This window comes from Acinetobacter sp. S54 (assembly GCF_016624945.1).
GTDB lineage: Bacteria > Pseudomonadota > Gammaproteobacteria > Pseudomonadales > Moraxellaceae > Acinetobacter.
On record NZ_JACVUI010000008.1, the window covers coordinates 56,234 to 102,719 of the forward strand.

The window sequence follows — 46,486 nt, forward strand, 5'->3', positions numbered from 1 at the left end:
AGTTGAGTTGTTAAAAACTCCTAACTTGGGTAAAAAATCGTTGACTGAGATTAAAGATGTTTTAGCTTCGAAAGGCTTGCAACTCGGCATGCGTTTAGAAAACTGGCCACCTGCTAGTTTACGCATGGACGATCGTTTCGCCTATCGTAGCCGTTAATTAAGTAGGACTATCACCATGCGTCATCGTAATAGTGGTGTGAAATTAGGCCGTACAAGCAGCCATCGTAAAGCGATGTTTCAAAACTTGGCGAATTCTTTGTTTGAACATGAGTTGATCAAAACAACTGTGCCTAAAGCAAAAGAATTACGTCGTGTTGCTGAGCCTTTAATCACTCTAGCAAAAAACGATACAGTAGCAAACCGTCGTTTGGCGTTTGCTCGTACTCGTTCAGCTGCAACTGTAGGTAAATTATTTACCGTACTTGGCCCTCGTTACAAAGAACGTAACGGCGGTTATCTACGTGTTCTTAAAGCGGGCTTCCGTGCTGGTGATGCAGCGCCAATGGCTTACGTTGAACTCGTAGACCGCGAAGTAAATACTTCAGCAGAATAATATATTTATTCAAAAAAAGATCGGTTTTATACCGATCTTTTTTTATGCTTTTTTAAAAGTTGTCCCCAAGTGATAAAAAAAAGCGACAAATGACGTAAACTTGACATTGCACATTGTCAAATTTGTGCTTTAATAAAATGGAATTCTTCGCAAGGTTATAAAAAAAACATGGAAAAGCTAGTTGATGTATTGATTGTAGGTGCAGGTATTTCTGGTATTGGAATTGCAGCGCATCTTTCAAAAAACTCTCCGCAACGTCAATTTGAAATCATTGAACGTCGTGAAAGTATTGGTGGAACTTGGGATTTATTTCGTTATCCTGGTATTCGTTCTGATTCGGATATGTCGACTTTTGGTTTTAACTTTAAACCGTGGCGTAGTGCGAATGTTCTTGCTGCTGGCCCAGCAATTAAAGGGTATTTAAATGAAGTTGTTGACGAGTTTGGACTAAAAAAGAAAATTCATTTTAAGCATCGTGTGCTTGCTGCAAACTATGATACTGCCCAGAAAAAATGGGTGGTAGAAATTGAAGATGCTAACCAGAAAAAGCAGACTTGGATTGCAAACTTTGTGGTTGGATGCACGGGTTATTATAATTATGATCAGGGCTTTGAACCAGAATTTCCAAATAGAGACGCTTTTAAAGGCCAATTTATTCATCCGCAACACTGGCCTGAAAATCTAGATTATACAGGTAAGAAAGTGGTGATTATTGGTAGTGGTGCGACAGCTATTACTCTTGTTCCTGCAATGGCGAAAGGTGGGGCAGGTCATGTCACGATGCTGCAACGATCACCAACTTATATCGCTTCTATCCCTTCAATCGATTTTGTATATGACAAAATGCGTAAGCTCTTGCCAGAAGATGTGGCCTATAAGCTGACACGTGCGCGTAATATTGGTGTGCAACGTGGTATTTATGCGTTATCTCAGAAGCAACCTCAGTTAGTACGCAAGCTACTTTTAAAATCTATTGAAATGCAGCTTAAGGGTAAAGTTGATATGAAACACTTTACACCAAGCTATAACCCTTGGGATCAACGTTTATGCGTAGTACCTGATGGCGATTTATTTAAAATTTTACGATCTGGCAAAGCCAGCGTAGAAACGGATCAGATTGAGAAATTCACTGAAACAGGTATCCAGCTGAAATCAGGTAAACACCTTGAAGCAGATATTATTGTGTCTGCAACAGGTTTGGAAATACAAATTCTCGGTGGTATTAAAGGCACAATCGATGGTCAGCCTTTAGATACTTCAAAGTCAATGCTTTATCAGGGGGTAATGGTCAGTGATGTGCCCAATATGGCGATGATTATTGGTTATATTAATGCATCATGGACGCTCAAAGTTGATGTAGCAGCAGATTATATTTGTCGTTTACTAAATTATATGGATAAAAATGGCTATGATGAAGTGATTCCAGAAGGGGATCAAACTGAATTAATGGATGATACTGTGATGGGAAGTCTGACATCTGGCTATATCGCCCGTGCAGCAAATGTGATGCCAAAACAGGGTAAACACGCACCATGGAAAGTAACCAATAACTATCTGGCAGATCGAAAGGCACTCAAAAATGCGCGGTTTGATGATGGTGTTTTAAAGTTTCATAAGGTTGATACCAGTGCTGCGCCTAAATCCAAGCCAAAATTGGTTTCCTAATCCATAGCGTATGAATAGCAAAAGGAGCTTTATTTAAAGCTCCTTTTTGTTTAGTTAAGAATGAGTAATTTAGAGAGTACGAGAAATTAACTCTTTCATGATTTCATTAGTGCCTGCATAAATGCGGTTAGCTCGATTATCAATATAAGCACGAGCGATTGGGTATTCCAGCATATAGCCATAACCGCCATGAAGTTGTAAACAGTCATCGACTACTTTGGAAAACATATCTGAAATTTTATATTTCGCCGCTGCGGCTGCATCTATCCCTAAACGTTCTTCCAATTGTAATTGCATGCAACGGTCTAAGTAAGTTCTACAAAAGTCAATTTCTGTACGTAGTTCAGCCAGTTTAAAACGTGTATTCTGAAATGTTCCTATTGGCTTGCCAAAAGCCTTGCGGTCTTTGGTGTATTGAACAGTATGTGCAAACGCTGCTTCCGCCCCAGCTTGACAGATGATTGCGACTAACATACGTTCCCATGCCAATTCTTTCATTAGCATCATAAAGCCCATGCCTTCCATACCAAGTAGGTTTTCTTTTGGAACACGGACATTGTCAAAAAATAATTCGCAGGTATCCTGACCTTTCATGCCGATTTTATTGAGAGGCTTGCCTTTACTAAAGCCTGCACGATCGGCTTCAACAATAATTAAAGATAAATTGGCTGATCCCTTTTCATTATTGCCTGTTTTACATACGACAATCGCCATATCGCATAAATAGCCATTGGTGATAAAAATTTTTGAGCCATTGATGACATACTCATCCCCCTCTAAAACAGCAGAAGTACGCACCCCTTGTAAATCTGAACCAGTTCCAGGTTCCGTCATGGCAATGGCAGTAACTGTCTCACCTGTCGCCATTTTTGGTAGCCACGTCTGTTTTTGTTCTTCATTGCCAAAATTATTAATGTAATTAGCAACGATATCAGAATGCAATGAAAATCCCGTACTAGAATCCATAGCATAAGCTTGTTCTTCAATTAAAATCATGCTGTATAAGCGATCTACTCCAGAACCTCCGTATTGTTCAGGCATCGTGGTACATAACAATCCCAAATCACCTGCCTTGTTCCATAAATCACGGTCAACATGTTGTTGTTTTTCATATTTTTCGATGTTTGGAACAACTTCCTTTTCATAAAATTTACGCACAGTTTCACGAAAGGCGTTATGCTCCTCATTAAAAAGATTGCGCTCAAGCATATTGGGAATTGGACGAATCGCACCTGATTGCATTGTTGTTGTATCCTTGCAGTTTGTTTTACCAACAGAAAGTAAAAATCATATAGCTAAGGCAAACAATGGGATGAATGCTCAAAAGTTATATTGTGATGATGGATTTAGTCATTCGGGCAAATCAATTGACCACAAATCAGTGCTGATCGGTTAAACTAGCGAAGTTTTTTATCGACTTGGGGAATCTAATGTCTGAAGAACTCACCCTCGAAGAGCGTAAAGTGATTTATCGTGCGCGACGCGGGCTTAAAGAAATTGATGTTTATTTTGATCCTTATGTCCGAAATCATTATCTGACAGCGGAAGCAGCAGAAAAAGCACTTTTTGCTGAATTAGTTGATCAGGAAGATCCAGATTTACTGGATTGGTTTATGGAAGTATCTGAACCACCGAAGCCAGAGCTCAAAACTTTTATTTTGAAGCTTAAGCATTACGTGCATGGTTAATCATCAATTTCAACTGAAACGCAGCTTGCTTGCCCTGTTGTTTCAGTTGGGAATGTTGTTACTGATCGGAATCATCTGGTTCCATCTTTTTCCTTTTTATATTTTTTTGATTGGAACTTTTTTGGCAATTATTGCCTATACAATGTATTTGAAGCGTCCAAAAATGTGGGCTTTGGCTTATCTGGATCAACATCTTTGGTCAATTCAATGGTCAAATCAAGAGCAGATTGAACAATCACAGCTTTACAAAGTGGTAGATCACCATATTTATATCGTTCTGCATTTTTATCAAAATAACAATTCATACATAATTTGGCGTGATCAAGTTAGCTTAAATGAATGGAAACAGCTTAAAGTTATGGCAAAGTTGTTCTAATTGTTAAACAATTTTAAAACCTGTATTAAATTTAAAATTATTTAAAAACATATAGTTATTGTAAAAAATCTAAGAAATTAATCATATTGTCTGATCAAATTATTGAAAAAATCTTAAATCAAATGATTGTCTGACAATTTTATCGTTATGTATAAATTACATCGGTTAAAGTACAAACACCAACGTAAAGTGTGAAGGAGGTCAGAAATGATCGATATTCCAACGTGGTTGTTTCCAGTCATTGCTTTTGTTTTGGCAGTGGTTATAGGACGAGCAGGAACTTTACTCAGGGATTATATTGAACACCATCAATAAATAAGAGTACAACCCATTCTCCAGTTAATAAGTAGCATGTGCTGAACCGTCGCAATGCTACTTTTTTTTGCCTAAAATTTATGTAAAAACTATAAAAGTGCCAATTTTTCCATCATTTATTTATGTCATATTACGGGATTAATATTAGAGTAATTGCTCTTTTATTCGGATTGTGCATCTGATAAGGTACAACCCAAAGGAAAAATAAAATGATTTCGAGGGATAGGAAATGCCAAAAATATTCAAAATAGGTCAGGGTTTGGCCGTTGCGGTTCTTGCCTCATCTGTATTATCTGGATGTTCTTATGTGGTCAAATCAGGTGCCAATGTTGCCTTGAATTTTAGTGAAAATCATATCGTTCCACCTATTTTGGCAATGGGTGATGTGGATATGATTTGTAATTCTGGAAATGCTTTAACACCTGCCATTATGGCCACCAAAGATATGGGAGCTGACCCAACTAATATGGCAGTTTTGCTGTATGCAGGTGCGGGTATGTGTGCAGAAAATCAGGCACTTGAAGCTGAATTACATTATTTAAGAGCTTCAAAAGCTGGACAAGTTACAGAAGCGCAAGATGCTCGTATAGAACAAAAACGCTGGGCAGCCGTTGCAGCGCAACGTCAGTATAATGGCTATCAACTATTTGCTGAACGTTGGGAGAAAAAATACAAGTATCATTTGGGCGAATCTTGTCCGAAGATGCGTAGTGACAAGGATCAATTGACTTATCTGCTTGGGTTATTAAGTGGTTTACAGGCAGTGACCAATGACATCAATTCTGGTGGGGATGTCAATGTTCCAAAAGATATTGCAGGGATCGTTGAACGTAGTATGGCATGTTTGGATAATACCAAATATTGGGGTGTGCCGAATGCAACTCGTGCTGTTATCTGGACTTTGTTACCAGGGGCTGATGAAGGCAAGCCTGATCCATATGTAACACTTAAGCAGTCTATGCAGATTGGAGAGCAAAAGGGAGTACGTTTATCGCATGCTTTATATGCGGTGGCGGCTCAGGCGAGTGGAGATGACAATAAAATTCGCGATGCGCTTAGATCGTATGCCGAATCCCGTGGTGATGATAAACCTGTAAATCCAAATTTTAGATTATTGGATGCTATGGGCGGTGTGATGGTACGTGGTATTTCTGATCGTTACTGGACTGAAAATACGGGCGTGCGTACAGGTGATGGTGGTATGTCCACATTCTGGGATGAAAGTGGCAAAACTTCTTCAGAATTGGAAGATTTATTTAACGATAGTGGTACAGATACCAGCAGTACAGATACACCACCAAGCACAACTGAGGAAAAGCCAGCTGAATAAACTCGGCAGACAAAAAGTGTAAATCGTAGAACTGGATATTTTGATTTATAGTGGAGGGGATAAGGCTGTTTAATAACGCTTTGTCCCTTTTGTGCATGTGAATGGAGGCGGATCATGAAAGATGAGGATCTCATTAAAAAAGTGATTTTTGTCGCTGTATGTATTTCCATTTCGGCATGTTTGCAGGTGTTTTCAGATGTCTTTATTTATTGGCGCCCTGCGCTATTAACAGAGTTTTGGCGATTATGGACAGCGCATTGGGTGCATGTCGGCTGGATACATTTTCTGCTCAATATGTTGGCATTTGGCTGTTTGCCTTTTATTTTTCCGCATGCCCGAACACGACATATGATGTTGTTACTACTCGTTTTATCGCCTTTTATTAGTCTGATTTTTTATTTCTTTATGCCACATATCGAGGCTTATGCCGGGCTTTCAGGGGTATTACATGGTATGTATGTTGCTGTTGCTATCGTATATTTGAAATATCCCAAAGAACGTAATTTCGCTATGTTAGTGATTGCTTTAATTGTCATTAAAATCATTTGGGAAAATACATGGGGCAATAGCCGTACAGCACAATTGATCGGTAGCCCAATATTAGTTGAAGCACATTGGTTAGGGGCCTTAGGGGGATTATTATCAGGAATGGCCTATTTATTCAAACAAAAGTTAAAATGCGAAAAAGTTGACAAAATAAACCGCTAAAAATTGTGATCAAGCCATTCTTTAATGGAAAGGTATGTTGCAAATTTAAACAATGGAAAAGGACTGCAATGGGGGATGGAATAACCTATTGCCAAGGAGAGATTACTTAAAACTATCGCTGGTTTTGGGTAATGCTGCAAAAGAACTGGAAAAGACATGCAAGAAAATCAAGAAAATAGATCTGGCCTGGGGTTTCTGGGTTATATCTGGAACGAATGGATTTCAACATACGTCATCCTCATTATGTTATTACTGACCCTGATTATTGGAACAGGTGAAATGATCCATGGTCAGATGTTACGGATGGGAGAGCGTTTATATGGTGATCCCGCAGTCGGGATGCAATATTCCTTTTTACGTGCTGAACCACAAAAACCAGAGTGTGAACGCCATCCAAATATAGATGCGCAGGTTCAGCAACAGATGCAGGCCAATAAACACGATGAGTTTGCTGACTTTTTTGGTGCAGCATCTGAGTCTGATGTTCGTGCTTCATTGTTAGCAGCACAACAACTTTGTGAAGAAAAACATCAGTTTTACGATAAGGCAATGAAGCATATTGAATCGCATCCATCGCTTCGTGCTTATCGAACTATGGAAACCACTTTCTTTGGTATCTTTAAATTTGGTACAGAGAATCGTACGATTTTCCTGCTGGTTATGGTGTTCTTTGCAGCCATTACCGCTAGCTTGAAAATTCACCATATTGGCTTGCGTAGTCCAAAAACCCGAATTGATTTCCGTGTCTATTCTGTAGCAATGGTTTTGGGTAATGCTTTATTAACTGCTTCTACAATTAGCCAATATCGTTCCCTGATCAATTCTGGTGTTGCATTGACTACAGAAACACTGGTCATTGCATGGTTGTGGATGGGACTATTTGGTATTTTGACCTTAATTAGTCTTTATCAGTTGTTCAGGATTCCGAAAACAGCTCAACCTGGTGGGAATTTTGGTTTAGCATTACTCAGTGTGCCCTTATATGCTTTTATGTCAATTTTGACAGGCATAGCATTTACCTTCTTTATGGATTATCCAATGGGGCAAGGGATTTATTTGAGTATTCTGGTCGAATTCTCAGGGATCTTCTTGAATTTGGCGTTATTTATCTGGGCGGGTATGTTATTGACTCAGACTCGTGTGATGGACCTGTTCCTGAACATTCTGCGTCCTTGGAACCTTGCACCTGAAACATTGACTTGGTTAATTCTTTTAGCAGCAGCTATTCCTACCGCTTACACAGGCGCATCGGGTATTTTCGTTATTGCAGCTGGTGCGATTATTTATAAAGAAGTCTGGAATTCGGGAGCACGTCGTCAGTATGCATTGGCTGTTTCTGCAATGTCAGGCTCGTTGGGTGTGGTGATTCGTCCATGTCTATTGGTTGTTTTGATCGCAATGCTAGATAGTCGTCATGTGACTTCGGATGAATTATTTGATCATGGTTTTTATGTTTTCTGGCTGACGGCATTTATTTTCCTAGGTGTATCGTTGCTGTTAGCTGAAACTAAATTCCGCGTGAATTCACCTAAAGTGGCTGTGCCAGGTATGCTACGTGCGTTGATACCTGTTATTCCTTATATTGTTATTACTGTTGTGGTGTTAGCGTTTTATAAGTATGGTTTAGATACAAGTATGAACGAATTCACCGCACCTGTAATTTTACCTCTGGTGCTAATCGCGATTATTTTGTTTGATAAGTTGCGTAAAGAACCTGAACATTTACCTCAAGTGCAAGCGCATGAGTCTTTGATTAAGCAACATGAACAGGATTCGCCATACTTGCGTGAGCATGGTGCACAAAGTACTCAGTACCGTCGTGGTTTTTTTGGTTCAATGCACTTTGCCACTGCAGAAACAGTAGGACATATCGGTGCGTTAATTATTCTAATGGCACTTTCTGCAAGTGTTGGTGGACTAATCGAACGTACCGAGATTGTGGAATATTTGCCGACACATTTGGGCAGTATTTATATTTCATTGTTCTTTATTGCGATGTTGCTAGCATTAATTGGTATGTGTACCGATCCATTTGGTGCAGTGATTTTAGTGGCTGCGACTATTGCACCTGTGGCTTATGAAAATGGCATTCATCCTATTCATTTCTGGATGATTGTATTGGTTGCATTTGAATTGGGTTATGTTACTCCACCAGTGGCGCTCAATCATCTATTGACGAGGTTGTCAGTAGGAGACGAAGAAGTCGCGGCGGCAGATCGCGAAGCCAAAGAAAAATATACCAGTTTCTATTATCGTTATGAACGCTGGTTATTACCGATCATGGTGTTATTCCCAGCTTTAATGATTGTGACCTTTGCGCCTTATATCTTTAAGATGTTTGGTTGGTATCATTAATTAGAATATCCATCTTATTTAAACATTAAAGCACCTTCGGGTGCTTTATTTATTGGAGGCTAGTAATCATGAGAATAATTAAATCATTATGCATAGATCAATTCATCATTAAAACTTCAGTTATCAGCCAATCACTTGCCTTATACCATCGAATATTTGATTAATATAAAAAAGGAGTTTAGTGACTTTTTAGGTCTTTATACAATTGGCTTACTATGTACCAAGAAAAACGATAAAAGAGTGATTGTGTCTCTAGACTTTAAAGATAGAAGCGTAAGTGTTTTATCTAGGACATCACGTGAACGAGAAATAGCGGATAAAGATAATCGGGCAAGTGAGTGACCCGCCCAATTCTGAAATCTAAAGAAATTATTTTTGCTCGGCGAGTTGAGCTTCAAGTAACTTCACTTGTTCCTGTTTTAGCTTAATCAACGTATCGGCATCCTGATGTTGAGCTTTTAACGTTGATTGCTGTTCTTTAAGCTGAGCTTGAATATCATCAAGTTTAGCGACTTCCTCTTTTGCAAGAGAGGCTTGATCAGGAACGGGTGTTTTTAGAATTGATTCATCAATTAAAGCATGAGGCGCGGGCTCACTTTCCGCAGATGAATCGGCAGGAAAAGCGGGTTTTGTTTCTGGTTTGGATACAGGAGTCTGTGCTTCAACTGCCTGTGTGGTGGTTTGCACGGACTTAGTCTGACTTTCAGCAAAAAACCATTGTGCAGCAAAAAATAGCAACACAAGAATGCTGATTCCCCCAATAATGATCCATAACAAACGAGAGTTATGGCGTTGTTCTAACGTCATTGCTTAAGCCTTTTATTTTGAACGACGTGGTTTGAATTGTATCACTCCGACTTCATCAGCGACCGCTGGTACATCAGGCTCTTCAACATGAGTAGGGCGATTTTCACTATAGTCACATTCGATACATTCAATCCATTCGTCGTCGTTTGTGGTTAGCATGACAATCCGATCTGCGGCACCGCATTTTGGACATTTAGCACCTGCAATAAACCGACGTTTCATTTTGTCACTTCCTAACCACTTACGAACAATTTTGACGCTTAGTTTAAGCCGTTTTATGGTCGTTCGTCCAACCCTGATGACGTAATAATGCATCAATTTTTGGTTCACGACCACGGAAGTTGACAAACGCCTCTAAAGCCGTATCTTTGCCACCCACGGCGAGGATGGCTTCACGAAACTCATGCCCCGTTTTTGTGTTAAAAATGCCTTCTGACTCAAAGCGGTCAAATGCATCACTGGCAAGGACTTCAGCCCATTTATATGAGTAATATCCTGCCGCATAACCGCCTGCAAAAATATGGCTAAAACTGTTTTGAAAACGGTTATATGAAGTGGTTGGCAATACTGAAAATTGACTGCGAATGTCATCTAAAACAGACTGGATTTGTGTGCTGTTTAATGCAGGATTTTTGGAATGAATGGTTAAATCGAACAAAGCAAATTCAATTTGTCTAAGTGTCTGCATTCCAGATTGAAAGAAACGAGCATTTAACAATGCGCTGAGTAATTCTTCAGGTAATGCTTCTTTGGTTTCAATATGTTCACTGAGTACATCCAGACTTTCTTTATCCCATGTCCAAAACTCCATAAACTGGCTTGGTAGCTCTACTGCATCCCATGCTACTCCATGTGTTCCAGCAACAGAGATATTATCTACTTCAGTCAGCATGTGGTGTAAACCATGCCCGAATTCATGAAAGAGCGTATTTACTTCATCATGAGTAAGTAGCGCAGGCTGATTACCGACAGGCGGGGTAAAGTTACATACCATATAGCAAATCGGTTTTTGTAAGCCTTGTGTGGTTTGCATACGGGAACGGAAGCCGCTCATCCATGCACCACCTCGTTTACCATTACGTGCATAGAGGTCGAAGTAGAATCCAGCGATGACTTTGCCTTGATCTTCGAGCTCATAATAATGAACATCAGGATGCCAGACGGGTGCTAGACGTTCAACAATCTGAACGCCGTACAAACGGTTAACGATCTGGAATAATCCCTGAATGATTTTAGGTGCAGGAAAATATGGTTTAAGGGTTTCTTGAGATAAATTAAACTGTTTCTGTTTAAGTTTTTCTGAATAATACCCACTATCCCAAGGCTGTAATTGCTCAATGCCATCCTGTTGAGCAATCGATTTAAGTTCCTCTATTTCCTTAAGTGCTGGGGCGCGAGCATGTTCAGCCAAATCAACCAGAAAGTCATGTACAGTTTTTACATCTGGGGCCATTTTGCTAGCGAGTGAATATTCGGCAAAATTATTAAAACCTAATAATGCTGCCATTTCTTGACGTAATTTTAGAATTTCTTCCATCACGCCAGTATTATCAAACTCTTTATGATCTGATTGATCCGACGCACGTGTCGTATAAGCTTTATATAGTTCTTCGCGTAAGCTGCGGTCATTGGCATAAGTCATAATCGCTAAATAGGCAGGCATATCTAGTGTTGCGACGGGTTGGTCGAGTTCACGCTGTTGTCCGTATTGTTTTAACAACTCAATACTGCTTTGTGGTAAGCCTTCTAATTGCTCTTGATTCAAAGGCTTAAAATAAGCTTGGGTTGCATCCAGAACATGATTGGAAAAATCAGAAGATAGTTGTGATAAGCGTGCCGAAATTTCTGCATAACGTTTTTTTGAATCCCCTTCGAGTGCAACACCTGATAATTTAAAATCGCGTAAAGCTAGACGAATAGCACTTTGTTGGGCTGCGCTTAGAGCAGAAAATTGTGGACTGTCATGGATGTGTTGATAGGTCTGATAGAGTGCCGTGTGCTGACCCAGTTGAGTATAATATTCACTCAAAGCAGGCAGTAACGACTGATAAACTTCGCGGGTTTGTACGTTATTCATCACGGCATTAAGATGAGACAAGACGCCCCATGATTCGCTCATATTATTTTCAAGTTCATCCATTTGTTCCAATACTTTCACTTGCTCGGAAAAATCAGTCGGAGCCTGTTTTAAGGCCTGTAGAAACTGTTGGCCTTGTGTAATATTTTTTTCGATGTCTTGCTTGAGTGTATCAAGCTGGATGTGATCAAAATGAGGGACGGGAAGGGTTGCTTTCTGTAATGTCATTGTCGTAGCCATAATTTTTTAAACTTATGACTAGATGTAAGGGTTTAAAGCAAGGAAATCAAGTTGAGCTCAGGATTTATTAAAATGATTTCTTTTTAAATCCTTAGTCCGTCTTATTCATTTAGATAAATTGTTATTCTGCATAAATCATGCAAAAAACCTATTCTATTTTATAATGCGATATTTTATATGGGTAACTAGGTCTGTACCCCTTTGTTCAAGTATCTCTAAATTAATAGGGGGCATATCCTCAAACAAACGTTGACCTTGACCCACAATGATTGGAACAACATGTAGCCATAATTCATCGATTAGACCCGCTCTCAGATATTGATTAACGGTACAGGCGCCTCCTGCAATAGCTACATCTTTTTCACCAGCAAGCTTTTTTGCCTTTTCCAATGCGCTATGAATTCCATCCGTCACAAAATGAAAAATCGTTCCTCCCTGTAAAGAAAGATTTTCACGTGCTGTGTGGGTTAGTACAAAAACAGGAGCATGATAGGGCGGTTCCTCACCCCACCAGCCTTGCCATGTATTATATTCTGGTCCAGTTGGACCAAACATGTTACGACCCATAATAAATGCGCCCGCAGAGGTTAGACTGGCGATTTCATTCTTGTTTTGATCGGCTTGACCAAATAACCATTTGCATAAACTTTGGTGAATATTGGGTAATTCACCAAAAGGTTTATCATCAGTCATATGGAGGCCTGCGACAAAACCATCAACAGATATACAAATACCGCATATGACTTTGCCCATATTCGCCTTCCTGAGGTCTATTTAAGTATCCAGTTTGCTTTTCGCATTGGATTTCTTACGTTTAGGTTTGGTTTTTTTCTTCACCTTTTCTGGTTTTGCCGTCACTGATGCAGTTGCTTTCTTGCCCGATTTTTTGGCATAAGAACTCGGCTTATTTTTCGATTTCTCTTTCTTTCGTGAGGGTTGCTCATCAGGCTCAACGTGTGAATTAAACACATGTTCAGTGGTTTGAGCTTTGGCAGTCCGTGGTGCGCGACTACGAATGATTCGACCTGCGTGAGTAATTTGCTGAATTAACTCAAAATCAATCTTGCGTTCTTCCAGATTTACAGCAGCGACTTTAATTTTGAGTTCATCACCTAAACCAAAAATCTGCCCACGATTTTGACCTACCAAACTTTGACTTGCTTGATCATAAAGGAAGAAATCATCACCTAAATGGCTGACATGAATCATACCATCTACATATAAATCCTTTAAGGTTACAAACAAGCCAAACTCAGTTACAGCACTGATAATACCAATAAACTCTTCGCCCAAATGCTGCTGCATATAATGACATTTTAACCATGACGTCACGCTACGTGACGCTTCATCAGCACGGCGTTCAGTTTTAGAGAAATGTTCTCCCGCATCATCGAGTGCTGCGCCAGAAAGTGGATAAGGTTTTTGTTGCAAATGGGCCTTGATTGAACGATGTAAGAGTAAATCAGGGTAGCGACGAATAGGCGAGGTAAAATGTGTATACGCTTCATACGCCAAGCCATAATGCCCCGCATTTTTTGCGCCGTAAAAAGCTTGCATCATCGAGCGTAACAGCACCGCATGAATACTGGGTGCATCGATGCGATCTTTGGTTGCTTCGATCACACGCTGATAATCTGCCTGCGTTGGTAGATCAGGGAAAGGTAAGCCTAATAGTTTGACAAAGTCTTTCACTTTTTGAATACGAGAAAATTCAGGTGCTTCATGGACACGATAAAGTATTGGGATATCATGTTTTAAAGCATATTCTGCTGCTGCGACATTGGCCAGCAACATACATTCTTCAATAAGCTTATGTGCTTCATTGCGTGTACGAGGCAAAATTTCCTTAATTCCGCCTAACTCATCAAACGTCATATAGGTTTCAATGGTTTCAAACTCCATCGCATGACGTTTTGCGCGTAATTCTTTAAGTGTTTGATAGAGTTGAAATAAGGTATTTAAAGATTTTTGAATGGATTTATCCGTAGGAACCGCATCGGTTTGACCATCAAAATATTGTCCGACCTGAGTATAAGTTAAACGTGCTTTGGAATGCATCACCGAAGGGTAAAATTCATAATCCATGACACGACCAGCGCGTGATAATTTTAGATCACAAACCATACACAGACGATCAACGTGCGGATTTAATGAGCAAAGTCCGTTAGAAAGAGCTTCTGGTAACATCGGTAGCACGAAATGCGGAAAATATACCGATGTACCGCGTTCCTGAGCTTCATCATCAAGTGGTTTCCCTAAACGCACATAATGACTGACATCGGCAATTGCCACTACCACACGATACCCGCCACCTGAACGTTTTTCAGCATAGACGGCATCATCAAAATCACGCGCATCTTCACCATCGATGGTCACTAACGGTAAATCACGCAAATCGATACGATCTGCAATATCTTTTTTAGAGGGTTCTTTAAAGCTTTCAGCCTCGGCGACTACTTCTTCAGGAAATTCATAAGGCAGGCCATATTCTAAAATGGTCTGAGGAATAATGATCTCGGTATCAGCTTTGTCTGCCATCGACTGAATGACATGGCCTGTTGCAAATTCTTCACGCGTTGGATAGTCATCAATCTCAATACGCAAATAATCGCCAACTTTGGCATTGGCATGCTCAATCAACTCTTTTTCTAAAGGAATTGGCTGATGTGCATTAGGCGCAGCGGGCTGAATATGAAATTCACCTTCATGTTCTGCTACCTTGCCAATTAATTGTTTGATGCGGTGCTGCATCACTTCAGTAATAAAGCCCCAGCCTTTGCCTTTACGGTCAACCGAAGTCTGACGAACTTTGACACGATCACCATTAAATACCAAGCGTAACTCACGCTCAGGTAACAAGAGATCATTTTGACCATCGATATGGGCAGAGCCCAGACCTTTGTTATTAATATAAACGGTCGCTTCAAAAGTAGGCTGATCCCCAAGAAGCTGAAATTTAAAACCATCTTTGGCGATTTGACCATCACGAACCATCGCGCTTAAACGATGGCTTAAGGCTTCTATACTTTTTTGATCTTTGATTTCAAAATGATCGACTAATTCGGCATGCGAGAGAGGCGTGTCGATTTGCTCGAGTGTCTTTAAAATAAGCGTCCGGCTAGGGATAGGATTTTCGTAACGCTCAGATTCTGCTTTCGCTTCAGGGTCTACCCAGTTTTTCATAATGTCTTTTGGCTTCATATTTGAAGATAAGTTTAGCATAGCTTATGCAGTAACATTCTGCATGATCATCATGACAAGTCTATGTTATTTATATTTAGATGCGTATAGCTCAAACATAGTCATTATATTAACAAGCTGTAAAGACTAAATTATTCGATAGAGTACAATTTTGTTTAAAAAATAGTTGATTGGATAAAAAACTAAGAAAAATTAGATGTGATGACTTGCAGTTCATAGGCTAAGTTTGTATTATGGCGGCTCGTTACGGTGAGATGGGTGAGTGGCTTAAACCACATCCCTGCTAAGGATGCGTACGGGTAACTGTACCGAGGGTTCGAATCCCTCTCTCACCGCCACTTTACTTAATGCGCTCATAGCTCAGCTGGATAGAGCACTTGGCTACGAACTAAGGGGTCGGGAGTTCGAATCTCTCTGAGCGCACCAAGTAAAACATGGCAAAAGTAACGAAGGCCAGATTAATGGCACACAAGTAATGCGCTCATAGCTCAGCTGGATAGAGCACTTGGCTACGAACTAAGGGGTCGGGAGTTCGAATCTCTCTGAGCGCACCAACTTGAACAATTAACCGCTTAAATGCGGTTTTTTTGTTTATAATATCTATAAAATGTATACCTTATTTAGTTCATGTCATTGATTAAATTTCTATTTATAACCCTGTCTATCTGCTTTGTGAGTTTTATTGCTTATAAAGTCTGGCAGCCGTCTCAGGCTCAATACGAAGATTATCGCGCATTATTATGCTTGGTGATTCAACAGAATGACTTAAAAGAAAAAGATCAAATTTTCAAAGAAATGGCGAAGGTGCAAAAACATTCTTATCCAGACTATGCATTACATAAGCCTGCCTTTAAAGAACGATTTGCCCAAAAGGTCTTTTCGCAGTTTCAAGATTTAAAACGAGCCGAGCAGCAACAAGCGCGAACGTCTTTAACGGTCTGTGAAAATTTACTCTTATGGTGATTTTAGGGCGAGGATAGTCGAGAGTCTTACATTCGTTAAGAATAATAATATCAATATGTGATCTTGCTGTATATTGAAGCTAAAAAACAAGGAAATAAAAAATGACGCCTCCAGTTTTACATACGATCATCATGTATGCCAAAGATATGCAGCGGCTGGCAAAGTTTTATCAAACGTATTTTGCATTTGAAGGTGATGATTATAGTAAAGAGGGATTAATCGAATTAAACTCACCCGATCAGGGCATTACCATTTTAATTCATCAGGCGGCAAAAAGCATAAAAACTGGTCAGGCGAATATTAAATTGGTATTTTCAGTCGAAGATATTGCTTCATTCAAGTCGTTGTGTTTATCCAAAGGGCTTATTTTTGGCGCAATACATCAGGCTAATGGTTATCAATTTGCTAATGCTAAAGATACTGAAGGTAATTCGGTTTCAATTTCCAGTCGAATATTTCGAAAGAATGCATCTATAACATTATAAATGTAAAAAAAGTTACTTTTATTACGTATTTCATATATACAGTATGTATATAAATCTTTGTAATACATTTAAATAATGTTGAAGTTGGCACATTGTTTTAGCAAAAAAATAAGCAAATTAAATCTTTAATGATTTAAACCTGTATAACGTACTCGACATTGGATTGAACATGATAGAAGCGGAACTTCCTCAAAATGAAGCGGGGCGAATGTATGCACTGAATGGGTATCAAATCTTGGATACCATGGCTGAACAGGGGCTAGATGATCTGGTTCAACTTGCATCAAGAATCTGTGAAGCTCCAGTTTCTATTATCAGTCTGATTGATGAAAATCGTAGTTGGTTTAAGTCTTCTTATGGCGTACCTCGTGGCGAAGTTGAACGTAAATATAGTATTTGCAGTCACGCAATTTTACAAAAAGATATCTTTGTGATTGAAGATACCTTATTGGATGAACGTTTTCATGACAATCCTGCGGTACGTGGAGATTTGAGTATTCGTTTCTATGCGGGTGCGCCACTGACCACTTGCGATGGTTTTAATCTGGGAACCTTGTGTGTCTTGGATTCCAAACCCCGTCAGTTAAGTGAGCATCAGTATCAGGCCCTTTCTGTTCTGGCAACACAAGTAGTGCAGCAGTTTGAATTACGCAAATCTAATCTGGAAATATTGAGAAAAAATAAAGAATTGCAGTATTTAAATGAGTCTAAGGATAAGTTCTTTTCGATTATTGCTCATGATTTACGGGCACCGTTTCATGGTATTTTAGGTTTTTCTGATGTACTTGAAACTGAAATTGAAACACTGGATGAACAAAGTATTCGAGATATTGCTGGATATTTACGTAGTACAGCCCAAGCAACTTTCAAGCTACTGGAAAATCTGCTGCAATGGGCGATGTCAGAAGGTGGCGCCATTGTTTATCAACCACAGTCAGTCAATATTGCAGAATTAATGTCAGATGTATGTGAAATTCTTCAGGCAATTGCCCAAAAAAAGAATATTCAGATCGAATGTGACATAGAAGAGGGTTTGTATTGTTACGTTGATTTGAACATGATGCTGTCCGTGCTACAGAATTTGATATCAAACGCATTAAAATTTACTCCAAATGGAGGGCAGATCTACTTATCTGCGAGGAAGCAGCAAGAACAAGTCGAAATTACAGTGCGTGATACAGGCATTGGTATGTCTGATGAAGCTTTCAAAAATTTTAATTCGAGACAGCAAATTCGCAGTGAAAAAGGCACAGAAGGTGAAAAAGGGTCGGGTCTAGGGTTATTATTGTGCTTACAGTTTATTGAAAAAAATCAGGGTGATTTGACTGTAAAAACAGAAAAAGGAGTAGGAACTACTTTTGTTATCCATTTTTCTACCCAGCAGTCTCATCGTTCACAGTTAATAAATGTAGACTATAAAATGATTGGTGAAGAATATTTATAAAATTGAAGATGATGTAACAACAGATGTCTAATAACTAAACGGTTGATGATTGTTTTGTGAAAAAGATATTATCAATGGCAAAAAAACGCGTATAATGCGCTCCATCAAGTACGCGCTCATAGCTCAGCTGGATAGAGCACTTGGCTACGAACTAAGGGGTCGGGAGTTCGAATCTCTCTGAGCGCACCAACTTGAACTCAATATGAGTTAAATTAAACCACTTTTTAAGTGGTTTTTTTGTGTCTATCATAAATAACTTTTCTTACAGCATTATTTCATTTTTTCTTTAATCTTCAGACTAAACACGGCATTGCCGCCTGCTGCTGGTAACATATCATGGTAGGGCAAACTACGCATTGCACGCAATAAAAACGGAGCTTTTTCATCAATCTTGGCGGCGCTGGTCATTTTAAATAGAGTTCCATTGCTCTGCGGCAGTAATTGCATCTCTCCTTTGACAAAACGAAGATCGCCACCAATGGCACTATACTGTGATTGAGTGGAATCAATATGATTAAAGCGCATTTTAAAATTAAACGGAATGTTAATCACTCCTAATCCCACAGAAACCCGAAAATTCGCATCTTGCTGTTGTGGTGTAGCAGAGGTCAATTCTACTTTTTTAATTTGTCGTGGAAACAGGGTTTGAAACGAGGCGGGATTCAGCCAGTTTTGTAATTGTTGTGGTGTTTTTGCGTAGTACTGATAGGTCGTGGTAAAACGCATAGTTTCACGACCATGGGGATAAGGCACAGTAGATGATGGTTGAATAAAAGATACTGGATAACCAGTACTTCGGCTCAGATCATTTATTTTTCTGATTTGATTGCTGTTAAGCTGCAAAGGTGGTACTTGCCCCGCTTCGAGAACAGTGGCCTGAGTTTTCATCCATTTGCGTTTTAAGGATTCTAATATAAACGCATTACTACCGATCGGAATACCAAGCTTCGCATCAGGAACAGCAGATAAAATCTTGCGAAGTAAAAAACCATTAATCTGATTTAGATCACCCCATTGGGTTAAGGTAATCAGGGTTTTTTGTGGCCCCAGATTGAACCATTCAAATTTTCCGATCCCATAGGGTACAGGTGCATCAGTAATTAAACTGGCGACACTGTTAGTACCCACTTGGTGCTGCATGGAGATATCTTCATTGAAATTTAAGACTGGAATGGGCGTTGGAATTTGAACTTTGTACTTGACCCGAGTGATACTGCCACTTTTTTCTTCAATTTTTGCAGACTTTAGCGTAGGAAATAACCCGACATAATGGCTATAGTCCGTCAATACTTTAGCAACTTCTTGTGTGCTTACTGGAACCACAATCGCTGCACTGACAAATTGTACATTTGGTTGAGGATTTTTCTTTTGAGTAGGTACATTGGTTTTAGTGTAGGGATGGGCATAGATCACAATATTATTCTGAGCAAAATTGGCCAGTTGTTGTGGATCCTGTTGAAATAATGCAAGACTGCTAGGAATGTTCTCATTCCATGTGACAAATTGGGCAGAACTGGAACTACTATAAGTTAAAAAACTAACAAAAATGCCGCATCCATAGGCAAATTGGCGCATAACATCCTCGCATGGTGTCATTGTTTTGATTCAGCCTTATGTGTTTAAGGGGTTTTAAGGCTAAAAAAAAGCCATTTTATGTAAATCACGATGAAATACGATCGTGTTAAATTCTTAATGAATTGTAGTTATCCCCTAAATAAAACCATAGAACTGGTGTAGTATTTTGAACGTAATTCATCGCTTATGTTGAACATCTTATGTCAGAACTCCAACCTGCTATTTCACTGCGTTATCAACTTAATTTAGAAGAATCTCAAGATGGTTTTGCACTTGCGACATTTGGAAAAAAACAATTTACCCGCTTTATTACGCCCGTAATAAGTATTGCCATTATCATTTGGGGGTTTTATTTAGGTGTGGCTGGGGTGGGGCGTTATTATGTCGCACTGGGTGCCTTTTTTTTGGTGATGCAAATTTTAATGCGTTACTGGTTTTTACCGATGATGTTTAAACGTCAGTTTGTAAAATATCAGTTTGGTAAAAGTGAACAAGGTATTGATCTATATCAGGATCGTATGGAACTTTATGCGACTGGCCGCAAACAACAATTCGCGTATAGTGAAGTGGTTAATTTTGCCAAAGGTAAATTGACTTATATGATCGAACTGAAAAATCGTACTGTGATCATTGTCCCGAAACGTGCTTTTAGTGACAGCACACAACAAACTCAGTTTGAAAATACTTTTAAAAAATAATCAACACGCAATATTATGAAAAGGGAGATCTTATGAACGCACGTCCATCAAAAATTATTTGTGTGGGTAGAAGTTATGCCGAGCATGCTAAAGAATTGGGTAATGCCATTCCTGATCGCCCTGTTTTATTTATTAAGCCGCCAAGTAGCTTGATTGGTTTGCAGGATGGAATTGAATGGAATTCAGCCCATGGCAGTTGTCATTTTGAATGCGAATTGACCTTGCGTATAGATCATCCCCTTAAAAATGAAACCGATCCAGAAAAAGCATTGGCTGCAATTGGTGCTGTGACCATGGGTCTGGATTTGACCTTGCGTGATCTACAGACTGAATTGAAAAATAAAGGTCAACCGTGGGAACGTGCCAAAGCTTTCGATGGAGCTTGTGTTTTAGCAGATTGGGTTGATGTCGGTGAAATTGAAGATTGGAAACATGTGACCTATAGTTTTTATATTAATGACCAAGTTCGCCAACAAGGCGATACCGCGTATCTGCTATTAAGTATTGGTGAATATCTGTGTGATATGAGTCAGGCATTTAGTATTGAAGCAGGAGATGTAGTGATGACGGGAACCCCTGCTGGCGTTGGGCCATTGCAGCGTGGCGATCAACTCAAAATGATATTAAATGGTAAAACCCAGCAGTTTATTTGGGAAACTTTTGTCAAAGCTTAAATTTTGGATCAATGAATAGCCTGCGATTCAATTGAAGCAGGCTTTTTATGATCTAAAGGTAATTCGAGATTTCAATCAGGTTTTGATCAGGATCACGAATATATACAGATAAAATACTACCCAAAGCTCCTGTACGCAGTATAGGCCCTTGTTCAATGTGGATATGTTGCTGATCTAGATGCTGAACGATTTCTTCCAATGGCGTTTGGCTAATAAAGCAAAGATCTGCAGAGCCTGCGGTGGGAAAAGCGGCTTTGGGTTCAAATTCCTGCCCCGTCTGGTGCAAATTGATTTTTTGAGATCCAAACATAAGTGCCTTTCGATTCTCTCCAAATTCAACTACTTCGAAATTTAACACGCGTTGGTAAAAAACACAGGTTGTTTCAATATCTGCAACTGTAAGCACAAGATGATCAAGATGGGAGATTTTCATAAAACTGCGTCCTATCGTTGAGCTTACGTTGCAGAAAAAGTTTGGGGAGGTTTGGGTGCGGTGATGACGATGACTATTGCTGTCGCTACAAGTGCTAAGGTCAAGTACACAACGGCATGCCATCCACCATATTCCCAGAACCAACCGCCCGCTGAACCGATAATACTTGAACCTAAATAATAAAATAACAGATACAGTGCAGTTGCATGTCCTTTGGCTTGTTTAGCTTCTAGGCCAACATTACTACTGGCAATAGAATGAGCAATAAAATAGCCTGTGGTAATTGCAGCAATTCCGATAATAATCGCAAATAAACCCGCATTGAGGGTCATTAAGATACCACCAAGCATAAAAGCGAAACCCATTAGCATTGCTATTTTTCGACCAAATTTATCGACCAGTGAACCTGCTAAAGAGGAGGAAATCATACCGAGGCTATAAGAGAGAAAAATGAGACTAATTTGTGTTTGAGTTAATTGGTAAGGTGCAGCAGCCAAGCGAAAAGTCACATAGTTAAATAAAGTGACAAAAATACTGGTGATTAGAAAACCAATTGTATAAATACGAATTAATCTTGGATTTTTTAAGTGATTTTTCCATGCCGATAAATGAAACTGAAGCTGTATGCCTTTTTGTGCAATAAAATTTTGGGATTTAGGTAATAACCATAAAAAACCTAAAGCACAAATTAGACAGATTCCACCTAATACGCCTAATGCTACACGCCATGAGAAATACTGCGTGAGTAAACCCATTCCCACACGACCCATCATTCCACCAAATGCAGTCCCTGCAATATAGAGCCCCATGGTTTTACCCAAATGAGCGGGATGAATTTCTTCGGCAATCCACGCCATCGCAACCGCGGGAACTCCACCGATTACAAAACCTTGCACAGCACGCGCAATGAGCAAAACATGCCAATTAGGCGAAAAACCACACAAAATATTAAGCAGCGCAGCTAGACCCATTGAGACAAACATGAGCCCTTTACGGCCAAGTGCCTGAGAGAATGCACTGGATAAAACGATAGAAAAAGCCAGCAAGCCCGTAGTCAGTGATAGGGCAAGTGCGCTGGTTCCTGGGCTGATATGAAATGTATGGGTGAATTCGGGCAGCAGCGGTTGCACACAATAAATCATGGAGAAGCTAGCAAAACCTAATAAGAAGAGTGCAAGGCCTGCTTTAAAGTAAGCCGATGTTCCACGGCTAATCCAGTGTTCGGCATTTGCTGCATGGATGACTTGAGATGAATCAATACCGCCGTCAGACTCGCTTGCTGTTGAAGGAATCGTCATGAAATAAACCAGAGTTTTAAAAAAATAAGAAGAGAGTGTGTTGGCAGTGCTTGCCTAGCTGCCAACGTGATTAGATTAGCAATCTCACTACTATTTGTCTAATATATATAGATATCAATCTCTATATGTTTTATATATGGAACTACGTCATATTCGTTATTTTTTGGTGGTTGCCGAAGAAAAAAGTTTTACTCGGGCAGCACAACGTCTGGGAATCAGTCAGCCGCCACTCAGTATGCAAATTAAAAATCTGGAAGATGAAATTGGCACGGAGCTTTTTTACCGTTCAGCGCATGGCGCAGAATTAACTGCCGCAGGACAAGTTTTTTTGAATGCGGTACAACCGATTCAGCAACGAGTCGACGATGCCGTTAGTTTGGCACAACAAATGGCAAATGGTGAATTGGGACAATTGCGGCTTGGTTTTACTGGTACGGCAATGCTTAATCCCGTTTTACCGCATAGTATTCGTTTGTTTCAGCAGCAGTATCCCCAAGTTCAACTCAGATTAGAAGAAGGAAATTCCTTGGTTTTAATTGACCGCTTACTGAATGATCAACTGGATATCGCTTTGATTCGTCCCCCGCAGCATATTCCTGCTGACATTCACATGCAGACTTTAATGTATGAGCCGCTGGTGGTGGTTATGCCCTTGGAACGGCAGATCGATCAACAACAGGAAATTCAACTTAAAGTATTAAAAGATGAAAACTTCATTATGGCAGCACATTCAGTCAGTGCCGGTCTACTTGATGCTGTATTGGCAGCGTGTCGTAGTCATGGACTAGAACCCAAAATTGGACAAAGCGCACCGCAAATTGTCTCTATCGTTTCGCTAGTGGCAGCAAATTTGGGGGTATCGTTGGTTCCAGCCTCAGCCATGCAATTGGGGATTAAAGACGTACAATATTTAAATGTAGCTGAGCCTAAACCTGTGGTTGGCTTTTCTCTTGCTTATCGACGAAATACGCATTCACAAGCTGCCATTAATTTTTCGAGTTTAATTCAGTCATTGGTAAAAACCATCGATTGAATTTAGGGGGCAGAAAACGTTTTTCTGAATTGATCGGGTGTGAGTCCCATCCAACGTTTAAATAAATTGATAAAAGCCGTAGCGCTAGCATAGCCTAAATCCAGTGCAATACTTTCCACAGTATGTCCTTGTTCAAGTAACGGCAAGGCTTGCATAATGCGTAGACGCTGACGCCATTCATGCAAAGACATTCCAAGTTCACTCTGACTATATCGTGCCAATGTTCGCTCACTGGTATTCATTTGCTTTGCCAGTTCAGCCTGTGAACGATGATCTGATGGATTTTGCTTTAAATATTCAAGTAGGGGTTCAAGTAAATAATGCGAGCTGGACGGCAAATAGCTTCCAATAACTTGAGCATGCTGAAGTTGATCCAGTAATACATGCAATAAACGCAAATGTTCATCAGGATTTATTTCAGCCGATAGCGTAGTTTTAAGATGTTCCATCATGGCAGGAACCAATGCAGAACTAAGTAAAATTCCTGCCTGTTTTGGCATTTCCTGACACAAGGATTCATGAATATACACGGTACAGTGCGTTACTTTTGTCCGATTTAGGCCACTGTGTTTTAAGTGTGGTGGTAACCACAAACCATAAGGTGGTGGGGTTAAATAATGAATTGAGTCGACATTTACCTCTAAAACACCATGGTAAGCATAAATAAACTCTCCCCATGCATGCTCATGTTGAGGATAAATAGTCTGTGCCGGTGCGTCTCTGATCTGGCACCAGAGTGGCGCGGGAATATCATTACAAGCCGGAATTTCTAAAAAGTTTTTAATAAGATGAGCATTTTTCTTCATATCTTGATTGAGTTTTATTGCCTGCATTCGATGATGAATTGTCTTATTTGGACTATATCACTTAAATAAGTCAGCGCTATAGTTGTTTTGTCTATTCAACAAAGGAAGATACGGTGAATGATCGGAAGGCACTGGATGCACGAGCATCTGGTTTGATGGTGGTTTTATGTATGATTTGGGGCTTACAGCAAGTAATCTTAAAAATGGCAGCCCCTGATATTTCACCAATCATGCAAATCGGGTTACGTTCAGGGTTGGCCGCAATATTGGTTTTGCCGCTTTTATATCGTGAGAAGAATCGACAGCTTTTGGCCAGACCTTATTTACGTTCGGGTCTGTTGGTTGCTTTTTTCTTTGCCTTTGAGTTCTTCCTTTTGGCAGAAGCCATTCGACATACGTATGCATCACACACTGTAGTATTACTTTATACCGCCCCTATTTTTGTAGCTTTGGGGCTGCACTGGAAATTGCCTGAAGAACGACTAAGTGCACTGCAATGGCTTGGTATAGCTATCGCTTTTATTGGGATCATATTTACATTTATTCGACCTCAGAGTGTTCATGAAATTGGAGCAAACTCAATTTTATGGGGCGATTGTCTCGCACTCATGGCTGCTATAGCTTGGGCTGCGACCACGATTTCTATACGTTTAACACCTTTATCCCAAGCACCTGCTACACAGACTATGTTCTATCAAATGTTTGGTGGCTTTGTATTGCTCATGATTGCTGCATGGACCACAGGGCAAACCGAAATTCACTGGAGCAAACTGACAATCAGTAGTCTGGCATTTCACACTTTCGTTGTTTCTTTTGCTAGTTTTTTAGTGTGGTTTTGGTTATTAAGGACTTATCTGGCATCACGACTTGGTGTTTTTTCGTTCCTTACCCCAATTTTTGGTATGGGATTTGGTGTGTATTTTTTAGATGAAAAGCTTGAGATTAATTTCGTGCTTGGAACAGCTTTGGTGCTGATAGGCGTTATTGTGGTCAGTTTGCCGGGTTGGATACAATCGAGACGGATTAAAATCTAAAAATCTGAAGATACCGTTAATTAAACGGTATCTTCAAAATATCACTTATCTTCAAATATTGTAGAAAGGGGAATGGCCAATTTCGCTGCCAGATAATCATCTGATTCAATCAGTGCAGGACCAAGTTTTTGCATCCATTCATCATCTGGGTGAATATTTCCTACATCCTGGCGGCGTGGTAATGGAAAAGGCAGCGCTGTAAAAAATGACCAAAAATCGACTTGTGATAAATTTCTGACCAGTACATATTCATCTTTATCCGTACGCTTGATCAGATTCTGCTTTTCTAACATTTCTACATAACCTGGCCAGCGTCCAATTTCACCGCGTCCCATTACATCTAGTGCTTCGAGATCTGTCACACTTTCACCCAATTTTTGTTTTTTATAAAACAGCTCCAGCACATCTAGTAGCATGAGAACAGGGTGGCGTGTCTGGACTTTTTCTGAATGAAAGGCGGTTAGCGCGTAGCTGACTTCAACGCCAAGTAACACTATATTCCATGATAGAAAAATCCATAATAGAAAAATTGGAATGGCAGCAAATGCACCATACACCAATTCATAGCTGGTAAAGTTTGCCATTACAAAACTAAAAATATTTTTGAGTAACTCAAATAACGTGGCACTAAAACACGCTGCGATAGCAGAAGCGTAAAGTGGAACTGTCCGATTAGGAATGGTCCAATATAAAAAGAAAAACCCGACAATAGTTAAAGCAAAGGAAATTAGCCATAAAATGAAAGCACCATTTAACTCATAACCTGCAAAATTATTACTGAGAATACTCATGGATGCGACAGTTGAAGACAGTACAAAAGCACTACCTAAAATAATTGGCCCTAATGAAATAATGGTCCAATAACGCATAAAACCAATGATACCGCCGCGTGTCTCACGAACACGCCAGATCCGGTTAAATGCTGTTTCAATGGTGCTAAGCATCATCACGGTAGTAACAAACAGAAATAAAATACCAATGACTGTCAGATTGCTAGATTTATCAGTAAATGAATTTAAAATTCGGTCAAAAGCAATGGTGCTTTTGGGTAAAAAATTACTATAAATAAGCTGTTGTAGTTGTTGTCTGGCTGGTTCAAGTGCCCGAATGGAGGAAATGATAACTAAAAAAACAGTTAGCATGGGAACTACAGCAAACAACGTCGTATAGGTGAGTGCCCCTGCATGTTCTCGACACCGATCAGCCTCAAAACGACGCAGTACAAACAGTACAAACTGAAACCATGTTTTATCGTAAAAAGGTAACTTTTTTAAAAAACTCAGCATAAAAATAAAGTCTCATTTTTTTGATCTTTTTAGGTTTTCCACATAAAGCTTAACCAAAAAAAGATTTAAATATCGTATAGTTTTGTTTTTAGTAAATCTGTTTAAAAATATGCAGCCTTATATTCTTGTCCTTTATTACAGTAAATATGGTTCAACCAGAGATATGGCACATTTAATTGCCAATGGAATTGAAGCCACAGGGATGAATGTGAAAATTAGAACAGTACCACAACTGGCCACTGTGGTCACTGAAGCACAGCCAAGTATTCCATTAGATGGTGATATTTATTGTACGCTGGATGATCTAGCCCATTGTTGCGGTTTAGCACTGGGTTCACCGACCCGTTTTGGCAATATGGCCAGTGAAATGAAATATTTTTGGGATCAAACGACAAGCCTTTGGCTCAATGGAGCATTACACGGTAAACCCGCTTGTGTGTTTACTGCATCAGGTTCTATGCATGGTGGACAGGAAAGCACCTTACTCACCATGCTGCCACCTTTATTTCATCATGGTATGCTGATTTTAGGCTTACCGAATTCGATCCCTGCATTATCTAATACTAAAACTGGCGGTACGCCTTATGGTGCCAGTCATGTAAGTGGCCCAAGGCATGATCAGGAACTTAGTCAGGATGAAAAAATATTATGCGAAGCAATGGGCAAACGTTTAGGCGAAGTGGCGCTTAAACTGCTTTGAATACGCTAAAGCGCGATTGGAATATACCAATCCAATCGCTAATTTAAACAATGATTTAAATAGGATAAGCGAACCTAATCAAATTATTGCTTAAAGCGATAGCCGCATTTGAGGCATTTATAATCCTGAAAAATATTTTTATCGATTATGACACCCGCTTTTTTACCAAAACGGTTACCTAAAAAGCCACCAGTGATACCGACACTAATTGCGCCAACAAAAGTCCCCACTGTGCCCCCTAAAATTACGCCTAAAGGACCCGCTACAGTTCCAATTGCAGCGCCAATGGACGCACCTGAGGCTGCACCACCTACCGTTCCAGCGGCAGCACCTGCTGAGGTTAAAAGTACGCCACCCGCCTTCTGCAAAACTTGTTCGTGATCACGTTTTTCAAGATCAGTTGAACCACATTTAGGGCAGACCACTGTTGTTTCTGTTTCCTGTTGCGCTTTACCCATATCGTGTAACATCCTATTTTTCTTAAAATCATTTTAGCTGAAACAAAACATAATAGTTTAGCGCAGTTGTAAAGGAAGCAATGAAAATAGCAGGAAAATAGAATACACGCCTAAAATAGTTGATGGGTGAGTTATACAGATATAAAAAAAGCGCGGTAGCGCGCTTTTATGTCAACATAATTATTCTGACCGAATTATTCTTTAATAAAAGTGACTTTACCATCAGTTAAAGATTGGACACGCGCTAGAGATTCAACACGATAGCCTTTTTCGATCAATAGGTCTCGACCTGATTGAAACGATTTTTCAATCACAATCCCGACACCTACAATTTCAGCTTGTGCCTGCTGAATTAAATCAATAAGACCCAATGCAGCTTGACCATTTGCCAAAAAGTCATCAATCACCAAAGCTTTGTCACTTGCATTGATATGCTTGTTGGAAATAGCAATAGTGCTTTCAGTTTGTTTAGTAAATGAAAATACCTTGGCGCGATACAAATCATCTTTGAGCGTAAGTGACTGATATTTACGTGCAAAAATGACCGGAACACCCAATTCAAGACCGGTCATAATGGCAGGCGCAATCCCAGATGCCTCAATGGTAATAATCTTGGTGATGCCTGCATCTTTGAAGCGAGCAGCAAACTCTTTACCAATTTTCTGCATCAGTACAGGGTCGATTTGGTGGTTTAAGAAAGCGTCGACTTTCAAAACTTGATCAGATAGAACGATACCTTCAGTTAAGATTTTCTGTTCTAGTGCATGCACGGGAGAATCCTCTAGGGCGGATGCCTTTTCAGCAAAAGCGTATTTTAAAAAGCATCCAAAAAAATGCAAGCCAAAATCGACAATTCTTAATTAGTTTTACCAGAATAACCTGTTAAGAGCAGTCCATACGAAGTTTTTTCATCAACATGACTGACTTTCACTGGCAAATAATCCAGTTTAGGTGCTAACCAGAATGTGGTATTACGACCAGGTTTGTTGTCGTATTGAATAATCACTTTAATGGTATTAAATGAGCCATAGGGTGTTTTTACGGTTTCTGTCCCTTGTTTCACAAAACGTCGGGTATCAATTCCTTTAGCATCCGCAATTGGATAAGTGGCCTTTATGCCATTTCCCTTTAAATCTTCACGGATTTGCAACTCAGCATTTAATTCATCCAGTACGCCAGATTTCCAAGCAAATGAACGTTTTTTATCGTCCTTTTGAGTATTAATGGTTTTGCTGGACGGGTTGAAATGAATACTCATGCTATTGGTATGAACCAGAACTTTACTGTTCCGATTAAACTGCTGCGAGTTAATCTGACCATTGCTAAAGCTAAATTTACTGATTTCACTTGCTGAGGCAATCACACCCGCTTTGGCAGAAAAATCATAAGTCCAGTTATTGCCCTGTTGGCTTAAGATACGCGTACCTGAGCCCATATTTTTGCCATTATAGGAAAATTGATAACTGGCCTGAAAAGGACTCATGGCCAGCGCATGACTCGAAAAACCTGTAAATAACAGGGCAGTGGTCAGGCTAGCTGCCAAAGTCATGGTTTTCGTTACATGAAGTACCATAAGAAAATTCCTGATGTCATAAATGAAATAATAAAAAATTTTCAATCACTCAAGATAGTATTACATTTTGCCATGGAGAAAAATGCAGTATTTCAGTGTGCAATGTTTCATTATGTTGATATTTAATGTCTTTATGAATGCTTTATTTTTAGCTTATTCATCTTTTTGCCGTATAGGCGTGACAGTGGTTTCTGCTAGCTCCAATTCCTCTTCGGCTAAATCATCGTCATTTTGGGATTTGTTGAAAAGGGCCATTAAATTGACATTCCCTAATACCACAAGTTCTGCTTCTTTAAGCTGCGCATGGTTGACATGCACTTTGGAAAGCGCATCGATCACACTGCGACTTTTGCCTAGCCAGCGATTTAGATCAAGAAATAGAAGTTCATCATTGACTTTAACGACCTCGAAGCGTTCAAGAATCGGGCCTAACGGATCTTTACGTAATATCTTGTGATAGAAAAAAACATAGGCATTAAATCCTATTTTTTGTAAAGCATTTTTAAATTTGGCCTCAACAACTTGTGTATCACTAATTTGTTCAAAGACCAAAAGTTGAATATCTTTATTCAGTTCCATCTGAATTAATTTTAAATCTACAGAAAGGGTCGTATTTAAGCCTTTAAAATTTAAAGTGGCGTATAAACGTAGCCAGCCATCATAGACATCTGCATGCAGATCATCCAAAAAGCTGAGATTATCTGTCACATAGCGTTTAAAGGTTGCATTTAAAAATACTTGCGAAACTGGAATTTCACGTTCTTCTTCAATAAATTCTCCAGCTTTTTCATAAGCCCGGCGCAAGTGTTTAGAGATAGATGACAGTAATGTTGGCATAAAGGCTGTCCAAAAAATAGCTGTTTTGTTCGATTGCAAAATTACAATCTTTTTTAAAACATGAAAAAAAATAAGTTTATTTGTTGCAGTTTAGCAAAATTAATTGCTACATTTTTAAAACTTCAAACCTTGTTGTTATTAGCTTTGAAGTTGGTCACGCTTTTATTTGAAAATGAATAATAGTTTTATTTTATCCTGTTTTCACAGGTGGGGATGCAACATTTTGTTAGTTGAACACAATGTTTAAAAAAAATGTAGAGTATTTTCCAGTGATTCGACACTGGTGGCAGGATTTTATTTTATTGAGTGCGGTGGCAATTGCAATTGTACTGCATGTACTAATTCTGCTCATTCATTTTGCGATGCCAACACCTTCAGATACTGCGACCAAAGAGATTGCTATCGCGATTCGTCCAAGCACAGATAAAATAGAACATGCTGACTTTTTGGCTCAATCGAATCAAAAAGGTTCTGGACAGTTTCATGATTCACATCGAATGTCGAGTGATATGCCTAAAGCGATGCCTGATCAAAGTTCCGGAGAATCTCAGACTCAAACACTTGACCATATTCAGCAAAGACGTGAGCTTAAATTTGAAGAAAAAGTGCTGATGACGGTATTAAGCTGGCAAAAACAGGCTGAAGAAAATCAGCGTAAAAAAGCACAAGATGATTTACAAAGTCAGTTTCAAGCCAAAGCTGCAATGGTGGCCAGTATTGAAGCGCAATATTTACAGCGTCAGCAAAATTTTAGCCGGCAACAACGGATTAAAACAGTAGATGGCATTCAAGCTAAGCAAGATGCTTCTGCTGCTTATTTGAATAAGTTCCGTGAAAAAGTGGAGTTGTATGGCAATCGTTACTATCCCGATGAGGCAAAACGTCAAAATTTGGCAGGGGAAGTCAGATTGATGGTTGTTTTAAACGCGCAGGGGGGAATACGTGCCATTCGTTTAATTGAAAGTTCAGGCCATACTTTGTTAGATGAGGCTGCAAAAGCATCGGTACGTCGTGGCGCTCCATTTGGCCGTTTTGATGCATCCATGAAAGAAATTTCTGAGTTGCGAATTATTCGTACATGGAAATTTAACCCTGCTCAAGCAGAGTTTGAAGTTCGCTAGCTGATTAAGCTTATATCAATAAAAATTATAAAGATAATTCATTATTGTTAATTGAATAAATAATGAAAACAATTATCATTAACTGTTATTTTTTGTTAACAATTTTTTAGCCGTCTGTTTTTCTGTTTTTTTAATTAATTGCGCGTTATTTCCGTGCCTCTAGGGATTTGTTCTTATGCTTTATCCAAATTTTAGAACGTTTAAAGTTCGTCCTCTTGTTGTTGCCATGAGCTTGCTTGCGTCACCATTGATTTATGCTGAAGATCAGGCTGAAACAACTGAATTACAGCAATTGTCGAAAATTACAGTTCAGGCTGAGAATGCGAATGGTGTTACCGAAGGAAGTGGGAGCTATACAGCTAAAAGTACAAATACCTCGACTAAATTGAATTTATCTATTAGAGAAACTCCACAAACAGTTAAAGTTTATACTCGTGAATATCTGGATGATCGTGGGATCGATTCATTTCAACAATTATTAGATAATATTACGGGTGTTTCGACCACTCGTACTGATGAAAGACAGAGAGCCTACGCTCGCGGGTTTGAGCTTGATTACTACCTGATTGATGGAATGCCAAGCACTTTAACTTTAGGTGATGGAGATCCTGATTTAAGTATTTTTGATCGAGTAGAGGTCGTAAAAGGGGCAAATGGTTTAATGACGGGTGCAGGGAATCCTGCAATCGGTTTAAACATGATTCGCAAGCATGCGAATGCTAAAGAACTTACAGCAAATGTAACTGCAACGGCAGGTTCTTGGAATACCTTTGAGAGTACAGCAGATATTTCTACACCGCTTAATGCTGATGGTTCATTAAGAGGAAGAGTGTTTCTAAAAAATTCCCATGAAGACTCATTTATGGATCATTATGAGCGAGAGCGAAGAATTGCGTATGGTGCTATCGATTATGATTTAAGTGATAAAACTACATTGTCATTTGCTGCATCTTATCAAGAGCTAGAGCGAAACGGTGTACGTTGGGGAGGAGTGCCAGCATTTTATTCAGATGGATCACGGACAAATTTTGGCCGTTCTTTAACAATCAGCTCAGATTGGACGTTTTGGAATGTTGATACAACATCATTCTTTGCTGGTTTAAAGCAGAATTTGTTTAATGATGTAAATTTAAATATTAATTATTCGTTCCGCCGTGACAAGGTTGATGATTTAATTTTTTATACAGCTGGATCTGTTGATAAAGCAACGAATACAATTGATATTGCCAATGCTTCAGTTTATCGAAGTGCAGATACAACAGATGAAAATAATGTTGATGTCTATATTTCTGCCCCTTTTACTATCGCAAATAGACAACAAGAAATTGTGTTTGGAGGGTCTTGGAATAAAAATGAAGTGACAGCGAATAAGACTGGCGGCACTTTTGTAAGTGGTAATACTGCACTTACCAAACAAAATAACATAGCGTTGTTAGGCACAGATGTTCTTGATTTCAATAATATGAATACTCATCTTATTGGAAGTTTAGAGATGAACCAAAGTGGCGGTTTAAACTATACAGAACAGTCTTCTGCATATCTTTCAGGCAAGTTTCACTTACTTGATCCGTTACATGCTGTTGCTGGTGTAAGACTTTCAAATTGGAAGTATGAAGCTGAGAATGGTGTTGGTAATCGAAATTTTAATAATGAGGTTACGCCCTACTTTGGTTTAGTTTATGATTTTGCAAGGGATTATTCTTGGTATGCAAGTTATACTAGCATTTTTAAACCTCAAAATAATAAAAAAGAAGATGGAAGTTATCTAGATCCAAAAGTAGGTAAAAGTTATGAAACAGGTATAAAAGGTGAGTTCTTTGATAGTCGATTGAACGCTGCATTATCTGTATTTCGAATTGAGATGGATAATGTTGCAGAGCTTTTACTGGATGAGAATGGACAAAATATACATGCTCAAGGATCAACTGATAATGCTTACTACGGCGTTGATGGAGTGGTCAGTAAAGGTATTGAGTTGAATGTCGATGGAGAAATTAATGAAAATTGGGGTGTTAGTTTCGGTGTTGCAAATTTTGAAGCAAAAGATCCAGATGGGGAAAAAGTAAATACGACTAATTCACGTACAACGGCTGACCTTTTCTTGAAATATAAAAATGATTCGTGGTTTGGCGGAGTTGGCTTAAACTATTACAGTCATATCTATACTGGTACAGGGAGTAAACGTATTGATCGTGACGACTTGTATTTAGCGAGTGCAATGTTGGGGTATAAATTTGATAAGAATTTCAGTGCACAAATTAATGTGAATAATATATTCGATAAAAAGTATTATTCGGGAATTGGTACAAACTCGATGGCTTGGGGCGATCCTCGCAACGCAACTTTGACTTTAAGATATAATTTCTAAATTCTATCTAAAAAATAAAATGACCACATTATGTGGTCATTTTAAATTTAATTCTTTTAAAATTAATGCTCTAGATACGGATTTTTTAATCCCAATTTAGCTAAAATTTCAATTTCAAGTGCTTCCATTTCTTCAGCATCTTGTTCACTAAGTTCATGATCATAACCAAGTAAATGCAAAGTGCCATGCACTAACATATGCATAAAATGATCACGCGCTACTTTATGTTGTTCTATTGCTTCTTGTAATACCACAGGAATACAAATCACCAGATCACCTAAAGGTTGAGCATCTAACAAGGGTAAGACTTCTTCAGGAATATCGCTCGAAAAAGACAAAACATTGGTAGGTTTGTCTTTCCCTCGATAGTCCAAATTTAAGCGATGGCTTTCATTATTGTCGACACAGGCAATTCCAATTTCACAATCATTTTCAATATCGAGATGACGTAAAGTGGTTTCAATGGCTTTTTTAAGTTCGATACGCTTTAAGACTAAATCGGGAGATTTAAATTCTTGTTGCAAACTAAGATTAAGTTTCAAACCTGATCCTTCATAAAAATAGGGGATGCATGGCAATCCCCTGATTTTGTAAGTTGATAAAACAACTTGATTAATACATTAAACTTCCTGATGCTGCGCATCGGCCGCAGTATCATGTTCATTCATCAATGCTTCCTGCCGAGCTTTACGTTCTGCGCGAGCTTCAGCAGTTAATCGATTCTGTTCAGAATCCCAACCTTCGTAGGCCTCTACAATTTTTTGAACCAATTGGTGACGTACTACATCACGCGAATGGAAGCGAGTAATGTGAATTTCTTTGATGGGTTCCAGTACTCGTAAAGCATGGGCTAAACCTGACTGTTGTCCCCTTGGTAAATCCACTTGCGTAATATCGCCAGTAATCACAGCACGTGACCCAAAACCTAAACGAGTTAAGAACATTTTCATCTGTTCAGGTGTGGTGTTTTGCGCTTCATCCAAAATCACAAAAGAATGATTCAACGTTCGACCACGCATATAGGCAAGGGGCGCAACTTCAATAACTTGACGTTCGATCAATTTTGCAACTTTTTCAAACCCTAACATTTCATACAGGGCATCATAAAGTGGGCGCAAATAGGGATCAATTTTTTGGGTTAAATCACCAGGCAAGAAACCCAGTTTTTCACCCGCTTCAACTGCTGGTCTTACCAGGAGAATTCGCTGTATTTCATTGCGCTCAAGCATGTCAACTGCTGCGGCAACGGCCAGATAAGTCTTACCTGTTCCAGCAGGCCCAATTCCAAATGAAATATCACTTTGTAGAATGCGCTGGACGTAGCGTTTTTGATTGGTGCCACGAGGGTTAATGCGGCCTTTAGGCGTTTGTAACCAGACATTATCCAGACCTGTGTGTTCCTGTTCGGACTCATCCATCAGTTCACGATCGGTCTGGCTACCTTGAATCATTAAGTGCAGAATATCTGCACTAATCTGACTGGAAATTTCTGATTCATCGTAAAGACGCTGGAGCAAGGATTCTGCTCGTTCGACTGCATCGATGTCACCATCGATGTAGAACGCGTCGCCACGATGAGTTATTTGTACATCTAAACGCTGTTCAATCTGCTTCAAGTGACCGTTGTATGCACCTAACATGCTTTTTAAACGGGTCATTGAAACGCCGGGAAAAGTAACGGTACGTCGAATCGCTGCAGTCAAAGAGGAATCCTTTTTGTCGCCTTGTTCTAATACCCTTACATTACGCCACGTCAGGCTCAAGATTCAAGAGTTCACCATAAACTAAATTCAAAGTTTTTATCTTGGTAATCTCAATCTCCGCGAAGCGTCCCACCCACGAAGCATCTCCGACAAATGTAACCAGTCGTGTATTGTCTGCTGTGCCGACCAAAAGATCTGGATTTTTGTCAGAAACATTCTCGACCAATACCCGTTGAACTGTACCTAACATGGCATCGGTTTTACGAATACTAGACTGCTTGATCCAATGCTGAACTTTGCCTAATCGTTCTTTTTTTACAGTTTCTGAGGTCGTATCTTCTAATTCAGCTGCAGGTGTACCTGGACGTTTAGAATAGACAAAACTATAAGAATGATCAAAATCTAAATCTTTGATAAATTGATAGGTTTCTTCAAAATGCTCATCAGTTTCACCCGGAAAGCCAATAATGAAGTCACTAGATAAGTGCATATCTGGACGGATTTTTCGCAACTTGGCGATCTTCTCGATATAGACATCAATAGTGTGATTGCGTTTCATGGCTTGCAACACTGCATTTGAGCCACTTTGTACAGGTAAATGTAAATGTGACACCATCTGTGGCAAATCGCGGTAGCATTGAATTAAGTCATCAGAAAATTCAAGGGGGTGCGAAGTGGTATAACGTAAACGTCCAATACCGGGAATTTCTGAAACGAGTCGTAACAATTCTGGGAAGGTACAAATTCCACCTTCAAAGGTTTCACCACGGTATCCATTGACATTTTGACCCAGTAAAGAAATTTCACGAACGCCTTTTTCAGCGAGGCCTGCAATTTCAGCTAGTACATCATCTAATGGACGCGATACTTCTTCGCCACGGGTATAGGGAACCACGCAGAAAGAACAGTATTTTGAACAGCCTTCCATAATTGAAACAAAAGCTTTAAACCCTTCGACATGCGGTTCAGGCAAGAAATCAAATTTCTCAATATCTGGAAATGAAATATCAACCAGTTTAATTTTATCTTTTTTGGGTTTCTCAATTTGATCCTGATGTTGATCCAGCATTTGGGGCAAACGGTGTAGAGTTTGCGGGCCAAACACCATATCGACATACGGAGCACGTTTTTGAATGTTGTCACCTTCCTGAGATGCAACACAACCCCCAACGCCAATAATTAGATCAGGATTTTGTTCTTTTAGTTTACGCCAGCGACCTAACTCACTAAATACCTTTTCTTGAGCCTTTTCACGAATAGAGCAGGTATTCATCAGTAGAATATCGGCTTCTTTCGGATCAGTGGTCAGTATATAGCCGTGAGAATCGCCTAAAAGGTCTGCCATACGATGACTGTCATACTCATTCATCTGACACCCTTGAGTTTCAATATACAATTTCTTGATTGAAACATCATGAGTGTGCGCTGGCTGGGTGACAGTGTTTTCTGAGGCAGCTTTGGCACCATTTGGAATGAAGGTTTGAACCGTCATGTAGGCTCCTAAAACAAATTAAAACGATTATTGGGAATTTGACCCAATGAAAGCGCGCAATTGTAGCAGTATTTACAGCAAAGATATCAAAATAAATAAAATGCAAAAATGGCTGACTCAAATACAGATGGACGTGAAGATTGCCCAATTTAAATGCGGCGTTAAATTCATTGATTTTTCAGTTAAAAAAATGTGAATATTACTGTTGGTGAATCAGCAGGTTACATAACACAACAGTAGTAGGCGCAAAGAATAATTACACTAGCAGGGCGCAGAGGTTGTTGGGGTTTAAAAAAGCATCTATGGCATGGAAAGAAAAGAGTAAATCTTCAGTGGGAATTTTTTTAAAAAATAAATGGATATGTACCACTGCTATAAGTGTTTTGACATCACTTACCGGTTCTGTAGCTTTTGCTGCTGAGGAACAATTTAATGATGCATTACGTGCAGCCACTGCAAGTGATTTAACTGCGCTCGATCAATACCAGTTTTCTATGCAAAATGATGTTTTGGGTTATTATCCAGAATATTGGAAGCTCAATACGGATTTGGGTTTACAGCCTGCGGCATCTATTATTAATTTTGCAAAACGTTATCCCAACTCTGCGATGGCTGAAAAATTATCAGCTGATTATGTAGAAGAAAAAGTTAAGCAAGGTGATTTGACTGGCGCACAACCTGTATTGCCTTATGTGACCAATCCAGACCGTGCTGAAAGTTGTGCGGTAGCACAGGTTCGCGCAAGCTCAGGCGATCCGCTGGTTTTTGCTGAATATAAAGATGTTTGGCTGACGACCAATACTCAGCCTGATTCCTGTAATGGACTTGGCCGCATGATGCAATCTAGTCCACTGATGTCTGCGCAAGACAAACAGCAACGTCTGTGGGGGCAATTGCGGGCAGGACAATCTGGGCTGGCTTTATCTACAGCACAAACTTTAGGCATTAGTCTGTCACTGGCTCAGTTAAATCAGATTCAGTCTAATCCATTAAATTATCTGTGGGCTGCACCAAAAACCTCACAGGTAGATTATGCCTATCTGATTTTTGCATTAGGTCGTTTAGCTGATAGTGATCTAACATCAGCATTGGCTAATGTCAAAAAAACTGCGGAAGGTACCCCTCCAGAAGTTCAAAAGTATTTATACCGTACGGTAGGCTATATCGGCGGTACAACAGTAATGAAGAATAACTTTAATCGCGAAGTTTTAAATAACTTTGATTTAAGTTATGGCTATCCACTGAGTCCTGAAGAGGCTGAAGTGTATGCACGTCAAGCCGTGCGTTTTGGTTCATGGGAAAGTCTGATTCGTGCGATTGACGGCATGTCGGTAAGTCAAAAGCAGGAAGATCGCTGGCAATATTGGCTAGCGCGTGCTTTAGAACAACGTAATGATCGGCAGGCCAAACAGCAGGCGCAGCAAATTTATAAAAAATTGGCCCAATCTGGTGATGATTATCATAACTTGTTAGCACGTGATCATCTGGGGCAAAAATACAATGATATTCCAGCCTACTCCCAAGCCACCAATAATGATTTACAGCGATTAAGTCAGGATATTCATTTTAGACGTGCTTTTACTTTACGTAATGTGAATGCCCCAGATAACTATGTCAACCGTGAATGGAACTGGGCGGTGCGTCAAGCATATTTGAAACAGGATGACGGTTTACTACTGGCTGCTGCGCAACGCGCCAGTGAGATTGGTTGGTATGATCGTGCGATTTATGCTGCAGATCGTACTGTCAATAAACATAATTATTCTTATCGTTATATCATGCCCCATAAAGTCACAGTCGTGAATCATAGTCAGAATGCGGGAATTGATCCTGCATGGGCTTATGGTTTAATGCGTCAGGAAAGTCGCTTTGTGACTTCTGCACGTTCGCATGTAGGAGCGGGTGGTTTGATGCAGATTATGCCGGATACAGCAAAACTTGTTGCCCGACAAATGGGTGAAACGTATAACCCAGCTGCACTCAGTGATATGAATACCAATGTGCGTTACGGAACATTTTATTTATCCATGATTCAGGGGCAATTAAGTGGTAATCCCGTATTGGCAACTGCCGGCTATAACGCAGGGCCAAATCGTGCACGTCGCTGGCAACCTGATTTTCAGCCGCTGGCAGCCGATCAGTATACGGAAAGTATCCCGTTACTTGAAACCCGCGATTATGTAAAACATGTGATGACCAATGCTGCGCATTATGGTGTTCTATTGGGGCGGGGGCCTCAGTCTATTGAACAGCGCATGCTTCCGATTCCTGTTCGCAGTACACCTTAAACAAAAGTTGGCTTTTATGATAACGGTTAAGTTTTTAGTTCGATGAAGAAGAAAAGTTTTATATACCATTGTTTGTCGTGGTGGACGGGATGTGTTTTTTGGGTAAATCTTTATTTATTTGCTCCGAACTTACATGCCGAAGCACCACGATTACAAGGCTATGTCATGCAAGTTCAGATGACACCTGCGGTATGTGCACTAGATCCTGCTCGACAAAAACAGCGTAAATGTCTGGAAGGTTATTCACTGACTATTAACGGCTTATTGCCTGAAACGACTCACCCAAATTGTGAGACGACTTCTCCGCCGACACTATCACCATTACAAGCCAAGGTTGTGGCTCGTGTGATGCCCGATGAAAATGCTCGTGCTCAATTATGGCGTAGTATTGGCGGATGTATTCCGATGTCTGCTAGTCAGTATTTTCGTATGATTATTAATTATGCGGAACGTTTGAAAATTCCGGCGGATCTTACGAGTGGTGTGAATAAGGAAATTCAGAAAAATAACCTGCAACAACAATTTGTCCGCCTAAATCCATCATTACCTGCCAGTGGTATTCGTTTTAGTTGCCAATCTTCGCGTTCAGAACCGATTTTGACAGAAGTTCAGGTGTGTTATCAGGTCAATGGAACTTATAAGCAATGTTCCAGCCATGTGGTTTCCAATTGTCCAAATGAGTTCACAATTAAAGGTAGTTATTAATCACTTGGTCTCAGTTGATTTGTATTTTCTATCAGACTTTTGTTGAAATTCATTCTCTTTTAAATGCATCTCTTGCGGGTTTGGAGTACAATCTTTGCCGTTTATGATTATTAGATTAAATAGCGTACTGACTGTTTAATCATCTTAACGATCCTCAATTGGAGATAATTACATGAAGCAACCCGTTCGTGTTGCCGTTACTGGCGCTGCAGGTCAAATTGGTTATAGCTTGTTATTCCGTATCGCAAGCGGTGAAATGTTAGGCAAAGATCAACCAGTGATTTTGCAATTGCTTGAGATCCCAGTTGAGAAAGCTCAACAAGCGCTTAAAGGCGTAATGATGGAACTTGACGACTGTGCTTTCCCATTGTTGGCTGGCATGATCGGTACTGATGATCCTAAAGTTGCATTTAAAGATGCAGACTACGCATTACTAGTAGGTTCTCGTCCACGTGGTCCTGGTATGGAACGTGCTGACTTGTTGAAAGTGAACGGTGAAATCTTCATTGGTCAAGGTCAAGCATTAAATGAAGTTGCTAGCCGTGACGTAAAAGTATTGGTTGTAGGTAACCCTGCAAATACGAATGCTTACATTGCAATGAAATCTGCTCCAGATCTTCCAGCAAAAAACTTCACTGCAATGTTGCGTCTTGACCACAACCGTGCTTTAACTCAAATCGCGCAAAAAGCAGGCGTTGCTGTAGCTGACATTAAAAACCTTACAGTTTGGGGTAACCACTCTCCAACAATGTATGCAGACTACCGTTTTGCAACTGCAAATGGCGTAAGCTTAAAAGACAAAATCAATGATGCTGACTGGAATGCTAATGTATTCCTTCCAACTGTTGGTAAACGTGGTGCTGCGATTATTGAAGCACGTGGTTTGTCTTCTGCTGCTTCTGCTGCAAATGCTGCAATTGATCATATGCGTGATTGGGCTTTGGGTACAAATGGTGAGTGGGTCACTATGGGTATTCCTTCTGACGGTTCTTATGGTATTCCAGAAGGCGTTATGTATGGCGTTCCTGTAACGTGTGAAAATGGCGAATATAAACGTGTTGAAGGCCTTGAAATTGATGCATTCAGCCGTGAGCGTATGGACAAAACTCTTCAAGAACTTGAAGAAGAACGTGCTGCAATTGCAGACATGTTAAAATAATTAAAAACGATTTTTAATCGTAAAAAGGCATTTCTTAAAGGAATGCCTTTTTTATTGTTTAATCTTTTGCATAGGTATGATTTAAAACAAAAAATAACAAGAAAATTAAGCAATTTTTGATGACAAAACACGACATTGTAGTTAACGTGAAGATTAACTTAGGTCAATATTGATTTATGGAGAATAACAATGTTTGAACAACAACCAACTTTAGAATTACTATTTGAGCAGCTTGGATTGGATGCCAATGAAGAAGCAATGGATCAATTTATTAGAGATCATCAATTATCGGCTGACCTTAAGTTGCATGAGGCAGATTTCTGGAGCGCGGCTCAACGTGATTTTCTTAAAAGTCATTGGGACAAAGATGATGACTGGGCTATTGTCATTGATGAACTCAATCAACAGCTTCATATTGATAGTGGATCCTAAAGCCTAGGCTTTAGGACACCTTGAATGGTTTAATGCGTTTTTGTGCGAATGAGGGTTTTAAACCAGTCTTGTTGATGTAATTTAGCAAAGGCAGAATGGAACTGCATCAACTCAAGATCAAACTCCGCACATTGGCTGTATTTTTCTAACCAATGTCGAGTCAATGCATATTCTGATTTGACAGCAGATGCATAGGCCAGAAAAAATAAAATATCGCCGTGCTGTAAATGTGCCAATGGTTTTAGAATTTGCTGGCTAATCGTGGCAAATTTTGTCTCACGATTGAGTTCGTAATACATCATATATGCTTTGGCCAATTGCAGGGACAAATCAAGATAAAGCGATATAGGCATTTCATCAAATTCGATGCGAGAGGTCTCTAAAATCGCAATTGCTTCATGTAAGAAATGGACTCGTTCCTGACGATTACGGCTAATTTCGACCAGTTGTAAGCGCAAATCCCCACGTTCCAGTGCAAGTTCAGGTGTATTGCCGGCAAGGTAGTGTTGATCAGTTTCTCCGATGCGCTCAACAATCATTTTACTTGTATCTAGCATGTGGGTCATCCTCTTGGTTTATCGTCATTATATGAGGCTATTTTACGATTTTAAAAGTGTTCAGAAGTGCAACGCAGTGTTTCGCTTCGATTTCATATTTATGAACTACTCAGATGACCAGATTGAATGGCCACTGCGTAGCCATGCCGTAATTGAAAGTCGCTGACGTTTAGAAATTAATACTTCATGTAATAAATCGCTTTGGAAAATGACCATACGATTCGGCTCGGGTTCAATCATATGCCAGTGATCATTTTTATCTTGTAAGCGTAGCTGGCCGCCCCAATCCGATTGCCATTCTGAGTGCAAATAATAGACTGCTGATATCATGCGATCATTTTTTTTCTGAGGATTATCTCGATGGAGCGCATAAAATTCACCAGCATTATAACAGGCAAAATGTGCTTCAATAGTTTGAATTCCCATGAAAAAAGCACGATTAAAGGCCTCGGAAAACTCTTGAAGTAGTTTGATATGCTGTTGTGCCATTCTTAATTTTTCATCGATCCAGAGGATGTGATCGCTACGAATTTTACTGACGACTCCACTTTGAATCGCGGCTTCACGGAACTGATTTAAATTTGAGAGACATTCTTCTAACAGCCCTAGAGCAAATTGTGCAGAATGAGTTTGATTGACAATAGCAAAACCGTATTGGTCTAAATCATCCAGAATTTGTTCGATGTCATGTTGAATCGACTCAATAATTTGCTGCATACTGCCTCTAAATAATCAAATAAACGCATCAAAGAAAAACAGTCAAGCGTGCGCTTTACCTATTCTAAAACAACTCATCCACACGTAACTGCTTTTTTTCATGTTAAAATACACGTTAATCTGAGGAATTAATGTAAAAATGAATTACCGTCACCATTTCCATGCGGGCAACTTTGCTGATGTCATGAAGCATGTACTTTTGCTTCAACTATTAACGCGCTTAAACGCGAAAGATAAGCCTTATCGTTATATTGATACGCATGGTGGTGCGGGAAAATATGATTTATCTCAGGCACCTGCACAAAAATCAGGTGAGTTTTTGACGGGTATCCATCGTTTGGTTCAGCTCGGGGATATGGAAAAGCGTAAGGCTCCTGAAGGCGTTCAACAGTATCTAAAACTCGTTGAAAATATTCGTGCCGAACAGGGTAAAGGTACTTATCCTGGTTCGCCATGGTTTGCTTTACAAGCGATGCGTGAAATAGATAAAGCCACTGTTTTTGAAATGCAGCGCGATGTTTTTCAGCAATTACGCCATAATATTCACGATAAGCGAATGGGCTTGCACGAGCGTGATGCCTATGAAGGCCTACTTGCAGTCATTCCGCCGAAGGAAAAGCGCGGCTTGGTGATGATCGACCCTCCTTATGAATTGGAACGCAAGGATTTTCCACAGCTGGTTGAACTTCTACAAAACACCTATAAAAAATGGCCTACGGGGGTTTTTGCAGTATGGTATCCGATTAAAGATCGCGCGATGATTGAGCGTTTTGAAAAGAAAATGATCAAAACGGGCATACGCCGTCAGCTTATTTGTGAGATTTGTGTTTGGCCAGATGATACTCCAGTCGGTTTAAACGGTTGTGGTCTATTGGTGATTAATCCGCCTTGGCAATTTTCTGAAGATGCCGATCAGGCCTTACAATGGTTATTTCCACATTTACGTATGCAGGAAAATGGCGGTCATGCCGCAGTTCGCTGGCTTGTAGGTGAGTAAGACTCACCGTTCAAAGCATATTGAGATTAACAACAATGACAAACATACAAAAGCCAAACAACGATTCAACTCAGAATGATCATCCTTTTGATGGTATTACCTTTGAGGTGGTTGAAGAGGAACAAACGCAGGAAGGTCAAAAAGTTAAACGCCGTGGTATTTATTTATGGCCAAATTTGATTACGACCGCTGCATTGCTTTCAGGATTTTATTCAATTACTGCCAGTATGAATGGTGAGTTTTTACAAGCCATTTATGCGATTTTTCTTGCTGCATTGCTTGATGGGCTGGATGGTCGAGTTGCAAGAGCGATTGGTGCGCAAAGTGCGTTTGGCGAACAGTACGATTCTTTGTCTGACTTATTGGCTTTTGGTGTTGCCCCTGCCATTTTGATGTACAGCTGGAGCTTGCATGATCTTGGGCGTATTGGGCTGGCGTGCTGTTTTATTTATACCGCTTGCGCTGCGTTTCGTTTGGCAAGATTTAATGTACAAATTGGAGTGGTTGATAAACGCTATTTTATCGGTATAGCAAGTCCTTTGGCTGCTATATTGGTGATTACCCTGATTTGGGTCAGCCGTGATTACCCATTTATTTTTGATACCCGCGACATTGCTATTCAAGTCGTCTATGCAGTGTATATGGTAGTTGTTGCAGTATTGATGATCTCAAACATCAAATATTATTCCTTTAAGCAAATGGATCGCAAACGAGTTCCTTTTGTCGTAATGCTGCCAGTAGTGCTGATTTTTGCAGCAATTACTTACAATATTCCAATGGGGATTTTAGTTGTATCAATTATTTATGCGATCTCAGGTTTTGTGACCACCTTGTTCGCACGTAAACAAAGTCCTACTATAAAGACATAATGCTCATAATTGGGGTTCAGTATGCAAATGTTGATGGGTTCGCTAGAACAGTCCACACGCCTGAACCTCCAGCTCGACCCAACTTCTCTGCTTGCCTATCATCCGCCTAAAGGTCGCTTTAAGCTGGTTTATCATGGATTACTCTTACCAAATTTACCCGCGCCACTACATTTTCTAAATTTTATTACCCTGATTGGCCAACCTAAAATTCCATTATTTTATAATCACAACATTATCAAAGATAAAGCATTAAATACGGCCAGTGTGATGATGGCAATAAGTCCACATCAACGAGGACATTTAAAAAGCTATCAGCTTGATCAACAATGCCAAATTGATCCTTATCATTACCAATTTGATCAAATAGATCAATTCAATGGTTTTTTTCCAAATTTTGAAATTCAACGCCAAGATCATGAATTAGAATTGAATCTTAAAATTCAAACGGTCCCGAATGTCACTTATTTTGTTCCATTAAAATGGAATTTATTTGAACACTGGTCAATTTTGTGTCATTGCGAAGGAAATTTAAAATATCAAAATCAACATTATCAAATCAGTGGGATGGGAAGTTTTGACTATGCTCGAGCTGCTAATATCCCTTACTTGCCATTGGCGTTTTATACGCATCAAGTGATCAATCTAAATGAAACAATGCAAATAATTTTGAGTCAAGTACGCAATCAGTGGAACCAAATTATCTATTCTAAGTTTTATATGCGTTGCACCAATGGAGAAACATTTTTTACAGATAAAAAAGTGTATTTTCACGTTCATCGCGTTTTTCCAAAAATTACTACCCCGAATCACCGTCAAATGTATCTTCCTAGAGAGTTCTCGTGGTATGTGGAAGAAAATGGATGCCCTATCTTTGAAATCAAAGCCCAAAGTCGTGGAGATTTTAAATTTGGAGTAGGAGCAGGATTTGCTGGAAGCTTTCGTTATTGTGCCCGTTTTCGGGATCAGGATTTTGAAGGTGAAAGTGGTTATTGTGAATATATAGATATTCGACCTTTAAACTGGCAAGAAAAAAGCCAAACACAAATTCTTGCAGATGAGTTTCTTCAAATTCAGCCATGTTTACTTAAAAAATAACCAAACGCTTTGGAATGGTACAAAATTTAATCGATATATTTAAAAACTTTTAAAAAGTGGTTGCATGGCTAGGGGAATGCTGTAGAATGCGCACTCATCGGCGGTGATGTTGATAAAAACTTGTTGAAAAACAGGGTGTTGATTGGGTCTTGGTGGATTTGATTGATATTTTGAAGAATAAATAAGTTTGAAAAAAATATCGTTTTCACCTGTTGACTTTTAAGAGATTAAGAGTAATATAGCCGACCTAGCTTGATGCTGACGAAGCATGAAGAAGATCATTAAGAGCATAGAAGAACAACTTGTGTGGATTTTTACTGATTGATTAATCGAAATATTATCATTAATTGATTGGTTTAAATTACTCGAAG

The 46,486-nt window shown here is 39.6% G+C and carries 45 protein-coding genes and 4 tRNA genes (1 of these 49 only partly in view); 29 read left to right on the forward strand and 20 right to left on the reverse strand.

Annotated elements, in window-relative coordinates; translation table 11 throughout:
- From IAE20_RS12050 to IAE20_RS12060, 3 genes are all read left to right on the forward strand, one after another.
- A protein-coding gene (locus tag IAE20_RS12050; protein WP_004924164.1) for a DNA-directed RNA polymerase subunit alpha crosses the window boundary here: on the forward strand, nt 1-157 show its end. 851 nt of this gene lie to the left of the window's left edge; the window shows 157 of its 1,008 coding nt (coding positions 852-1,008); the start codon falls outside the window, past its left edge; the stop codon is at nt 155-157.
- 18 nt (nt 158-175) lie between these two features.
- Nucleotides 176-553: a 50S ribosomal protein L17 gene (gene rplQ / locus IAE20_RS12055; RefSeq protein WP_004924167.1), complete on the forward strand. Its 378-nt coding sequence runs from the start codon at nt 176-178 to the stop codon at nt 551-553.
- A 168-nt stretch (nt 554-721) separates the two neighbouring features.
- Nucleotides 722-2,218 carry a flavin-containing monooxygenase gene (locus IAE20_RS12060; protein WP_200482371.1) on the forward strand — a complete coding sequence of 499 codons (1,497 nt, stop codon included), beginning with the start codon at nt 722-724 and terminating at the stop codon, nt 2,216-2,218.
- Between the two features lie 69 nt (nt 2,219-2,287).
- Here the strand turns inward: IAE20_RS12060 and IAE20_RS12065 are convergent, their stop codons facing one another.
- Nucleotides 2,288-3,460 (reverse strand): acyl-CoA dehydrogenase family protein, encoded by a 1,173-nt coding sequence (locus IAE20_RS12065; protein ID WP_200461206.1) that lies wholly within the window; start codon nt 3,458-3,460, stop codon nt 2,288-2,290.
- A gap of 188 nt (nt 3,461-3,648) precedes the next feature.
- Here IAE20_RS12065 and IAE20_RS12070 point away from each other — a divergent pair, with 188 nt between their 5' ends.
- The 5 genes from IAE20_RS12070 to IAE20_RS12090 all read left to right on the forward strand — a co-directional run bounded on the left by IAE20_RS12070 (nt 3,649) and on the right by IAE20_RS12090 (nt 8,990).
- Nucleotides 3,649-3,906, forward strand: a complete 258-nt coding sequence (locus IAE20_RS12070) for a succinate dehydrogenase assembly factor 2 (protein ID WP_200461205.1) — start codon at nt 3,649-3,651, stop codon at nt 3,904-3,906.
- The gene (locus IAE20_RS16790) at nt 3,899-4,282 is read left to right on the forward strand and encodes a hypothetical protein (RefSeq protein ID WP_227611007.1); all 384 of its coding nucleotides are present in this window, start codon (nt 3,899-3,901) and stop codon (nt 4,280-4,282) included. Before IAE20_RS12070 ends, IAE20_RS16790 begins: the two co-directional genes overlap by 8 nt.
- A 544-nt stretch (nt 4,283-4,826) precedes the next feature.
- Nucleotides 4,827-5,927, forward strand: coding sequence for a hypothetical protein (locus IAE20_RS12080; RefSeq protein WP_200482370.1), 1,101 nt, complete (start codon nt 4,827-4,829; stop codon nt 5,925-5,927).
- Between the two features lie 114 nt (nt 5,928-6,041).
- Complete coding sequence (gene rrtA / locus IAE20_RS12085) at nt 6,042-6,635, forward strand: rhombosortase (protein ID WP_200482369.1); 594 nt, start codon at nt 6,042-6,044, stop codon at nt 6,633-6,635.
- 156 nt (nt 6,636-6,791) lie between these two features.
- Nucleotides 6,792-8,990: a TRAP transporter large permease subunit gene (locus IAE20_RS12090; RefSeq protein WP_200482368.1), complete on the forward strand. Its 2,199-nt coding sequence runs from the start codon at nt 6,792-6,794 to the stop codon at nt 8,988-8,990.
- 369 nt (nt 8,991-9,359) lie between these two features.
- On the opposite strand, the gene IAE20_RS12095 is transcribed toward IAE20_RS12090, so the two are convergent.
- The 5 genes from IAE20_RS12095 to rnr all read right to left on the reverse strand — a co-directional run bounded on the left by IAE20_RS12095 (nt 9,360) and on the right by rnr (nt 15,300).
- On the reverse strand, nt 9,360-9,797 hold the full coding sequence (locus tag IAE20_RS12095) for a hypothetical protein (protein WP_200482367.1): 438 nt from the start codon (nt 9,795-9,797) through the stop codon (nt 9,360-9,362).
- Nucleotides 9,798-9,809: 12 nt separating this feature from the next.
- Complete coding sequence (locus tag IAE20_RS12100; RefSeq protein WP_200461200.1) at nt 9,810-10,019, reverse strand: YheV family putative zinc ribbon protein; 210 nt, start codon at nt 10,017-10,019, stop codon at nt 9,810-9,812.
- 43 nt (nt 10,020-10,062) lie between these two features.
- Nucleotides 10,063-12,102, reverse strand: coding sequence for a M3 family metallopeptidase (locus IAE20_RS12105; protein WP_200482366.1), 2,040 nt, complete (start codon nt 12,100-12,102; stop codon nt 10,063-10,065).
- A gap of 165 nt (nt 12,103-12,267) precedes the next feature.
- Nucleotides 12,268-12,867, reverse strand: coding sequence for a dihydrofolate reductase family protein (locus IAE20_RS12110; RefSeq protein ID WP_200482365.1), 600 nt, complete (start codon nt 12,865-12,867; stop codon nt 12,268-12,270).
- Nucleotides 12,868-12,888: 21 nt separating this feature from the next.
- Complete coding sequence (gene rnr, locus IAE20_RS12115; protein WP_200482393.1) at nt 12,889-15,300, reverse strand: ribonuclease R; 2,412 nt, start codon at nt 15,298-15,300, stop codon at nt 12,889-12,891.
- A 263-nt stretch (nt 15,301-15,563) separates the two neighbouring features.
- Between rnr and IAE20_RS12120 the strand changes: the two genes are divergently transcribed.
- The 7 genes from IAE20_RS12120 to IAE20_RS12150 all read left to right on the forward strand — a co-directional run bounded on the left by IAE20_RS12120 (nt 15,564) and on the right by IAE20_RS12150 (nt 18,396).
- Nucleotides 15,564-15,653: transfer RNA gene (locus IAE20_RS12120), tRNA-Ser, on the forward strand.
- Nucleotides 15,654-15,664: 11 nt separating this feature from the next.
- Nucleotides 15,665-15,741: transfer RNA gene (locus tag IAE20_RS12125), tRNA-Arg, on the forward strand.
- 51 nt (nt 15,742-15,792) lie between these two features.
- Nucleotides 15,793-15,869: transfer RNA gene (locus tag IAE20_RS12130), tRNA-Arg, on the forward strand.
- A 118-nt stretch (nt 15,870-15,987) separates the two neighbouring features.
- Nucleotides 15,988-16,278, forward strand: a complete 291-nt coding sequence (locus IAE20_RS12135; protein ID WP_320159396.1) for a hypothetical protein — start codon at nt 15,988-15,990, stop codon at nt 16,276-16,278.
- Between the two features lie 101 nt (nt 16,279-16,379).
- Nucleotides 16,380-16,763: a VOC family protein gene (locus tag IAE20_RS12140; RefSeq protein ID WP_200482363.1), complete on the forward strand. Its 384-nt coding sequence runs from the start codon at nt 16,380-16,382 to the stop codon at nt 16,761-16,763.
- A gap of 169 nt (nt 16,764-16,932) precedes the next feature.
- Entirely contained in the window at nt 16,933-18,207 is a 1,275-nt protein-coding gene (locus IAE20_RS12145) for a GAF domain-containing sensor histidine kinase (protein ID WP_200482362.1), read from the forward strand.
- A 112-nt stretch (nt 18,208-18,319) separates the two neighbouring features.
- A tRNA-Arg gene (locus IAE20_RS12150) sits at nt 18,320-18,396 on the forward strand.
- A gap of 81 nt (nt 18,397-18,477) precedes the next feature.
- On the opposite strand, the gene IAE20_RS12155 is transcribed toward IAE20_RS12150, so the two are convergent.
- Nucleotides 18,478-19,782 carry an SRPBCC family protein gene (locus tag IAE20_RS12155; RefSeq protein WP_200482361.1) on the reverse strand — a complete coding sequence of 435 codons (1,305 nt, stop codon included), beginning with the start codon at nt 19,780-19,782 and terminating at the stop codon, nt 18,478-18,480.
- 200 nt (nt 19,783-19,982) lie between these two features.
- Here IAE20_RS12155 and IAE20_RS12160 point away from each other — a divergent pair, with 200 nt between their 5' ends.
- Nucleotides 19,983-20,480 carry a YcxB family protein gene (locus IAE20_RS12160; protein WP_200461193.1) on the forward strand — a complete coding sequence of 166 codons (498 nt, stop codon included), beginning with the start codon at nt 19,983-19,985 and terminating at the stop codon, nt 20,478-20,480.
- 32 nt (nt 20,481-20,512) lie between these two features.
- Nucleotides 20,513-21,154, forward strand: coding sequence for a fumarylacetoacetate hydrolase family protein (locus tag IAE20_RS12165; protein ID WP_200482360.1), 642 nt, complete (start codon nt 20,513-20,515; stop codon nt 21,152-21,154).
- A 52-nt stretch (nt 21,155-21,206) separates the two neighbouring features.
- On the opposite strand, the gene IAE20_RS12170 is transcribed toward IAE20_RS12165, so the two are convergent.
- Entirely contained in the window at nt 21,207-21,587 is a 381-nt protein-coding gene (locus IAE20_RS12170) for a VOC family protein (protein WP_200482359.1), read from the reverse strand.
- 23 nt (nt 21,588-21,610) lie between these two features.
- Nucleotides 21,611-22,885 carry an MFS transporter gene (locus IAE20_RS12175; RefSeq protein WP_200482358.1) on the reverse strand — a complete coding sequence of 425 codons (1,275 nt, stop codon included), beginning with the start codon at nt 22,883-22,885 and terminating at the stop codon, nt 21,611-21,613.
- A 136-nt stretch (nt 22,886-23,021) separates the two neighbouring features.
- Here IAE20_RS12175 and IAE20_RS12180 point away from each other — a divergent pair, with 136 nt between their 5' ends.
- The gene (locus tag IAE20_RS12180; protein ID WP_200482357.1) at nt 23,022-23,918 is read left to right on the forward strand and encodes a LysR family transcriptional regulator; all 897 of its coding nucleotides are present in this window, start codon (nt 23,022-23,024) and stop codon (nt 23,916-23,918) included.
- Between the two features lie 2 nt (nt 23,919-23,920).
- Here IAE20_RS12180 and IAE20_RS12185 read toward each other — a convergent pair whose 3' ends face one another.
- Nucleotides 23,921-24,724, reverse strand: coding sequence for an AraC family transcriptional regulator (locus IAE20_RS12185; RefSeq protein WP_200482356.1), 804 nt, complete (start codon nt 24,722-24,724; stop codon nt 23,921-23,923).
- Between the two features lie 113 nt (nt 24,725-24,837).
- Here IAE20_RS12185 and IAE20_RS12190 point away from each other — a divergent pair, with 113 nt between their 5' ends.
- On the forward strand, nt 24,838-25,758 hold the full coding sequence (locus IAE20_RS12190; protein WP_200482355.1) for a DMT family transporter: 921 nt from the start codon (nt 24,838-24,840) through the stop codon (nt 25,756-25,758).
- A gap of 41 nt (nt 25,759-25,799) precedes the next feature.
- On the opposite strand, the gene IAE20_RS12195 is transcribed toward IAE20_RS12190, so the two are convergent.
- On the reverse strand, nt 25,800-27,044 hold the full coding sequence (locus tag IAE20_RS12195; RefSeq protein WP_200461186.1) for a YhjD/YihY/BrkB family envelope integrity protein: 1,245 nt from the start codon (nt 27,042-27,044) through the stop codon (nt 25,800-25,802).
- Nucleotides 27,045-27,153: 109 nt separating this feature from the next.
- Between IAE20_RS12195 and wrbA the strand changes: the two genes are divergently transcribed.
- Nucleotides 27,154-27,744 carry an NAD(P)H:quinone oxidoreductase gene (wrbA, locus tag IAE20_RS12200; protein WP_200482354.1) on the forward strand — a complete coding sequence of 197 codons (591 nt, stop codon included), beginning with the start codon at nt 27,154-27,156 and terminating at the stop codon, nt 27,742-27,744.
- A gap of 83 nt (nt 27,745-27,827) precedes the next feature.
- Here wrbA and IAE20_RS12205 read toward each other — a convergent pair whose 3' ends face one another.
- The 4 genes from IAE20_RS12205 to IAE20_RS12220 all read right to left on the reverse strand — a co-directional run bounded on the left by IAE20_RS12205 (nt 27,828) and on the right by IAE20_RS12220 (nt 30,612).
- Nucleotides 27,828-28,202, reverse strand: a complete 375-nt coding sequence (locus IAE20_RS12205) for a hypothetical protein (RefSeq protein WP_200461184.1) — start codon at nt 28,200-28,202, stop codon at nt 27,828-27,830.
- Between the two features lie 194 nt (nt 28,203-28,396).
- Entirely contained in the window at nt 28,397-28,972 is a 576-nt protein-coding gene (locus tag IAE20_RS12210) for a xanthine phosphoribosyltransferase (RefSeq protein WP_200461183.1), read from the reverse strand.
- An 86-nt stretch (nt 28,973-29,058) separates the two neighbouring features.
- Nucleotides 29,059-29,775, reverse strand: coding sequence for a DUF3108 domain-containing protein (locus IAE20_RS12215; protein WP_200482353.1), 717 nt, complete (start codon nt 29,773-29,775; stop codon nt 29,059-29,061).
- Nucleotides 29,776-29,928: 153 nt separating this feature from the next.
- A complete protein-coding gene (locus tag IAE20_RS12220; RefSeq protein ID WP_200461181.1) occupies nt 29,929-30,612 on the reverse strand; it encodes a hypothetical protein in 684 nt (227 codons plus the stop codon).
- Nucleotides 30,613-30,851: 239 nt separating this feature from the next.
- Between IAE20_RS12220 and IAE20_RS12225 the strand changes: the two genes are divergently transcribed.
- Complete coding sequence (locus tag IAE20_RS12225; RefSeq protein WP_200461180.1) at nt 30,852-31,733, forward strand: energy transducer TonB; 882 nt, start codon at nt 30,852-30,854, stop codon at nt 31,731-31,733.
- Between the two features lie 175 nt (nt 31,734-31,908).
- Nucleotides 31,909-34,101 (forward strand): TonB-dependent siderophore receptor, encoded by a 2,193-nt coding sequence (locus IAE20_RS12230; protein ID WP_200482352.1) that lies wholly within the window; start codon nt 31,909-31,911, stop codon nt 34,099-34,101.
- A 62-nt stretch (nt 34,102-34,163) separates the two neighbouring features.
- On the opposite strand, the gene ybeY is transcribed toward IAE20_RS12230, so the two are convergent.
- The 3 genes from ybeY to miaB form a co-directional block, all read right to left on the reverse strand.
- A complete protein-coding gene (gene ybeY / locus IAE20_RS12235; protein WP_200482351.1) occupies nt 34,164-34,643 on the reverse strand; it encodes an rRNA maturation RNase YbeY in 480 nt (159 codons plus the stop codon).
- 78 nt (nt 34,644-34,721) lie between these two features.
- Entirely contained in the window at nt 34,722-35,804 is a 1,083-nt protein-coding gene (locus IAE20_RS12240) for a PhoH family protein (protein ID WP_200482350.1), read from the reverse strand.
- Nucleotides 35,805-35,844: 40 nt separating this feature from the next.
- The gene (gene miaB, locus IAE20_RS12245; RefSeq protein ID WP_200482349.1) at nt 35,845-37,296 is read right to left on the reverse strand and encodes a tRNA (N6-isopentenyl adenosine(37)-C2)-methylthiotransferase MiaB; all 1,452 of its coding nucleotides are present in this window, start codon (nt 37,294-37,296) and stop codon (nt 35,845-35,847) included.
- Between the two features lie 302 nt (nt 37,297-37,598).
- Between miaB and IAE20_RS12250 the strand changes: the two genes are divergently transcribed.
- From IAE20_RS12250 to IAE20_RS12265, 4 genes are all read left to right on the forward strand, one after another.
- Complete coding sequence (locus tag IAE20_RS12250; protein WP_200482392.1) at nt 37,599-39,584, forward strand: lytic transglycosylase domain-containing protein; 1,986 nt, start codon at nt 37,599-37,601, stop codon at nt 39,582-39,584.
- 42 nt (nt 39,585-39,626) lie between these two features.
- Nucleotides 39,627-40,289 carry a ribonuclease I gene (locus IAE20_RS12255; protein ID WP_200482348.1) on the forward strand — a complete coding sequence of 221 codons (663 nt, stop codon included), beginning with the start codon at nt 39,627-39,629 and terminating at the stop codon, nt 40,287-40,289.
- Between the two features lie 172 nt (nt 40,290-40,461).
- On the forward strand, nt 40,462-41,448 hold the full coding sequence (locus IAE20_RS12260; RefSeq protein WP_200461174.1) for a malate dehydrogenase: 987 nt from the start codon (nt 40,462-40,464) through the stop codon (nt 41,446-41,448).
- Nucleotides 41,449-41,637: 189 nt separating this feature from the next.
- Entirely contained in the window at nt 41,638-41,880 is a 243-nt protein-coding gene (locus IAE20_RS12265; RefSeq protein WP_200482347.1) for a DUF2789 family protein, read from the forward strand.
- 29 nt (nt 41,881-41,909) lie between these two features.
- Here IAE20_RS12265 and IAE20_RS12270 read toward each other — a convergent pair whose 3' ends face one another.
- Nucleotides 41,910-42,437, reverse strand: a complete 528-nt coding sequence (locus IAE20_RS12270) for a hypothetical protein (protein ID WP_200461172.1) — start codon at nt 42,435-42,437, stop codon at nt 41,910-41,912.
- Between the two features lie 105 nt (nt 42,438-42,542).
- Entirely contained in the window at nt 42,543-43,154 is a 612-nt protein-coding gene (locus tag IAE20_RS12275) for a 2OG-Fe(II) oxygenase (RefSeq protein ID WP_200482346.1), read from the reverse strand.
- 139 nt (nt 43,155-43,293) lie between these two features.
- On the opposite strand from IAE20_RS12275, the gene IAE20_RS12280 reads away from it, so the two are divergent.
- Genes IAE20_RS12280 through IAE20_RS12290 form a run of 3 tightly spaced genes read left to right on the forward strand, consistent with a single transcriptional unit; the run spans nt 43,294 to nt 46,115 of the window.
- Complete coding sequence (locus IAE20_RS12280) at nt 43,294-44,151, forward strand: 23S rRNA (adenine(2030)-N(6))-methyltransferase RlmJ (protein WP_200482345.1); 858 nt, start codon at nt 43,294-43,296, stop codon at nt 44,149-44,151.
- 35 nt (nt 44,152-44,186) lie between these two features.
- On the forward strand, nt 44,187-45,020 hold the full coding sequence (gene pssA, locus IAE20_RS12285) for a CDP-diacylglycerol--serine O-phosphatidyltransferase (protein WP_200461169.1): 834 nt from the start codon (nt 44,187-44,189) through the stop codon (nt 45,018-45,020).
- A gap of 21 nt (nt 45,021-45,041) precedes the next feature.
- Entirely contained in the window at nt 45,042-46,115 is a 1,074-nt protein-coding gene (locus IAE20_RS12290) for a DUF6670 family protein (protein WP_200461168.1), read from the forward strand.
- Nucleotides 46,116-46,486 lie beyond the last annotated feature (371 nt).

What these genes read in the sequence shown, in the direction of transcription:
- rplQ (WP_004924167.1), top strand. Translation starts at nt 176, where the DNA reads ATGCGTCATCGTAATAGTGGTGTGAAATTAGGCCGTACAAGCAGCCAT.
- IAE20_RS12060 (WP_200482371.1), top strand. Translation starts at nt 722, where the DNA reads ATGGAAAAGCTAGTTGATGTATTGATTGTAGGTGCAGGTATTTCTGGT.
- IAE20_RS12065 (WP_200461206.1), bottom strand. Translation starts at nt 3,460, where the DNA reads ATGCAATCAGGTGCGATTCGTCCAATTCCCAATATGCTTGAGCGCAAT.
- IAE20_RS12070 (WP_200461205.1), top strand. Translation starts at nt 3,649, where the DNA reads ATGTCTGAAGAACTCACCCTCGAAGAGCGTAAAGTGATTTATCGTGCG.
- IAE20_RS16790 (WP_227611007.1), top strand. Translation starts at nt 3,899, where the DNA reads ATGGTTAATCATCAATTTCAACTGAAACGCAGCTTGCTTGCCCTGTTG.
- IAE20_RS12080 (WP_200482370.1), top strand. Translation starts at nt 4,827, where the DNA reads ATGCCAAAAATATTCAAAATAGGTCAGGGTTTGGCCGTTGCGGTTCTT.
- rrtA (WP_200482369.1), top strand. Translation starts at nt 6,042, where the DNA reads ATGAAAGATGAGGATCTCATTAAAAAAGTGATTTTTGTCGCTGTATGT.
- IAE20_RS12090 (WP_200482368.1), top strand. Translation starts at nt 6,792, where the DNA reads ATGCAAGAAAATCAAGAAAATAGATCTGGCCTGGGGTTTCTGGGTTAT.
- IAE20_RS12095 (WP_200482367.1), bottom strand. Translation starts at nt 9,797, where the DNA reads ATGACGTTAGAACAACGCCATAACTCTCGTTTGTTATGGATCATTATT.
- IAE20_RS12100 (WP_200461200.1), bottom strand. Translation starts at nt 10,019, where the DNA reads ATGAAACGTCGGTTTATTGCAGGTGCTAAATGTCCAAAATGCGGTGCC.
- IAE20_RS12105 (WP_200482366.1), bottom strand. Translation starts at nt 12,102, where the DNA reads ATGACATTACAGAAAGCAACCCTTCCCGTCCCTCATTTTGATCACATC.
- IAE20_RS12110 (WP_200482365.1), bottom strand. Translation starts at nt 12,867, where the DNA reads ATGGGCAAAGTCATATGCGGTATTTGTATATCTGTTGATGGTTTTGTC.
- IAE20_RS12140 (WP_200482363.1), top strand. Translation starts at nt 16,380, where the DNA reads ATGACGCCTCCAGTTTTACATACGATCATCATGTATGCCAAAGATATG.
- IAE20_RS12145 (WP_200482362.1), top strand. Translation starts at nt 16,933, where the DNA reads ATGATAGAAGCGGAACTTCCTCAAAATGAAGCGGGGCGAATGTATGCA.
- IAE20_RS12155 (WP_200482361.1), bottom strand. Translation starts at nt 19,782, where the DNA reads ATGCGCCAATTTGCCTATGGATGCGGCATTTTTGTTAGTTTTTTAACT.
- IAE20_RS12160 (WP_200461193.1), top strand. Translation starts at nt 19,983, where the DNA reads ATGTCAGAACTCCAACCTGCTATTTCACTGCGTTATCAACTTAATTTA.
- IAE20_RS12165 (WP_200482360.1), top strand. Translation starts at nt 20,513, where the DNA reads ATGAACGCACGTCCATCAAAAATTATTTGTGTGGGTAGAAGTTATGCC.
- IAE20_RS12170 (WP_200482359.1), bottom strand. Translation starts at nt 21,587, where the DNA reads ATGAAAATCTCCCATCTTGATCATCTTGTGCTTACAGTTGCAGATATT.
- IAE20_RS12175 (WP_200482358.1), bottom strand. Translation starts at nt 22,885, where the DNA reads ATGACGATTCCTTCAACAGCAAGCGAGTCTGACGGCGGTATTGATTCA.
- IAE20_RS12180 (WP_200482357.1), top strand. Translation starts at nt 23,022, where the DNA reads ATGGAACTACGTCATATTCGTTATTTTTTGGTGGTTGCCGAAGAAAAA.
- IAE20_RS12185 (WP_200482356.1), bottom strand. Translation starts at nt 24,724, where the DNA reads ATGAAGAAAAATGCTCATCTTATTAAAAACTTTTTAGAAATTCCGGCT.
- IAE20_RS12195 (WP_200461186.1), bottom strand. Translation starts at nt 27,044, where the DNA reads ATGCTGAGTTTTTTAAAAAAGTTACCTTTTTACGATAAAACATGGTTT.
- wrbA (WP_200482354.1), top strand. Translation starts at nt 27,154, where the DNA reads ATGCAGCCTTATATTCTTGTCCTTTATTACAGTAAATATGGTTCAACC.
- IAE20_RS12205 (WP_200461184.1), bottom strand. Translation starts at nt 28,202, where the DNA reads ATGGGTAAAGCGCAACAGGAAACAGAAACAACAGTGGTCTGCCCTAAA.
- IAE20_RS12215 (WP_200482353.1), bottom strand. Translation starts at nt 29,775, where the DNA reads ATGGTACTTCATGTAACGAAAACCATGACTTTGGCAGCTAGCCTGACC.
- IAE20_RS12220 (WP_200461181.1), bottom strand. Translation starts at nt 30,612, where the DNA reads ATGCCAACATTACTGTCATCTATCTCTAAACACTTGCGCCGGGCTTAT.
- IAE20_RS12225 (WP_200461180.1), top strand. Translation starts at nt 30,852, where the DNA reads ATGTTTAAAAAAAATGTAGAGTATTTTCCAGTGATTCGACACTGGTGG.
- IAE20_RS12230 (WP_200482352.1), top strand. Translation starts at nt 31,909, where the DNA reads ATGCTTTATCCAAATTTTAGAACGTTTAAAGTTCGTCCTCTTGTTGTT.
- miaB (WP_200482349.1), bottom strand. Translation starts at nt 37,296, where the DNA reads ATGACGGTTCAAACCTTCATTCCAAATGGTGCCAAAGCTGCCTCAGAA.
- IAE20_RS12250 (WP_200482392.1), top strand. Translation starts at nt 37,599, where the DNA reads ATGGCATGGAAAGAAAAGAGTAAATCTTCAGTGGGAATTTTTTTAAAA.
- IAE20_RS12255 (WP_200482348.1), top strand. Translation starts at nt 39,627, where the DNA reads ATGAAGAAGAAAAGTTTTATATACCATTGTTTGTCGTGGTGGACGGGA.
- IAE20_RS12260 (WP_200461174.1), top strand. Translation starts at nt 40,462, where the DNA reads ATGAAGCAACCCGTTCGTGTTGCCGTTACTGGCGCTGCAGGTCAAATT.
- IAE20_RS12265 (WP_200482347.1), top strand. Translation starts at nt 41,638, where the DNA reads ATGTTTGAACAACAACCAACTTTAGAATTACTATTTGAGCAGCTTGGA.
- IAE20_RS12270 (WP_200461172.1), bottom strand. Translation starts at nt 42,437, where the DNA reads ATGCTAGATACAAGTAAAATGATTGTTGAGCGCATCGGAGAAACTGAT.
- IAE20_RS12275 (WP_200482346.1), bottom strand. Translation starts at nt 43,154, where the DNA reads ATGCAGCAAATTATTGAGTCGATTCAACATGACATCGAACAAATTCTG.
- IAE20_RS12280 (WP_200482345.1), top strand. Translation starts at nt 43,294, where the DNA reads ATGAATTACCGTCACCATTTCCATGCGGGCAACTTTGCTGATGTCATG.
- pssA (WP_200461169.1), top strand. Translation starts at nt 44,187, where the DNA reads ATGACAAACATACAAAAGCCAAACAACGATTCAACTCAGAATGATCAT.
- IAE20_RS12290 (WP_200461168.1), top strand. Translation starts at nt 45,042, where the DNA reads ATGCAAATGTTGATGGGTTCGCTAGAACAGTCCACACGCCTGAACCTC.